Raw genomic sequence first — 54,765 nt, 5'->3', positions numbered from 1 at the left:
CATCGGACCAGTGACTCAGCGTCTGTTTCACCTGGGCCGCGCTGGTGTACTGCCCGAGCCCCGGCAGCACCGCCTGGTAGCCGATGTCCTCGAACCGGTCCCGCATAATGGTGAGGTCCGAGGAGACCCACAGGAGTTGTTCGTCGTCCTCCAGATGGAGATAGCGGCCCGTTCCCAATCCGATGAAGAACCGGCGTCCGAGATCCTGGCCCAAGACGGTCGCCCACCTGTCTGACAGCGTATGAGGACAGTACTCAGACAAAATAATGGCGATCAAACTGGTCTGTAACGTTATGTTGCGGATTGCTACCAGCCGGATGATGCGGGATGGCTCTCATCGCGTCGGCGCGAGAACGTCTGGAGAAATCGACACGGCTCCACCGTGAGGTTGGGTTCCTTCCCCAGCGTCGCCGCCAACTTGTCCAGGCTGGTCTACATAACTGTCGGGGAGGGGCGCCGCGACGAGGCGCCGAAACCTTTTGGGCTGGCTCGATCCCCGAAACTACGCGCGCCTACGGCATGCTGCGCCACGTCCGGGAGGCGCAGGCCACGCTGTAAACGACTGGCTTTCCGCCGTTAGCTAGTGCTGCGACTGGAGGACGGTGCGCTCACCAAGAGTTCTCGAACCTGGGGTACGTCACGGTATGGCTTTAGCCGTTCGAGGACGATAGCCACTCGGCGAGCGGTGCGGTCGCTGGCTACGTCTGCCGACAGGTCGAGCAGGCGGGCGGCCGTGCATGCGGCTTCCTCGGGCTCGTTGGCGTCCGCGAGCGCCACGGCGAGCCAGGACAGGTACAGCGCGACCTCACGGGTGTGGGTGGCGTCGTACCGGCTCAGGACCTCGGTCAGCAGGGGGACGGCGCGGAGTGGACGGCGTAGTTCGGTGTACGCGCGGGCTTCCATGATTTGGAGCTCGTTCGCGTCCACCCAGTAGAGATAGCCCGGCTCGTCCTCTCCGCCATGGTCGGCGAGTGCGGCCTCGGCTGCGCCAAGGGCGTGTATCGCTTCCTGCGCCCGGCCTGCTCTGGTGTGCGCCCAGGCCAGTCGATCCCATGCCAGCGCTCGCGCTCGTGCTGGTGCGGACGGCCCGGCTACCTCGACGGCGGCACGGGCAAGCTCCGTCCCCTCGTGCGGATCACCGACATTGGTGACCTGATAGGCCAGGGATCCGATGAGGTTGGACTCAAGGGTTCGGTCTCCGGCCTCGTGGGCCGCCCTAATACCGAGACGGTACGTGCGAGCTGCCTTGTCATGTTCGCCCGCGTCACTGGCGACCCATCCCGCGATCTGGGCAAACTCACCGATGATCGCCAGAAGGGAACGGCCTACGGCCTCGGTGTAGGTGCTGTGCCGGTAGGTGCGCACGGCCGCGTCCAACTCTCGGAACGCAGGCCGGATCAGGTCCTTCCCGGCGATCACGTCGTCGGCAAGCCGCACACCGTGGACGCGTGCGGCCAGATCCTCGACCGTGCTTTCGCCCAACCGCCGCCCCTTCCGGCCGGCGGACGGGGTGAACGGGTCTGGCTCGCGCAACAGAGCGTGCAGGATCTCAGCCGGTGTGCGCCCCTGAGGCAACCGCGGATTGCCGAACAGCTCGTCCTCGCTGATGTCGAAGGCCCGGCTGTACAGGACGCGGTAGGGATCCTTGGGCTGGTGCCTACCCGCCTCCCAGTCCTTGATCATGCGGACCAAGGATTCCCGTTCCGGGAAGCGGTCGCGGGTGCGGGCGTCGGCGGCCTCGGCAAGGTGCTTGGCCATGTCGCGCTGGGTCCACAGCCGTTCCCGTCGCTCGGCACGCAGCCGTGCGGCCCAGCCGGGTAGATCGCGCATCGCGTACACCTCGGGGGAGACAAGGGGGCCCGCTCGTCTCCCCCAGTCTCCCTTACTCGCACTGTCAGCGGGTGTATCTGCGGCGATGTGATGGACGTGACGCCCAAGAACAGCGGGACCCGCAGGCGATCTCAGCGCCGTACGGGTCCCTGAACCGCACACTGGAGGTGCGATCTGTGGCTCACCTTAAGACCATTGCGCGACAGCCAGAAAAAGAACGGCGAGGGCATGGCGCCGCCCGCCACGCAGCGGGTCGGCCTTGGACGCGCGTCTACCGCCGGTACTGGGATGCCGAGAAACGGATGGCCGCCGCCCGGCTCGATGAGGCCGAACCCGCTTGGGCTGTCTCCTATGGCCTGGGCAGTCGTCGGTTCTACGCCATCGCCGCCTGGCCGGTGCCTGTTCCGCTGGTCCTGGACGCCTTCAGCCTCGACGATCTGCGCGACTTGATGCGCGAGGCCGAGCTGACCGCCGCCACCTCAAGGCGCGTACGCACGTCCGGGGAGGCGCTGGCGTGACGGCGCTCCAGGTCGGCGAACAGCTCGCGGCGGAGCTGGCACGGCACAACGTGCCCAGCTACGTCTACCCGCTGGGGGAGCGCTGGGTGGCCGTGTCGGTCTGGCGTGGCCTGATCGCTCGCACGAACGGCGGAATCATCTGGTGGACGGCTCCGCATCCGAGCCGACGCGGGCATGCCCTGGTGACCTACGGCCTCGCCCCGTCGAGTGCGGCCAAGCGGATCAGTGGTCACTATCTCCTGGTGCGGGCTCGTGATCCTGAGCCGTCCGTGTACCTGGATGACCTTCGCCCGTCCGAGAGTCGCGGCCCTCGGCACGCGCGCATGATCGGCGGGCCTGCCTGAGACCGGGCGCGGCGGCATGATGACCTCTTCTCCGGGTTGAGGAGGTTGCCCCCGTATCGTGCCGCCGCGCCCTTTCCGGGGCTACGGCCCTGGCCCAGTCCTCCCCCTGCCCCGATAGCTGCCGAACCCAGTGGCCCGACCGAGGGGTCAATGCCGTCTTCGCGTGTCCGTCCGCCAGCGTCGTACACCGCAGCCCGCACCCAACGGGAACAGACGGCGTTGACGCCGACCGAGGGCCACGGACAATGAGGCAGCGGGGGCAGGGGGAGATACGGTGCTCAACCCTCCTGCCGCGTGCGGAGTGGAGCGGCCGGCGCAACGCCGTAGGCGCCCGAAGGGCCGCGGAGCGGTTGGGCCGGCGGCGGGGCGGTGGGCGACGGCGCGTGTGTGGTCGACGGGTTCGGTCGGTACGGCGTGGCGCTGGTTGCGGCGGGGCGGCCCGAGCCGCCGACGTCCGGGACCGGCCGGAGAGCCGCACGCCCGGACGGCGGGCGGGCGTGGGGCCGCCAGCGGCGGCGCGGAGCGCCGTCGCCTTGAACCAGTAAAGAAACTCTGAGCCACCTACACCCGCAATGCGGCCAGTCCTCCCGGTTCGGCCGAGTCGTGGTCGCTGACGGACGCGGTCTCGAAGCGGTCGCCGGGGGCTTCGATCTCGGTGAACTCCAGTGGGCGGCCGTGTTGGCTGAGCATGACCCGGCGAACGACCAGCAGGGGCGTTCCGACCGGCTCCATGGCGAGATCTTCGTAGGTCTCGCCGTAGGGCATGCGGGCGTGGACGGAGGTGGTCCAGCGCAGCGGCCCGTGCTCACGCTCCAGGTGGGCGTAGTAGTCCTCGGGCTCGACGTGGGATTCGATCTCTCGGCCTGAGTCTTCGCCTGTGATCGTCGCGACCTGGTCGGCGAGCACGTACGAGGCCAGATGGATTCGGGCGCGGGTCTTGGTGTGCTGCCAATAGGCGTAGCGATAGACGACCATGGTGCCTCGCCGTACGGCCAAGATGTCGGCTCGGCTGCCCTCGGCGGTCATGAACAGCGCCGAGTTCGGCATGACCTTGCTCTGGGCGCGTTCGGCTTCGCTGGGGACGGTGACGTGTTCCCACCATTGCTTCGCGGGGTCATAGGCCGGGCTCAACAGGTCCTCATGGTCGGACCAGCCGGTGAGGATCAGCCGGCGGTCCGGGGTCGGGCGGACGAATGTGCCGCGACCGTGGGCGACGGTCAGCAGTCCTTCTCCGGCGAGTTGGGCGATGGCCTTGCGGATGGTCGGCCGGGAGGTGGCGTACTCGGCGGCGAGGAATGCCTCTCCTGGTAGGGCCTGGCCGGGTTGGTAGTGGTCTTCCAGCACGTCGCTGCGCAGGAGGTCGGCGATGATCCGCCAGCGGGCGGCCTCCTTCTCTTCGGCCATGTGTCGTTGTCCCTTCTTCTCGTCGCTGATGTCTTTACAAGAGGTAGCACGTGTTGGCTAACATGTCTATGTGGATGAAGACGTAGCACGTCTTGGACTACATGTCGGCGACGAGGTAAGGAGGTCAACGATGAACAAGGAGGCAAACCCGGCGTCCACCAACGGACCGGACGCCCACCCCGAATGGCTCACCGACATGGTCCGGGTCCTCAACGACCCCGGCTATGAGCGGTGGCGCTCCATGGTGGCGGCAACCGGCGGTTGCTCCCACCCCGTGCACCTGGCCGGTGAATCGCACGTGATCGACGCGGCGACCGGCGAGGCTCTGCACTCCTACCGCACGGCCAACGAACCGTCCGGGCACCTGCTGATCGCGTGCGGGAACCGCCGCGCGTCGGTCTGCCCCGCATGCTCGGAGGTCTACCGAGCCGACACCTACCAACTCATCCGGGCGGGCCTGTCCGGCGGCAAGGGCGTGCCGGAACAGGTCAGCGAACACCCACGCGTGTTCGCCACCCTCACCGCGCCGTCCTTCGGGCCGGTCCACACAGTGCGCGAACGCAACGGCAAGACGCTGCGCTGCCGCCCCCGCAAGAACGCAGGCACCTGCCCCCACGGGAACCCAATGGGCTGCCCGGAGGTCCACAACACGGGCGACCAGCTACTCGGGCAGCCCATCTGCCCACAGTGCTACGACTACCCGGGCGCGGTGCTCTGGCAGGCGCATGCGGGCCTGCTGTGGCACCGGTTCACCCTCGGCCTGCGCCGGGAGATGGCCAAGCTCGCCGGGATCAGCCGCACCTCCTTTACCCGGCAGGTCCGGCTGTCGTTCGCCAAGGTGGCCGAATATCAACGCCGCGGCCTGGTCCACTTCCACACCGTGATCCGGCTCGACGGCCCGCAGGGCCCAGCCGAGAGGCCGCCCATGTGGGCGACCACCGACCTGCTCAGCGAGGCGATCCCGCTGGCCGTCCGCGCGGTCCAGATCACCACGCCACCCAGCGCGATCGGCACCCGCCTGCTCAGCTGGGGTGACCAGCTCGACATTCGCCCCATCCTCCTGTCCCGAGACCTGGACGGCCTCAGCGAGGAAGCAGTGGCGGGCTACATCGCCAAGTACGCCACCAAGGGCGCGGAAGCCTCCGGAACCGTCGATCACCGCCTGTCCTGCGGCACCTGCGGCGGACGGGGCCGTCCGTCTGGGCGAAGCCTGCTGATCACCTGCGCCCACTGCAAGGGGACCGGCCTCAAGCCGGGGCTCGACCTGGAGGCGCTCCCCGTCACCGACCACGCCCGGTACATGATCCGCACCTGCTGGGACCTCGGCGCGCGCCCGGAGTTCGAGGGTCTCCGGCTCCGGCCGTGGGCGCACATGCTCGGCTTCCGGGGTCACTTCTCCAGCAAGAGCCGCCGCTACTCCACCCGCCTCCTCGACCTCCGACAGGCACGCACCGACCACCGCGCCAAGGAGGCACGCGAACGCCACGGGCTCCCCGACCCCGGCGAGGAGACCACACTCGTCCTCGCGCACTGGCGATTCGCCGGCAGCGGCCACACCCCCGGAGAAGCCGTCCTGGCCGAACAACTCCGCCAGCGCATCGAACTCGCCCGAAAGATCGCCGCCCACCGGACGGCCGAATGACCGAACCCGGGAGCGATGACCGGCGGCTCTACCGCGTCACTGACGCGATGCGCCTGCTCAGCCTGAGCCGCAGCGTGATCTACGAGCAGATCCGGACGGGCCGCCTGCGCACCGTCCGCCAGGGCCGTACCCGGCTCATCCCGGCCTCGGCCATCGACGACTACATCTCCCTACTCGAACAGGAGGCCAAAGCATCATGACCACACGACGCAGCCGGGGAGACGGCGGCCTGCACTGGGACGAACAGCGGCAACGCTGGATCGCCTCCGTAACGGTCGGCTACACCCCCGCCGGAAAACGCATCGTCAGGAAGGCCAGCGGCAAGACCAAGACCGAGGCCAAGGAGAAGCTCAAGGAGATCGTGCGCGACCTCGACGACGGGCTGTCTGTCGGCCCGGCCAACTACACCGTCGCGGACGCCGTACAGGACTGGCTGAGGTACGGCCTGCACGGGCGGGACGAGGCCACGGTACAGACCTGCACGTACCTGGCCGACAAGCATGTGATCCTGGCGCTGGGGGCTCGCAAGCTCCGCGAGCTGTCTGCGGAGGACGTAGACCGATGGCTGGCCGACAAGGCGAAAACGCTCAGCACGCGGACCCTTCGAGACATCCGGTCCGTCCTGAAGCGGGCCGTGGACCGCGCGCAGGCACGGGACAAGGTCAAGCGGAACGTGGTCCTGCTGAGCGAGGTCCCCAAGGGCAAGGATGGTCGTCCGTCAAAGTCGCTCACCTTCGACCAGGCGGCGGCCATCCTCGACGCGGCGGAGGGCACGACCATGCACGCGTACATCGTGCTCTCCCTCCTCCTCGGCGCTCGTACGGAGGAGTTGCGGGCGCTCACCTGGTCCCGTGTGGACCTGGACGGCAAGCCGGACGCCACTCCCCCGGTGCCGCCGTCCATCATGGTCTGGCACTCCGTACGGACCGGAGGGGACACGAAGACCCGCAAGTCGCGGCGAACGCTGGCACTGCCCAAGCGGTGCGTGGAGGCGCTGCGGCTCCACCGGGAGAAGCAGGAGAAAGCACGGGAGAAGGCCGGTGACAATTGGCGGGACCTCGATCTCGTCTTCGCCACCCGCAACGGGACGCCCCTGAATGCGGGCAACGTCCGCCGAGCCTTCCGGACCGTTCTCAAGAAGACCGACGTCAACCCCGACGACTGGACGCCTCGCGAGATGCGGCACAGCTTCGTCTCGCTGCTGTCCGACAGCGGTATGCCTCTGGAGAACATCTCCCGGCTCGTCGGGCACGGGACGACGATCGTGACCGAGACCGTCTACCGCAAGCAGCTCCGCCCGGTCCTGCTGGACGGCGCGCAGGCGATGGACGATCTCTTCCCCGTCCGGGAACCGTAGTCACTCAGTTAGTCACTCAGAAGATCAAAAAAGGCCACCCGCGTGGTAGCGGATGGCCTCTGAGCTGCGTGGGCGATACTGGGATCGAACCAGTGACTTCTTCGGTGTGAACGAAGCGCTCTCCCGCTGAGCTAATCGCCCGGGACGGCCGGTGCCCTCAGGCGCCGACGGAGAAAACCATACCGCACCGGAGGGGGTGCTGGCGAAAGCTCGGGCGGACGGCGTGATCGTCCGGCCTTCGTCAACACCTTCGAAAGGTTCGCCAGACAGGGCACGGCGTGGCGGTGTGGTGTCATAGCATCGTGATGCTCCATGCTCGACCCATACGCACCTCCTAAGATCAAATCACCCGCAATGGCTTCGCCACGACGGCGTCGCCGACACGTAAAGCAGAGGTAAAGCTGTGCCTCTTGGTGATGTTTGAGCAGGTAGATGACTAAATGTCAAGCTGTGATGTGCGTTACAGAAGGGCCTGGAGGCGGAATCTCTCCTACGGGTCTGTTCGTTCGTCTCCTAGCAGGAGGACCGGACAGAGCCCGTCCACGCAGTGAAAGCCCCGCGAGGGGACCCGACGACGAAAAGGTTTGGCTGACGATGAACAGCACCACCGTCTCTGCCGAGCTGGGCCTTCGGCTTGTGGTCCCCGACCGTACAACAGTGCCTCTCCTCGCCGGCCTGAGCTATACGGCCGAGGACCCGTACGCCATCCGCATGGCCTTCCACGTCGGCAACGACGAGCCGGTCGAGTGGATCTTCGCCCGTGAGCTGCTGACGGTCGGCATCGTCCGCCGCGTGGGAGACGGGGACGTGCAGGTGTGGCCGGCCCGCTCGGACGGCGAGCGGACGCTCAACATCAGCCTCACGTCGCCCTTCGGCCAGGCCTTGTTCGAGGTGCCTCTGGCCCCGCTGACCGAGTTCCTGCACCGCACCTACGAGCTCGTCCCGGCCGGTCGCGAAACCGACTTCATGGACCTCGACGAGGAGCTCACCAACATGCTCTGGAGCTCATAGCCCGTCGAGGACGCCCCGCATCCGGGTGATCTCGATCTGCTGACCGGACACCACGTCCTGGGCCATCTTCCGCATGGCCCGGTCCCTCCCCCCGCGCAGCTCCTCGCCCGCCATCCGCACGGCACCCTCGTGATGCCTGATCAGCAGGGTGAGGAACAGCCTGTCGAAGGCGCCTCCACGCGCCTCCCTGAGCCGGTTGAGCTCCTCCAGGGTCGCCATGCCGTACCCGCTCGTCTGCCCGTGAGAGTCCGAAGCGGGCGGCCGGCGGCCCAGCGACTCCAGCCACGACTCCATCACCGCGATCTCCGGCCCCTGTCCCGTCGTGACGCGGTCGGCGACGGCCCCCACGAGCCGGTCGGACGTCCGCGCGTGCACCAGCGCCGCCATCTCCAGCGCCTGCCGGTGGTGCGGGATCATCATCTCCGCGAACCGGACGTCGGCGGCGGCCGGCCTGGCCTCCGAGTCTCCGATCCTCCCGCCGGGCTCCGCCGTACGGCCGGGCTCTCCCGGAGCGCCGGGGAGGACGACGGGGGCCTGGGAGCCGGCCACGAGCGGTGTCCGCGCCTCACTCCGTGAGCATCCGGCCGCCAGGACGACGACCGCCAGCGCCCCCATTGCCCGCCCAACTGTTACGAAAGCCGCCCGCACCGGCCGCCTGCCCGACATAGCTTCCATACTGGGCCACGTACCGGACACCTGGGGGCGCTGTGAAACGACCGATGCTCAAAGCGGCCCTGGCGGCGTGCCTTCTGGTGGTCACGACGGCGGCCTGCACGGTGACGCCCGCGAGCCCGCAGGCGCGGAGCGACGGCGAGGAGACCGCGGCCGCGCTTCCCGGGCAGGACGAGATCAGGCACAGCCCGAACATGAAGGTCGTGGCCAACGTGCCGCTCGACGCCCCGTTCGACGGCCCGCAGGCCTGGGGCACCGACCTCGCCTTCGAGGGGCACTACGCGTTCGTCGGCAACTACGAGGGCTTCACCGTCCACGACATCGGCGACCCGGCGCATCCCAAGGCGGTCGCCCGGGTGTCCTGCCCCGGCGGGCAGAACGACGTCTCGGTCTCGGGCGACCTGCTGTTCCTGTCGGTCGACGAGCCGCGCACGAGCGACACATGTGCGAGCGAGCCCGGCGACAGCACGAGCGACGGCGAGTGGGAGGGCATCCGGATCTTCGACATCTCGGACAAGGCCAACCCCCGCTACCTGAAGAGTGTGAAGACCGAGTGCGGCTCGCACACCAACGCGATCGTGCCGGGTAAGAGCGCGGACACGCTCTACCTGTACGTCTCCTCCGCCGGCCCGGAGCCCGGCTCGAAGAGCTGCCCGGCGCCGCACGACAACATCTCGATCGTCGAGGTGCCGGTGGACCAGCCGGGTGACGCCCGCGTCGTGGCCAAGCCGGCGCTGTTCAAGGGCCAGGACGCCGAGGAGGGCCTCGGCGGGTGCCACGACATCACCGCCTACCCGGAGAAGGGCCTGGCCGCCGGGGCCTGCTACGGCGACGGCGTCCTGATGGACATCTCCGACCCGGTGAACCCGCGGGTCCTCCAGACGGTGACCGACGAGGAGAACTTCTCCATCTGGCACTCCGCGACGTTCAACAACGACGGCACGAAGATCGTCTTCAGCGACGAGCTGGGCGGCGGGATGGCGGCCACCTGCGTCCCGTCCGGCAGCCCCACCAAGGGCGCCGACGCGATCTACGAGCTCACGCCCGACCACCGGTTGACCCGCAAGGGGTACTTCAAGATCCCCCGGATGCAGAGCGCGAAGGAGAACTGCGTCGCCCACAACGGGTCGCTGGTCCCGGTGCCGGGCCGGGACATCATGGTGCAGGCCTGGTACATGGGCGGCGTGTCCGTCTTCGACTTCACCGACCCCGCGAAGCCCGTGGAGATCGCCTACTTCGAGCGCGGCCCGCTGCCGCCCGGCGACCAGCTCGGCGGCTCCTGGTCGGCGTACTACTACAACGGCTACATCTACTCCAGCGACATCACCAAGGGCCTCGACGTCCTGCGCGTCGACGACCCGATCACCGACCCCGCCAAGTCCCTGCGGTTCAAGGAGCTGAACGTGCAGAGCCAGCGGTCGTACGGCCGGGCCTGAGCCTGAGGACCAGGTTCTGACCCGTCAGGGGTCGAGGTCGCCGGCGGACCGCTCGGCGAAGGCCTTCATGGCCGCCAGCGTCACAGGGCCCGGAGCCTGGGGCAGCGCCCTGCCGTCCACCGCGCGGATGGGCTGGATGTCGCGGGTCGTGGAGGTGAGGAACGCCTCCTCCGCCTCGTACAGCGCCGAGATGGGGACGTCGGCCTCCTCCCCGCCGTACCACTCGAGCGCCAGCGCGCGGGTGACGCCGGCGAGGCAGCCGGAGGCGAGCGTCGGGGTGATGAGCCGGCCGCCGGTCACGATGAAGATGTTGCTGCCGGTGCCCTCGCACAGGTTCCCTGCGAGGTTCTCGAAGATCGCCTCGGCGCCGCCGCGCTCCTTGGCGTATGCCAGGGCCTTGGCGTTGTCGCCGTAGGACGTGCTCTTGACGCCGGCCAGCGCGCCGCGCTCGTTGCGGGGCCAGGGGACGACGGTGACGTCCCCGGTCGCGGGGAAGGGCTGCTGCTCGCCGACGATGATGATCATGTTCGACCCGGCGGTGCCGCGGTCGGAGCCGAGGGGTCCCGGGCCGCTGGTGTAGGTGATCCTGATCCTCGCCAGGGGCCACTTGGGCGCGGCGGCCAGGCAGGCGCGGACGCCGCCGGCGATCGACGCCAGGTCGGGCTCGGGCAGGTCCATCCGCTTGGCGGACAGCGCGAGGCGGTCCAGGTGGCGGGTGAGCGCGAAGGACTCGCCGTCCACCGCCTTGATCGTCTCAAACACCCCGTCGCCGACCATGAGCCCGTGGTCGAAGACCGACACCACGGCCTTGTCCGGCTCGTACAGGTCCCCGTTCACCCAGATGGGTACGGCCATCTCCCTCTCCATTCCTATGATCGCTGTCCTCGTGACCCGATAGATCGTCCTATTGATCGCGGCCGTCCCGGGAAGCGAGCCCGATGAGCCGCGCCGCCTTCAGCTCGGTCTCGTCCCACTCCCGGCGAGGTTGCGACCCCCAGGTGATGCCCGCCCCCGTTCCGAACCGGAGCACGTCGTGCTCGATCCAGAACGTCCGGATGCCCACCGCCAGCGCGCCTTCGCGCCGGTCGGCGTCGACCCAGCCCACGGCCCCACAGTACGGCCCCCGCGGCTCCGGCTCGAGCTCGTTGATGATGCGCGTCGCCGTGGACTTCGGCGCCCCGGTCACCGAGCCCGGGGGGAAGGTGGCGGCGAAAAGCTCGGGCCAGCCCGCTCCGGCGGCCAGCCGCGCCCGCACCGCCGACACCAGATGCACCAGCCCGGGGTGCTCCTCGACCGCGAAGAGCGAGGGCACGGACACCGAGCCTACCCTGGCCACGCGGCTGAGGTCGTTGCGGACGAGATCGACGATCATGAGGTTCTCGGCGAAGTCCTTGTCGAGCAGATCGGCCGCCGTCACCCCGGTGCCCTTGATGGGCCTCGACTCGATCACCTCGCCGCTGCGCGACAGGTAGAGCTCCGGCGAGGCCGACACCACCGACAGCCCGGGGACGTCGACGACCGCGGCGTACGGCGCGGGATTGCCCTCGGCGAGCCGGGCGGCCAGCGCGAGCGGGTCCGCGGGGAGCCGGGCGGAGGGCGGGAGCGGCGCGGACAGCACGCGGCACAGGTTGGCCTGGTAGACCTCACCCTGCTCGATGTAGTCCCTGATCGTCCGCACGCCGCTCTCGTAGGCCGCCTGGTCCAGCGAGCTGCGCCAGTCCCCGGCCGCCGGGCCCTGCCAGGGAGCCGCCGGGCGGGGCAGCGGCACCCGCCGGACGTCCGCGAAACGCGCGCAGGTGACCTTGCCCTCGTACGACACGACGACGGCCCACCAGCCGGAGCCGTCCAGGGCGGCGAGGTCGGTGGTCACCTCCCGCAGTCTGGTGGCCAGGTGTCCCCCGACATAGGCGAAGGCCTCGTGCACGGGACCATTCTCCCAGGTCTCCCGGGCCACTCCCATCGGCCCTCACCCCGGCGGCCGCGACAGCAGGCCGAGCAGGAAACGGGCCGCCGCCAGCGGGGCGGTGCGCGGCAGCGCGGCGTAGACGGTGCGGCGTGGCGCGAGGTCGCCGAGCGACCGCAGGGCCACATCGCCCCGTATGGCGGGCGCCGCCATCGCCGGGACCAGCGTCACGCCGAGGCCCGCCGCGACGTATCCCAGCTTGCCGGTCCACTCGGCGATCCTGAAGTCCACGCGCGGGGCGAAGCCGGCCCGGGCGCAGGCGGCCGCCAGCATGGTCGGGCTGCCGGCGGGAGCGCCCTCGATCCAGCTGTCCTCCCGCAGGTCGCGCAGATCGACGACCCCGGAGCCTGCCAGCCGGTGACCGGCGGGCAGGGCGACCAGCAGCTCGTCCTCCATCAGCCGGACCACCTCGGCCTCCTCGCCGGGCCCGCGCCCCGACGGATAGTCGCTGACGACCGCTATGTCGATCTCCGCGCGGCCCAGCGCCTCAAGCAGCGTCACGCTGAGCCCCTCGGCCATGCTCACCGTCACGTCGGGGCGAGCCTGCCTGAAGTCGCGCAACGCGACGGGGACGAGCACGGCGTTGGCGGTGGCGAACGCGCCCACCCGCAGCCGCCCGCCCGTGCCCTCCCGGATCGCGGCGAGCTCCTCCCCCGCCCGGCCGAGCCGCTCCAGCACGTCCCGGGCGTACCGGTGCAGTGCCTGCCCTGCGGCGGTCAGCCGTACGCCGCGGGGAAGCCGGTCGAAGAGCGGGCCGCCCGCCTCGGCCTCGAGCGACGCGATCCGCCGTGACACCGCCGACTGCGTGTAGTTGAGCCGCGCGGCGGCGGCGGTGAAGGAGCCGGTGCGTGCCACGGCGTCGAGCAGCACCAGGGCGTCGGTGTCGAACATGCCTTCCCGATCCATGAGTCCAGCGTATGGCTCATATGAAATCTACTCGCTGGTGGAATGGCACGGCTTCCGGCTAACGTCGTCGGCATGATCACTTTTTGTGGATTGGGACGCATGGGCGTACCCATGGCCGGGCGGCTCGTCGCCGCCGGGCATGAGCTGACCGTGTGGAACAGGACCGCCAAGGAGCTGCCGGGCGCCGTGACGGCGTCCTCCCCCGCCGCCGCGGCGGCGAAGGCCGACCTCGTCGTGACCATGCTGAGCGACCCCGAGGCGGTGGAAGAGGTGATCCGCGCCGCCGCGCCGGGGATGAGACCGGGCACCGTGGTCGTGGAGATGTCCACGATCGGGCCGGAAGCCGTGGAGCGGGTGCGCGCGCTGCTGCCCGAGGGCGTCGGCCTCGTCGACGCGCCCGTCCTCGGCAGTGTCGGCCCGGCGGCCGAGGGCACGCTGATCGTCCTCGCCGGGGGCTCCCCCGAGGACCTGGCCCGCGTCCGTGACGTGCTCGCCGTCTTCGGGACCGTCGTGGAGGCGGGCGGGCCGGGCGCGGGCGCGGCGATGAAGCTGGCCGCGATGAGCGCCTTCGTGCCCGTGCAGGTCGGCCTTGCGGAGAGCCTCGCCTACGCGGGGGCGTTGGGGCTCGACCGCGCGGCCTTCCTGGACGTCCTGTCACGTACTCCGCTCGGGCCGCTGGTGGAGCGGCTGCGGCCGGCGATCGAGTCCGGCCCGTTCGAGACCCGGTACGCGCTGGGCCTGGCGGCCAAGGACCTCCGCCTGGCCACCGAGGGTCCGGGAGCGGCCCAGTCCGTCGCCGCGACGGCCCGGGACCGCCTGACGGAGGCCGCCGGAGCGGGACTGGCGGGTGAGGACCTCACCGCGATCTTCCCGTTCACCGCCGCCCGCTGACCGAGCCGGGGTTGTTCGCCCGGCCGCGCTCACAGCTCGGCCGGCGAACCACGCGTTGACGCCCAGGTTGAACGTCGTCCTCCAGAGTTGTTAGCTTGCGCGCATGTCAGATCTGGGACATGTGACTTGGCCGCCTGAGCTGATCCGGACCGAGCGGCTCGTGCTCCGTGAGCCCGAGGCGCGGGACCGTACGACGTTCATCGAGCTGTTCGCCTCGCCGGAGGTGCACACCTACCTCGGCGGTCCCCGACCGCGTGACGAGCTTGAGCGTGAGATGCCCGAGGTGCCCGAGCGATGGCCCGGGAGTTTCGTCGTCGAGCTCGACGGGGCGATGATCGGCCAGATCCTGATCAGGAGAGCGACAGGGCACCGTCGCCCGGCTGCCGTGGGGAAGGCCGATCTCGGTTACCTGTTCCTGCCGAAGTCCTGGGGGCACGGGTACGCCGCCGAGGCGTGCGCGGCGGCACTCGACTGGTTTGACGGCGCCCTTCCCGGCGAGCCGGTGGTGCTCACCACCCAGAGCGCCAACGTCGGCTCGATGCGCCTCGCGGCGAAACTGGGGTTCACCGAGGTCGAACGGTTCCAGGCCTGGGACGCCGAGCAGTGGCTCGGCCTGCGGCCCCCGGCCACGTGATGGGCTACGCGATTCCGGCTCTGACGCTTTCCCCGGATGCCGGGGAGCTTCTCGGGCCGGAGCTTGTCAGGCCAGGGGGCCCACGGCGGACTCGGCCGCGGTGAGCGCCGCGCCGTCTGCGACGAGCTGGACGGCCGCCTCGATCTCGGGGGCGAGGAACCGGTCAGGCCCCGGCCCTGCGACCGACTCGCGCAGCGCGGCGACGACCGCCCCGGTGCCCGCCGCGGGCTCGTGCGGCCGCCGGAGATCGATCGCGCGTGCGGCGGTCAGCAGCTCGATGGCGAGCACCCGGGTGAGCCCGTCGACCGCCCGGCGCAGTTTCCGCCCGGCCGACCAGCCCATGGAGACGTGGTCCTCCTGCATGGCCGAGCTGGGGATCGAGTCGACGCTCGCGGGGACGGCCAGCCGCTTCAGCTCGGAGACGATCGCGGCCTGGGTGTACTGGGCGATCATGTGCCCGGAGTCGACACCCGGGTCGTCGGCGAGGAAGGCCGGCAGCCCGTGGCTGCGCGCCACGTCGAGCATCCGGTCGGTCCGCCGCTCGGCGATCGAGGCGACGTCCGCGACCGCGATGGCCAGGAAGTCCAGGACGTACGCCACCGGGGCGCCGTGGAAGTTGCCGTTGGACTCGACGCGGCCGTCGGCGAGCACGACCGGGTTGTCGATCGCGCTGGCCAGCTCTCTGCCGGCGACCGCGGCGGCGTGGGCGACGGTGTCGCGCGCGGCGCCGGCCACCTGCGGCGCGCAGCGCAGCGAGTACGCGTCCTGGACGCGGGTGCAGGAGCCGTCCCGGTGGGACGCCATGATGCCGGAGCCGTCGAGCAGCGCCCGCATGTTGGCCGCCGCGGCCGCCTGGCCCGGGTGCGGGCGCAGCGCCTGCAGCTCGGGGGCGAACACCTGGTCGGTGCCGAGCAGGGCCTCCACGCTCATCGCCGCGGTGATGTCCGCGGTCTTCAGCAGCCGGGTGAGGTCGTGCAGGGCGAGGACGAGCATGCCGAGCATGCCGTCCGTGCCGTTGATGAGCGCCAGGCCCTCCTTGGCGGCCAGCTCGACGGGCTCGATCCCGGCCTCCTTAAGCGCCTCCCCCGCGGGCGCCGTACGGCCGGCCGCGTCGCGGACGACCCCCTCCCCCATGATCGTCAGGGCGACGTGGGACAGCGGGGCGAGGTCGCCGGAGCAGCCGAGGCTGCCGTACTCGTGGACGACCGGGGTGATCCCGGCGTTGAGCAGCGCCTCGAGGACCCGGGCCGTCTTCGGGCGGACACCGGTGTGGCCGGTGGCGAGCGTGTGCAGCCGCAGCAGCATCATCGCCCGGGTGACCTCGGTTTCGGCCTCGGGGCCGGAGCCCGCCGCGTGGGAGCGGATGAGGCCGCGCTGCAGCCGGGCGCGCAGCGAGGGGTCGATGTGGCGGGTGGCCAGCGCTCCGAACCCGGTGGAGACGCCGTAGGCCGGGGTGGCGCCCTCCGCCAGCTCCTCGATCCTGCCGCGCGAGGCGGCCATCTCGGCGATCGCGTCGTCCGTCAGCCTGACCGCGGCGCCGTGCCGGGCGACCCGGACGACCTCGTCGAAGGCGAGCGGCTCCGGCCCGACGGCCACGACCTCGTTGTCGCGCATCGTCCTACTCTTTCCCGTCGTCCCCACCTGTGCGAGTAACCAGCGTATCTGAGGATAGGTCCTTACATCCGAAGGTGGCGACCAGCCCTTCCCGCCCGGGGCCGGTGAGCCGCAGCGCCCGGCGCGTGGCCCCCCGGATCAGCCACTCCCGTGCGAGAAGCCGCTCCAGAACGGCGGCGCCGAGCGCCCCGCCGAGATGCGGCCGGCGCTCCAGCCAGTCGAGGCAGTCGGGCGCGAACCTGCGGCGGCTCCGCCGTACGGCGTCGAGGTCCACACCGAGGCCGTCGAGCACGGCCGCGCCGCGCGGGGTCAGCGCGCAGCCGCCGTCCGACTCCGCCAGGTGGCCCTCGCGCAGCATCGCGTCGTAGAGCTCGACACCGACCCTGCCCGCCAGGTGGTCGTAGCAGGTGCGGGCCTCCTGCAGCATCCGGGCCTGCCGCGACTGCCGCAGGGACCGTACGGCGGGCCGCCCGCTGATCCGGGCGAGCACCTCGATCACCTGGGCCACCTCGGGTCCGGCCAGGCGGTAGTACCGGTGCCTGCCCTGGCTGACCACCGTCACCAGGCCCCCGTCGAGCAGCTTGGCGAGGTGGGAGCTGGCGGTCGGGGCGCCGACCCCGGCGAGGCGCGCCAGCTCCCCGGCCGCCAGCGCCCGGCCGTCCAGCAGTGCGGTGAGCATGGCGGCGCGAGCGCTGTCCGCGATCAGGGCGGCGACCGGGGCGACGTCGGCGTCTGCTGCGATGTACTCAGCGGTCATGTCTCGACCGTAACGCGGTGACGTTTCGACGCCCACCGAAGCCCCGTTGCGCCGGCGTCAGCCCTCCGACCAGCGATGACGGCTCTGATTTGGGGAGTCGGCGCGGATTGGATAAAGTGCTCTGCGTGAGTCCGGCACCGCCCGGGCCGCACGCGGAAGTGGCTCAGTGGTAGAGCATCACCTTGCCAAGGTGAGGGTCGCGGGTTCGAATCCCGTCTTCCGCTCGGATCTAGACCCGGTGGAGTGGCCGAGAGGCGAGGCAGCGGCCTGCAAAGCCGCGTACACGGGTTCAAATCCCGTCTCCACCTCTGGTTCGTCCAGGGCGATTAGCTCAGCGGGAGAGCGCTTCCCTGACACGGAAGAGGTCACTGGTTCAATCCCAGTATCGCCCACCATGACGGCCTCGCTCGAGCTCACCATGTGAGCTCGAGGACGATGGCCCGCAGTACCGGTCCCGACGGTCCCGGGGCGCCGTTGTCTCCGGCCGTGCCGGGCGGCAGGCTCGAACGCCACCACGATCACGTTCCATCCACTGTGGACCGGGGCGGTCCGAAGGCCCGTGCGGCCCGGTCAATCCACCTCTGTCTCCGAGCTCCCCACGGCGGCGGCGACACCGGCCAGAGCGATCTGCTGCTCCGCCGACGTCGGGGCACCGGCCACCCCGATCGCACCGGCGACTGCACCGGCGATTCGGATCGGGGCGCCACCGGGCAGGATGCAGATGCCGGGCTGGGCCGCCATGGCCGTGAGCATGACCGGGTCGGCGGCCAGGAACCCGGCCATCTCGTGGGTGGACATGCCCGAGCCGGCAGAGGTGATCGCCTTGTTGGCCGCCATGGTCGTGGCCATGAACGTGGAACCGTCCATCCGGGCCACAGAGGTCAGGTGTCCCGCGTGGTCGACGACAGCGATGGCGACCGTGAAACCCAGCTCCTCGGCCTTGGCCAGGGCCGCGTCGAGGGCCCGGCGGGACTCCGCCGCGGAGAGCGTGATGACCTTGCTCAATGTGGCGACTCCTTGGGTGCTGGGACATGCTCCGGAGCATACGAGGCAATGATAGGGAACCCTACCTTGCGTCAATCCGGTGCGGCGAGCGGGGCCCGCGACCGAGCGGCCGCGGGCACGCCGCTGTCACCGGGCGTCGGAGGGGCCGCTTCGACTGGGCGCGCCGCTGTCACCGGGCGTCGGAGGGGGCCGCTTGGACCGGCCGGCGCGCGGGCCCTCCCGCCGTCGCCGCGTCGAGCAGCACCTCCGCCATCGCCCGGGCCCGCCTGGCCGGCCCGTCGACACCCAGCGCCTGCGCCGAGGCGTTCATTCCCTCGATGATGAGCGTCAACTGGTCGGCGAGAGCGTCGGGGTCCTCGACCGTCTCGACCTCGGCCAGATGGCGCACCAGCCCGCGTAGCCGCTCACGGCTCCAGGCTTTCGCGGCCACCGCCCGGCGGTGCGCCGGCAGCTCCTTGTCCGGGAACTCGCCGAGCGTCATCAGGAACGCGCACCCACGGCAGGTTTCGGGCTGCAGGGAGGCGAGGATCCGGTCGAACAGGTCGAGGATCTGCTGCCGCGGTGGCAGCGCACCGGGCTCGGTGGCGCCGGTGAACCACTTGCGGTAGCCCTGCTCGACGTGGTCGACATAGGCGTCCACCAGGCCGTCCTTGGAACCGAACAGCCGATACAGCGTGGTGGGCGCCACCCCCGCCTCGGCGGCCACGGAGTCCACCCCGGTGGCCCGGATGCCGCGCCAGTAGAACAGGTCGTGCGCCACCTGGAGCACGTGTTCCCGGGTAGCGGAGCCTGGCCGCCGCGTCACGTGTTCCCCCTTGCCTTCGCCCGACGAACTTGAGGCGAGATCGCCTCCAACTATAGTGAGCGCGAATGTTAGGGATCGTTCCCTAACTACGGTACAGTGATCTTCGATGATGTGTCGGACGGTGGCCGGGCATCCGGGCGAACACATCCCGGGGTCGCGCCGGGCGCTCGCCGCCCGGGGCGGCCGACCACCCGGGCGAGATCAGGAAGGAAGTCATGAGTACACAAACCGCGCCGGGGAGCCGGACCCGCACCAACCTGGCACTGCTTGTGCTGTTCCTGGGCACGTTCACGATGGGCAGCGCCGAGCTGGTCGTCGTCGGCGTGCTCCAGCCGGTCGCCACGGACCTCGGCGTGTCGGTGAGTGTCGCCGGATTCCTGGTCACCGCGTATGCGCTGGGCCTGTCCATCGGCGGGCCGATCCTGACCGCGCTCACCATCAGGCTCGGCCGCCGGGCGCTGCTCTGGTCGACGATGGCCGTGTGGCTGGTGCTCAACCTGGTCGCGGTGCTCACGGCGGACTTCGCCGTCTTCGTCGTCGTACGGGCGCTGACCGGCTCGCTGCAGGGTCTCTTCGTCGGTCTCGCCTTCACCGCCGGCATCAGCCTCGTGCCGCCGGAGCGGATCGGCCGGGCGTTCTCCGCCGTCATCGGCGGGTTCGCGGTCTCCACCGCGCTCGGTGTGCCGATCGGCACGCTGATCGGTGAGGCCAGCGGCTGGGAGGGTGCGTACCTGGCGATCATCGGCCTCGGCGCGCCGGTCCTGGTCGCCCTGGTGCTGGTCATCCCGCCGGTTCCCAACGGCGGAGCGGGCAATGCCTGGACCCAGGCCCGGCACGCGTTCGCACCGCGGGTGCTCGCCGTGCTCGGCCTGTGCGTCCTGCTGTTCGCCGGGCCCTATGCGACCCTGACCTACATCACGCCGTTCCTCGACCAGGTCACCGGCATCTCCGGCGCCCTCATCAGCGCCTTCCTGCTGGCGTACGGCGCGGCCACCGCGGTCGGCGCCTTCGGCGGCGGCCGGTTCGCCGACCGCAACGCGGCACGGGCGATCCTGGTGGCCAACGTGGTGCTCGTCGCGGCCCTGGTGTTCCTCTACTTCGCGGGCGAGGTGCCACCGCTCGTCGCCCTGGCGCTGATCACATGGGGCATCGTCGGCTTCGGCATGGTGCCGTCGCTGCAGTACCGCATCGTGTCGCTGTCCGGCCCGGGCGCCGACCTGGCGGCCACGCTCCCCGCCTCGGCCATCAACGCCGGCATCGCCATCGGTTCCCTCGCGGGTGGCTGGGCCCTGGCCACCCACGGAGCCTCCGGCCCGGTGATCACCGGCATGGTGATCTCAGTGATCGCGATCCCGGCATCCTGGGTGACCGGCTTCCTCAAGCCGCCGGTCACCGGCGAGGTGCCCGCGTCCGCCGCCGGCGAGTCATTGGCTCCCCCGCCCGCGGCGGCCTGATCAAACGGGAGCGACGCACCGGCCACCCCGGCGGCCGGTCCGTCGTTCCCGTCTCGTTCCGCACGACATGCGGATCGAGCGCGCGGCCGTCCCTGAGGCCGGTTCAGCTACCTGTCCTGGGGCACGCTCGACCCGGCCGGCGGCCTCATGACGTTCCGCCGGGCCGAGATCATGCCGGACGCGGCCGGATGGCCGGCCGCGCCGTAGGCCCGCGCCGTCAGCGCGGCCGGGCGGAGAGCTGGTCGAACAGCTCCAGCGCGGCCTGCCGTACGTCGTCGGGGGCGAGCCCGTGGAGGGCGGTCCTGGCCTGGGCGACGTCGCGTGTGGTGGCGAAGGTGATCGCCACGGACTTCGCGGCGGCATGGCTCAGCGACCCCGTGGGGGCGCGGTCGGCCAGCTCCTGGGCGGTCGCCGCCAGGTCGAGATTGTCTCTGCCGAGTGGAGTGGTCAAAGCGTTCTCCTGAGTTGTGGCGCTTGGGCCATTATCCGCACGCGGGGCCGGCGACGCGCCGCCACCCCCGGAGATTCGCATGTCGTGCCCGTTCGGTCCCGCTTCATCCGAGGGTACGCGGATCAGAGCGCGGCGCGTACGGCCTCGGCGAGAGCGAGGAGGTGATGAGCGTCGCGGGCCGTGAGCTGGAGGTCGACGAGCGCCTCGTGAACCCCGGCGTCGGCCGCCGCGGCCAGATAGCCGGCGATCTGGGCCACGGTGCCGGCCCTCGGCACCCGCGACCCGTCCACCGGTTCGCCGGTGATGACCGGGTTGCAGCGCAGCACCACGCGCAGGGCGTCCGGATCGCGGCCCGCCTCCCCGGCGGCCCTCCGCACGGCCGCCCACATCGAGGTCAGGGCGGGGATCGGAAGCGACGCTGGCAGCCATCCGTCGGCCCGGCGGCCGGTGCGGCGCAGGGCGGCCGGGGTGAACCCGGCCAGGTAGACCGGCGGCCTGCGGACGGGCTTGGGGAAGATGTGGCTGGGGACGATCGACCATCGCTCGTCCCGGTAGGACACCGGATCGGTGGTCCACACGGCCTCCAGGACGTCGAGGACCGCGTCCAGCCGGGCCCCGCGGCCCGTCCAAGGGACGCCGGCCGCGGCGTACTCGTCGGAGGACCAGCCCAGACCCAGCCCCACGCACAGCCGGCCACCGCTGAGCACGTCGACCGTCGTGAGCGAGCGGGCCAGCAGGGCGGGCGGGTACCAGGGGCCGTTCAGCACGCTCGTGCCGAGCCGTACGCGGGTGGTGCAGGCCGCCGCGACGGACAGCACGGCGACGGGGTCGAGGAACTCCCGGTGGGCCGGCGGGATGCCGTCGCCGCCCGGGTAGCGGTCCTTCGGCTCCAGCGGGGTCATCAGGCGGTCGCCCGTCCAGAGGCTGGAGAAGCCGAGCGACTCGGCCTCGCGGGCGACGAGCAGCACGCAGTCGAGCGAAGCGAACCGCCCGTACTGCGCCAGCCCCAGGCCGATCTCCACCGCGCGCCCCGCCCGTCAGATCTTGCGTCCCACGCCGCAGAGGATCAGGGACGACTCGGGACGGAGCAACGACGCGTCGGAGCGGTAGGGCCGCCACTGGGGCAGCCAGACCACCCCCGGATCCACCAGCTCGAACCCCTCGAACATGGCCTCGATCTCCGGCCGGGACCGCAGCACGAGCGGTGACGTCGCCTGGCGGTAGACCCGCGTCCCGGTGTCGACGGCGGCGGGACGGGCGTCCCGGGTGCCGTGGGACAGCACGAGGTGGCTGCCGGGCGGCAGCGCCTCCCGGAGGGTGGCGAGAATCCGCGCGGGCTTGTCCTCCTCGGTGACGAAGTGCATGATCGCGGCGAGGAGGAGCCCGACGGGGCGGTTGAAGTCGATCGCCTCCACCACGGCGGGATGCCGCAGGATGTCCTCCGGCCGCCGCAGGTCTCCTTCGACCACGGTGGTGAGGCCGTCGTCCTCCAGCAGCGCCCTGGCGTGGATCAGCACCACGGGGTCGTTGTCGACGTAGACGACCCGTGGGCGGTCGACGACCGTGCTCGCCACCTCGTGCACGCTGCCCTGGGTGGGCAGGCCGGTGCCGATGTCCAGGAACTGCGTGATCCCGGTCTCCGCCAGGAACCGGACGGCCCGGCCGAGGAAGGCCCGGTTCTCCCGGGCGGCCAGGCGGACCTCGGGTGCGATCGCGAGGATGCGCTCGGCGGCCTCACGGTCGGCGGAGAAGTTGTCCTTGCCACCGAGGTAGTAGTCGTAGAGCCGGGCCACGTTCGGCGTGGTGGCGTCGACGCCCCGGGAATCGCGGTCTCGTTCCAACAGGCACTCCCCCGTGCGTGCGGTCTGACATCCCGACAAAGATCAGCATATCTATCTTTCTCAGATTGTCAGCGACTTGTCACGCATCGCCGAGGCGTGCCCGTACGACGAGATCGTGCAGGGCCGTGTGCGCGGACGGCGCGTCCGGGAGGTGCGAGGCGTCCCGTGCGCGCTCCAGGTCCGCCGTGAGCCGGTCGAGGTCGCCGGCGAGCTCCTCCTTGCGAGGGGCGCCGTCCGGCAGGCCGCCGTGCTCGGCGTCGCGCTTGGCCGCGACCAGGTCCGGCAGGTACGGCGGGCCCTCGTCGTACATCAGGGTCAGGTCGGCGGCGAGCACGCCCGTCCGCATCAGGCGGGCCCCGGTCAGCAGCACCCGGAAGGCGTACAGCAGCGGCTTCAGCTCCGCCGTGCGGTCGAACAGCCGCCGCTGGGTCCGGGCGAAGCCGAGATAGTGATGCGCGTGGTGCCTGGTCAGGCAGCCGGGGGCGAGCGCGCGCAACTCCTCGTGCAGCGGGGAGGACAGCACGACCAGCGGCGACAGGAGCTGTTCCAGGACGTACCCGTTCCGGTTGAGCAGCATCCGGCAGAACTTGGCGAGGTCGTGGGTGACGAGGTCGATCTCGACGCCGTCCCGTGTCCAGGACCGGACGACGGTCTCTTCTCCGGTCCGCAGGCCGACGACCTCCCGAGCCGGGAGGACGTGGACACCGCGCAGGTCGACGTCGGAGTCGCGGGAGGGGAAACCGTAGAGGTGGGCGCCGCTGACGGACGCGAACGCGAGCGGGTGCGGCTGCTCGCCGGGGACCTCGGCGAGCCAGGGGGGCAGGACGGCGGTCACAGCGCCGACCTCCGGACGGAGACCAGGAGCTCTTCGACGGCCGCGCGGTCGGGCTCGTCGGGCAGCGCACCGCCCCCGGCACGCCGTTCGGCGAGCTCGGCGGCCAGCTCCTCTCGCCATCGCCGCACGCGCGGCCAGGGCATCTCGCCCCGCCGTACGGCGAGAAGGCTGTCGCGGTGGGCCCCGACGGGGACCATCGGCTCGCCGTGGCGGGCCAGGTGCAGGGCGCTGAGCAGCAGCCGGATGACGTGCATCGCCATCTTGCGCGGCCGGGTCGGGCCCGCCGCGGCCGTGGACCATCGGGGGTCGTCCGGGTCGAGGCGGCGGAACTGCCTGTCGCTGTAGCCGCCGAACGTCTCCACCGCCCGGCGGGAAAGGAACGCCCGGCGCATCGCGAGCAGCTCCTCCCCCACCGGGCCGGAGTGCTCGACGATCGGGGACCACAGGCATTCGAGGACGGTCGGGTTCGCGGCGAGCGCGAGGAGGCAGAAGCGCTCCACCTCCCAGGAGAGCTGCTCGGGCAGCGGACCCTCGACATGGGTGGGCGGCTTGTCCAGGCGCCAGAACATCGGGGTGGGCACGACGAACACGCCGCGCCGGTCGACGTCCGACCCGTCCGTGTCCAGCCCGTACGCGCGTGAGCCGGACACGACCGACAGCACCGTCCCGGGCGGCAGCTGGAGCTCCATGCCGACGGATCCTGCCACAGACCCGGTCGGTAGGCTCCACCCCTGGTGAACGGGCAAGCGTGTAAGGCGCGGCGAGCGGTTCGCAGGCTTTCTCACTCTGAGGCGGGCGGGCGTCCCCGGCTCGTGCGGCGGGCCGCGCAAATGGACGCGCGAATGGACGGGCGAATGAACGGGCAGGTGGCCGCGTAGATGGACGGGCAGGCGGATGGGCGCACGGACCTGGGCACAGGCGTCGACGGGGGTGTGGACGGCGGGCGGCGGTCGCGCGGCGGCGTGCTCGACGAGGCCACGCGGCCCCGGCTGCCGAAGCGGGATCTCGGGGCCCTGCCCCCCGCCCGGCAGGAGCACGGCCGGCGGCTGGTGCTCATCCACGACCATCTGCGGCAGGAGCTGGCCCAGATCCGGGACGCCCTGGACCAGGTCGCCGCGGGACGCGCCGACGCCGCCGCCCTCCGCACGATGATCAACCGGCTCACCATGCGGCAGAACTACTGGACGCTCGGCACGTTCTGCGCGTCCTACTGCCGCCTCGTCACCACGCACCACACGATCGAGGACGAGCACATGTTCCCGATGCTCGCCAAGGCGGACGAGACGCTGGCGCCGGTGGTCGAGAGGCTGGAGCAGGAGCACGAGGTCATCGCCGACGTGCTGACCGGCCTGGACGCCGCCCTCGTCGCGATGATCGCGGACCCTGAGCGGCTCGGCCTGGTGCGCGAACAGGTCGAGCTCCTCGCGGACGTGCTGCTCTCCCACCTCGGGTACGAGGAGGAGGAGCTGGTGGAGCCGCTCGCCCGCCTGGGCCTCGACTTCTGAGGCTCCGCCGTCAGTCCTTCCACTCGAACAGGTCGTCGAGGCCGAACAGCACGACCTCGTCGGAACGATCCGCCGCCTCCTCCAGCAGGGCGTCCGAGAAGCCGTACAACGAGAACAGGACCAGCTTCGCGTCGTCGGCCGGGCGCTCCTTGGCGAGCAGCTCGCGGATCCTCCGGAGGCGCTGCAGGTCCTTGAGCTCTCGTGGCCGCCGGGTCGCCTTGGCCTCGCCGATGACCACGACGGGGGACTTCTTGTTGAGCGCCGACGCGAACGGCTCCAGCCCCACGAGGTCGACCTCGTGGTTCTTGGCGGTCTGCGGGTCGTGCACGACGGTCCAGCCATTGTTGCCGATCTTGATGTCCCGGTTGTAGAGCATCCGCATGGCGCTGTGCGCGACGACATCCTCGAAGGCCGGGCCGACCACCTGCGAGCGGAACTGGGCGGCCATGCCCCGCCACGCCTCCAGCGGTCCGCCCGAGTTCCCCCGCAGCAATTGCAACGCCGGCTCGACCACGGCGTAGTGGAAGCGGATCACCGGGTCGCGCAGCCGCAGGACGTACGTGAAGGGCGGGAAGAGGTTGACGCGCTCGTCGACGTAGCCCATGGCGACCAGCCGGTCCACGATCGGCTCCAGCTCCTCCTTCGTCTTTCCCAGCAGCCCGCCGACCTGCGCCGCGGTGGTGGCGCCCCCCGCGATCGCCTTCATGGCCTGCTGGTAGATCGCCTTATCACCCGCCCGGGGATCCTCCCGCAGCAGATGCCAGATCTCGGTCTCTGTGAAGAGGTCCGGATCCGGGGTGAGCGTCAGCCGGGCGACCCACGCGTCGAACTCCTCCAGCGTCTGCGGCGGCTCCAGCGCCAGGTCCCCTCGGCCGCGGGACGGGACTGAGCATGTGGCTGTCGTAAAGCTGGTGCAGGATCGACGGGAAGACCGGGGTGTCCCTCAGCAGGTAGGGGAACTCGTCGATGATCACGGGAGGCACCGTGCCGCCTGTGCGGCGGGCGGAGGTGAGGTTCATCGCCAGTTCCAGCAGGCGGTCCCAGGTGTCCGGCTCTCCGATGGGCATCGCCTCGATCTCCGCGGCGCGTGCGGGCTCGTATTGGGCGATGGCCTCGCGCAGCCGCCGCTGCGCCTGGAGAAGATCGTCTTCCTGGCGGGCCTCGTAGTACAGCCCTCCGCTCTGGCCGCTGAACTGCTCCAGCAGGTACGTCTTGCCGGCCCGGCGGCGTCCGGTGACCGCCGCGATCGACGCCCCGGGGCCCATGTCGGCGGGGCGGGGGGTGAGGAACCTCGACAGGATCTCCCAATCCTTGTCGCGGTTCACGATCTCCAGGGGTTTGTCGAGCACGGGTCGAGGGTGGAAGGGCGGCCGGGCCGCCGCAGGATGTTTCCGCTGATCAGCAGCGGTGCCAACGCATTTGATACCGATATTTCCGGACATCTCCTGGCGACCAGAACGGGGAAATCCGGTCGCGACGCCGGAGCCCGCCTCTCTAGGCTCGGGAGCCATGCGGGAAATCACGCGCCTTCCGAAGGCCCATCTGCACGTCCACCTGGAGAGCACCGTCCGGTGGGACACACTGCGGGAGATCGGGGCCGCCAACGGCGTGACGGTCCCGGACGGCCCCGGCGAGGGCCCCGGTGACGGCCCGCGCGCCTTCGGCGGCTTCCGGGAGTTCGCCGACCACAACGCCCTCGTGCGGGAGGCCCTGCGCCGGCCTGAGGACTTCCACCGGATCGCGCTGGAGTTCTGCGCCGACGAGGCGGCGCAGGGCACCGGCTACGCCGAGGTGACGTTCACCGCCGCGTCCCACGGGGAGCGGCTGGGCGACCTGGACATGCCGCTCCAGGCGGTGCTCGCCGGGCTCGCCGAGGGCCGGGAGGCGTACGGCGTCGAGTGCCGGGTGCTGCTCGACCACTCACGCAGGCGCTCCGTCGAGCGCGCCTGGCGGACTCTCGACCTGGCGAGCCGGTACGCGGCCGAGGGGGTGGCCGGCATCGGCCTGGCCGGGGAGGAGTCCTACCCCCTGACGCCGTTCGCCGAGGTCTTCCAGGCCGCGGCGGACGCCGGAGTGCACGTCGTGCACCACGCCGGCGAATCCGAGGGCCCGGCGAGCATCCGGGAGGCGATCACCACAGGGCGGACCGAGCGGCTGGGCCACGGGGTCCGCGTGCTGGAGGACGGCGACCTGGTCGCCGAGGTGCGGGAGCGGCGGATGCCCCTGGAGGTCTGCCCCTCCTCGAACGTCGCCCTGGGCGTCGCGTCCTCGCTGCCTGCCCATCCGCTGCCCCTGCTGCGCGACGCGGGGCTGATCGTCACGCTCAACACCGACATCCCGTCGATCGTCGGCACCACCCTTGCGCGGGAGTACGCCGTGGCCAGAGACGTCTTCGGCTACGACGACCACGTGCTCGCCGAGCTGGCCCTGGCCTCCGTCGACGCGTCGTTCGCCCCTGAGGGCACCAAGGAGAGGCTGCGCCGCGGCGTGGGGGCATGGCTGGCCGGCGACGCCGAGACCACCGGTGTCACATCCGTCACCTGAGTGAGCCTTGTTTTGCGTACGGTGATGCCGCCATTCTGGAATGATCTCGATGAAAACCGTCGGACATCGAGAGACCGTGACTGATGCCCCCCATTGACCAAATAACCGCCTTCGCGTCGGACCATCCGGTCGGAACAGTCATCATCTGCGTGTTCGCCCTGGTCCTTCTGGTCCTGGCCTTCTTCACCATCCGCGTGGTCTGCCGCGGGCTGTCCCGGCTCTACCGCCGCTGGGCCGCCGGCCGGCCCACTGAGGACATCCTCACCATCGTCGCCGCCAGCATCGCCACGGGCGTCTCGGCCCAGGGCATGTGGCGCTTCTCGGGTGACGTCCTCGGCTTCGACGGGCCGCTGCGGTTCCTGCTGTTCGCCTTCATCGAAGTCGCCGTGATCACCAGCGCCGTACGGGCGCGCCGCAACATGCGGGAGAACTACTCCGCCGGCATCGACGGCATCGCCGTGTGGGCCCTCACCTGCCTGTCGGCGGTGCTGTCCAGCATGGACGCCCGCAGCGTCGCCGAAGCGATCTTCCGGCTCGCCGCCCCGCTCGTCGCGGCGTGGCTGTGGGAGCGCGGAATGGCGATCGAACGGCACCGCATCACCGGCCGGTCCCGGATCAACTGGCGGCTGACCCCGGAGCGGATGCTCGTTCGGGTCGGCCTGGCCGAGGCGAGCGACAGGACCGCCAGTGAGGTGGACGCGCACCGCAGGCTGACCCGCGTGGCGCTGGCGGCCAAGCGCGCCCGTGCGCTGCGGGAGTCGGGCGCGTCCGACCGCAAGATGCGCGTCGCGCTCGCCCAGCTCGACAGGGCGATGGACCGCGCCGTCGAGTACACCGGCCTCGCGGTGGACGAGAAACGGCAGGAGGCGCTGCTGTCCCAGATTGGAGCGCTCTACAACACGGCCGCTCTCATCGACCTCAGCCCGCCCGTCCCGTGGGCGCCGGAGCCCGAGGAGCCCCCCGCTCCCCCGGCGCTGCCCCCCGGGACCCGGAGCTGGCCGCCGCTCGACGAGGACGACGAGGAGTACGCGCCCACGGACGCCCCGCCGGTCGTCGACACCGCGCAGCGGGCGGCCCAGCTCCGCGCGGCCCGCCAGTACTGGGACGCCCAGATCGACCGCAGGTACGTGCCCCGGGCGGCGGACATCGCCCAGGAAACCGGAGTCCCGATCGCCGCGGCGCGGGAGTACCGCGCGCTCTGGAAGCTGGAGCCCCGGGCCCACGCCCTGCTGGAGACCGCCTTCAAGGAGCACGGCATCATCGACACCGGCACGTTCCCGGCGATCGAGGTCGAGCGCGTGCTCACCGTGAACGGCTCGGTCTCCGCGGAGTCGTGAGCAGGCCGGCCCCGGCCCGCACCGGGCCATCGGACACATCCGGTGGCCCGGAATGCCCCCTTCGAGGCAAGCACACTCCTACTTTCCCGTGACATCTACGGACGTGGGGCGCGCGTCCTCTCTGCGCGGCCACCATGGGAGGGTGCTATGGAGATCTCGGGGGACGGGGCGGGAAACCGTGTGACGCGGCTCGCCGGAGGACGGGACCAGGTCGGGCGGGCACGCCGGCTGGTGTCGGCGACACTGGGCCGCGATCATCCGCGACACGACGACTGCGTGCTGCTGACCAGCGAGATCGCCACCAACGCCGTCGTGCACTCCCGGTCCGGCGACGGCGGGACGTTCACCGTCACCGTGGCCTGCCTGCCGGACCGGGTCCGGATCTGCGTCGAGGACGACGGCTCCGCCGGGCCGCCCTGCGCCGGGCACGCCGTGCCGGGCGGCTCCAGCGGGCGGGGCCTGCCGCTGCTGGACGCCCTGTCCGACCGGTGGGGCCTGGTCCGCGAGGCCGGCCGCAACGAGGTGTGGTTCGAGATCTGGTTCGACGCCGAGCCGGACGTGTGCCCGGCCTCGGCGCACGGCCGGTGGGCCGCTACGCGTGTTCGGTCAGCGGTCGCAGCATGCGATGGGGGCGGGTCAGCGCGCGGCTGACCGGATCGGCGCGGGTGCCGGCCCGGCCCTCCCGGACGGGCCGCACCTCGACGTCCTCAGGCGGGACCGGCCCGCCGTCACATTCGGGGCACAGCCCGGCGGCGTTCAGGCGCGTCCCGCACCCCGCGTGGACGTAGAACTTGCTCGGGCCATCCGGGGACATGTGCCGGCTGCCCCAGTGGCCCAGCGCGTGCAGAGCGGGCCACAGCTCCTTGCCCATCTGCGTCAGCACGTACTCGTCGCGCGGGGGCGACTCACTGTAGCGACGCCGTTCCAGCACGCCGGCCGACGTGAGCGCCTGCAGGCGGTCGGACAGGACCGCTCGCGGGATGCCGAGGTGGGCGACGAAGTCGCTGTAGCGGCACACACCGTAGAACGCGTCCCGGATCACCAGCAGGGTCCACCGCTCGCCCACCAGTTCAAGCGCGCGGGCCAGCGCGCAGTCCTGACCCTCGTAGTCCTTCCCCAGCGCCATGCCCCCACCCTACCCCCCGAGTTCAGTCACCGAACCAGCACTGCTAGGGTCTGTCCCCGTGAGTTCAGTGATCGAACCAAGCGCAGTAGTAGAGCCGACGAGTCCTCCCCTGACGAGCCGGCCTCAGAGGGCCGTCGCCGGTCCTGCGGAACGGCGGGCCGCCCTCCTGGTGGCGTGCGCCGCGACCCTTCTCGTCCTGATGGTCTACAGCGCTCCGGTGACCACGCTGCCGCAGACGGCGGCGGGGCTCGGAGCCGGGCCCTCCGGGCAGATCTGGATCCTCAACGGGATCGCCCTCGGCCTGGCCGCCCTGCTGCTCACCGCCGGCACGCTCGCCGACGATCTCGGGCGCAAGCGGGTGTTCGTCATCGGGGCGGCGCTGCTCGCGGCGGCCCTGGTCGTGTCGGCCACGGCCACGGGGACGCTCGTCTTCGTCCTCGCGCGGGTCGTGCAGGGAGGCGCCGGCGCGGCCCTCCTGACGGCCGGTCTCGGCATGATCGGCCACACCCACCCGGCCGGGCACGAGCGGGTGCGCGCGACCGCCGCGTGGGGCGCGATGATCGGGGCCGGGCTGACCCTGGGCCCGCCGCTGTCGGCGATCCTGACCGACCGGGCGGGCTGGCGAGTCGTCTACTGGGTCCTGGCCGCTGCGGCCGTCGCCGCCGGCATCGCCGCCGTGGCGTTCCTCAGCGAGTCGCGGGCCGAGACGTCCCGGCGGATCGACCTGCCCGGCGTCGCCACGCTCGGGCTGGGCCTGGCCGCGCTGCTCGCCGCGGTCACGCAGGGCCGCACGGGATGGAGCGACCCCCGGGTGCTGTCCCTGTTCGCCGCCACGGCCGTCCTGCTCGGCCTGTTCGTGGCGGTGGAGGCCACCCGCCGGGCCCCCATGCTGGATCTCACGCTCTTCCGCAGGCCGCTGTTCCTCACCTCGATCATCGGCGCCCTCGTCACCGGCCTGAGTCTCATCGGCCCCATGACGTACCTCGTGACGATCATGCAGCTGGTGGACGGGTTCACGCCGCTGGAGGCGGCGGGGGTCACGGCGATCTGGACCGGCGTGTCCGTCGTGGCGGCGATCGCCGGAGGGCGGCTGCGGCTGCGCGGGCGGCTCCAGCTCGCGCTCGCCCTCGGGCTCGGCGCGGCGGGCGACCTGGTGCTCCTCGGGTCGGTCGGCCACTGGTCCTGGCCCCGGGCGGTGGCGGCCATGGTGGTCGTCGGGACGGGCAGCGGCCTGGGTAACGCCGCCCTGGCACGGCTGTCCGTCGACAGCGTCCCGGCGGGCCGGGCGGGAATGGGCTCCGGTGCGAACAACACCGCCCGGTACATCGGCGGGTCCCTCGGGGTGGCGTTCGCGGTGGCGATCGTGGGCGCCGCCGACACCGCGGCGGCGGGCGCCGACGCCATGCTGTGCGTCGCCGCCGCGATCGCCGTGCTCGGCGGGCTGTTCGCGCTCCTCATGCGCGGCGGGACGCCGCCCGGCTGAGCCGTACCCGGATCACCAGGCGCGGCCGCGCCGCCGTGAGCCGGCCCCGCCGGACGCCGTCAGGACTTGAGGATCAGGGAGACCCGGCTCGGGCAGACCTCGACGACCTGGAAGCCGCGATCAGCCGCGATGAACAGGTCGCCCACCTTGACCTTCACCGTGTGGGAGCCGCCTGGCCCGCCGTCCATGAGGGTCAGCGTCGCCACGTGGTCGTCGCCGACCGTGTTGATCCCGGCGCGGACGTCTCCCACGATCGGATACGTGCCGCCCTGGAGCACATGGACGGCCCCCTCCTGGTCGGACCCGGCGCACCCCTCGTCCGCCCCGCCCAGGGGCAAGCCGGCCGCCTGGCAGCCCGAGACGGCGATGACGGCGGCGGCGACCACGACCATCCGGCTCACGACCGTCCGGCTCATGCTCGTCCGCATCACGACTGTGCCTCCAGGTCCGCGTATCCCCGTCCGGCCGCCTCGATCGCGGCCACCGTGTAGAGCCTGCCGGCGATCTCGGCGGTGTCCCCCACCGCCAGCTCGAACGTGTCACGCGGCACGCCGTCGGCGTTCACCGTGACGGTCACCTTCCCCGGCACCAGGTCGTTGACGCCGACCAGCAGCGACGCGCCCTCGTGCTCGAACCGGTACGGAATGCCGCGTCGCAGCCGCCACCTGTGGACGTCCATCGCCGTCACTTCCCCACGCTCAGTTTCTGCGGGTCCTCGAACAGCTTCTTGAACTCGTCCGGAGTGACCACGACGTCGGGCGAGCCGGGGCCCCACGGGTTCCCGAGGATCATCTTCCCGTCCTTGAAGCCCTTCACGTAGAACACGTGCCGCGTCACGTACGCGGCCTTGAGATGGGCCGGCACGCCGTCGGCGTTCGAGTGGCTGGAGACGATCACCGGGTGCCCGGACTCGAACGCCGTCTTGACGTCGGTGTAGTCGAGGTCGATGTCGTCGGTGTCGTGGCCCGTGACGTACGGCGGGGCCTTGTCGGTGTAGTCCCACTCGATCGCGCCGTAGTCGCCCTGCTCCTCGCGGTCGTAGCGGTCGTCGTCCCCCTTGCCGTCCGGGGCGCCGCCCGAGTCGTCCGCGTAGAGCAGCGCGAAGGCCTTCTCGTAGTACGCGGGCCAGCTCTCTGTGGTCTTCCCCCCGTTGACGGAGCGCGCGAAGGCGATCTCGCCGTTGGCGTCCAGGGGCAGGTCGGGCGTCATCGTGACCCAGTGGAGCTTGCCGTCCTTGTCCCAGACCCGGACGGAGATCGTGCCGTTGGCGTTCTGCCGGATGCCGTCCTGGATGAACTTCGGGTCGGCGGCGGCGGTCGCCTTGAGCGACGCGATGTACCAGCAGTCGCCGAGCGTGCCCTGCGCCACCTCGTCCGCCTGCACGCCGTCGGTGAACAGCGGCACGTTCGGCACGCCGTTCCGCAGGCCGGTGGTGGACACGCCGCTCTGGCTGTTGACGCCGTCGAGGAAGACGTCGGTCGTGTCGAAACCCGGCTGCACACCGGGCAGGTCGGCGGCGAGCTTGGGCCACAGGCCGGGCCCCGCCCGCTCCAGCAGGTGGCTGAGCAGCTCCCGGCGCTCGCCCTCCGGCAGGCCGTTCTCGTCGAAGAGGTTGTACCAGTGGCCGCCGGTGTCGCCGATCAGCTCGCCGAACCGTTTCAGGTCGCCGTCGGCGACCTTGGACAGCAGCAGGTCGAGCTCGGCGGGGGTGAGCTCCTCCAGCAGCTTGGCCACCGCGCGCACGTCGTCGCGGTTGCCGTTGACGCCGAAGTCCTTGCCGTTCAGCCCCTTGAGGGCGTCGAGCGCCCGGTTGACCTTCGCCTCGTCGGGCTCGTCGCGGCTGAACACCACCATCGGGTCGACGACCGTCCCCGGCAGGAAGGCCCCGTTCTGCGGGGAGATGCGGTCACATCGGCGGTCGATCTCCCCGGCCGTGCTGGGGAGCGAGGCGGCGAGGTCGCCCGGCAGACCTTTGGGCGGCCCCCCGCGCATCGCGTCGAGGAGCGGCTGCGATGTGGTCGGCTGCGCGCCGCCCAGCGCGGCCTCGGCGTCCGTGAGCACCTTGGCGAGGTCGCGGTGGAGCGGGCCGGCCGCCGCTCCCACCTTGCGCAGCTCCCGGGCCAGGCTCCGGATCTTGCCGACGTCGAAGCCCGTGTAACTCACTTGCCCGCCTTCGCCGTCTTCGCGACCTGGTCGGCCTGGCGCTCCAGCTTGTCCGCCTCGGTCAGCCAGGCGCCGGCGTCGCTCATGAGCGCGCTGGCCATGCCGCGCAGGCCCCGCTGCCGCTCGGACAGGCGGCCGGTGGTCTCCTGGGCGTACCAGCCCTGCCAGGCGTCCTTGGCGGTCGCGATCGAGACCGCCTGGTCGAGGCAGGGGCCGAGGCTCTCGGCGACGGCCCGCGCGCGGCGCGCGCACTCCCTGAGCTCGTGGGCCCGCCTCCGCAGCGATTCGGGGCTTTCCACCGGATCGTCGGGGATCATGGAGGCAATGCTACTGATGATTCTTTTTGACGGAGGGTGGTAGGAAAAGCCCGCGCGGATAGGGCTCATCACCTTGGTGGTACACCCACTCTGATGAGACCCTCGCGGGAGGTGTATAACCAACAAAATTAGTCGGGATAGTGGGAGGATGACATGGCCCTGCCGGACTTTCTGGTGATGGGGGTGCCGAAAGCCGGCACCACCGCCCTGCACGCCGCCCTGGCCCGCCATCCGGGGCTGTTCATGTCGCCCGTCAAAGAGCCCAAGTTCTTCCTCACCGACGGCCCTCCACCGGCGAAGGGCGGGCCCGGGGACGCCGAGACCTACCGCGAGCACGTCTGGCGCCGGCCGGACTACGAGGCGCTGTTCGACGGCGCTCCGCCCGGCACGCTCAGCGGCGAGTCGACGCCGTTCTACCTGTACGACCTGGACGCCCAGCGGCGGATCCGGGAGACCGTCCCCGGCGCCAAGTTGATCATCTCGCTGCGCGACCCCGTGGAGCGGGCCCACTCGAACTGGACCCATCTGTGGTCCGCCGGCCTGGAGCCGATCGGCGACGTCATCGAGGCGTGCGCGGCCGAGAAGGTCCGGGCCGAGGCCGGCTGGTCACCGTTCTGGCACTACGTGGGCCTCGGCCGGTACGGCCGGCAGCTGGAGCACCTGTTCACCCTGTTCCCCCGCGAGCAGGTGCTGCTGCTGCGGTACCGGGACCTGGTCGACCGGCCCACCGAGACGCTCGACCGCATCTGCGGCTTCCTCGGCGTGGAGCAGGGGCTGCTCAGCGAGGTGCCGCGCGAGAACGTGACCGCCCATCCGCCGGAGAGCCGCCTTCACCGGATCCTGGCGGCGATGGTCCGCCTGGGCGATCCCCTGCTGGGGCAGCGGTTCACCGCTCCCCTGGAGCGGCTCCTGCAGAGCAGGGGCCGCCCCCGGCAGCCGCTGACGTGGGCCCAGCGGCAGGAGCTGCTGGCCCACTTCGCGGCCGACATCGCACTGCTGCAGGAGGTCACCGAGGAGGACTTCAGCGACTGGCTTCGCCCACGCGAAAGGTCCGGCGGCCTGGTGGGCGCCCGGCCCTCCGGCCAGCGCCAGGCCCGCAACGGCCGGCCCAGGGGCCGGTCGGCGTAGCCCGGCGGCCTCCACGCCGCCTGCCCTCCACGCGACCGGCCCTCTATGCGACCGGCCCTCTATGCGACCGGCCCTCCACGCGGCCGGTCAGCGTGGCCCGGTGCGCAGCTCCGTCCGCAGCTCGTGCGCGCCGTCGGCCCGGGTCAGCTCGTAGTACAGCCGGTGGCCGTCAAGCACGGGCACGATCGACAGATAACGCAGCCCGCGCCCGCCGTGGGACGACTCCGCGGCGGGCCTGGTCCCGGTGGCCGTCAGCGTGGACGGGTCGGGTCCGATGGCGACGCCCGTCCGCTCCTCGTAGTTCTCGGCCGCCGAGGCCCTGCCGTCGTAGTAGGCGATGACGGTCTGGCCGGTGAAGGTGACCGCGCTGACCCGCACGCCGCGGGAGTCCCACCGGTCCGGCCGGCGGTCGAGGGCCGTCCCCTGCCAGGACCACTCGAGCCCGTCGGGGCTGGTGGCGTAGTCGGTCACCATCTGGTCGGTCTCGTCGTCGTCCTCCAGCGGGTGGCAGGACGCCCACAGGTGCCACACGCCGTCGTGGTGGACGATCACTGGGTCCTTGACCCCGGTCTTGAGGTCGCCCGGCAGCACGACCTTCGACTCGGAGGGGTCGAAGCCGGCGGGGTCGTCGGCCTCGAGGACCTCGACCCGCCAGTGCTTGGTGCCGTACGTCGCGCAGCTGAGGTAGAGCCGCCACCGGCCCTCCGGGGTGACCACCAGCGTCGGCCGCTCCAGCGACTCGGTCTTCATCGACTCCTTGGTGATCGTCAGGATGGTCTCGAACCGTTCGCCGTCAGCCGACCGGGCGATCTCCACCGCGTAGCCGCGCCCGGCCCCGATCGGCCGCCGCAACCGGTACGCCAGGTAGATCCATCCGTCTCTGCACACGGCGCTGGGCGCTCCGGCCCAGAACCCGGGGCCGTCCCCGGGCGGCGGGATCGCGACGACTGACCGTTCCGGCTGCGGTATGAACACGTGAGTCTCCGTTGGCTGACGACGGGGCGGGACTGTATGGCGGGACTGTATGGCAGGACCGGGAGGCTTGGCGGGGGGCTGGTGTCACCGACTGGGTCGACGACGGCGGCACCGCCCGAGCAGGGCGCTTCCCCCCACCGCTCGGGCGCTTTCCCTCTGATAACAGAGGAAGCTCTGGGACACCAAGCACCCACGCCACCAGGCTGCCATCTCTCTATAAAACCTGCTTGGTTTACGGGTTTTTGTCATGATAGGTCAGGCCGGACACTGGGAACGTCTCCGCCTCCACGCTGAACCCCGCGGGCCGGAGCGGCGTATCTCGGGCTGTAAGGGCATGCCGACACAGCTGCGACCATCTCCCAGGAGGCCCCATGCGGGCACGTATCATCACGCTCTGCGCCGCGCCGCTCACGCTGGCGCTCGCCGCCGCGGCTCCCGCCCATCCCCAGTCCGCGTCCACGTCCGCGTCGTCTTTGTCCGCGTCGTCTTTGTCCGCGTCGTCGTCCCCCTCGTGGGGCCGCGCCGCCACGCGCTTCGCCCAGGTCGACCTGGTGTCGGACGTCAAGGGCAGGGCGGCGCTCACCGACCCCAAGCTGGTCAACCCCTGGGGGCTCGCCATGGGCGCGACCCTGTGGGTGTCCGACGCCGGCACGGGGTCCGCGACCGTCTACACCGGCGGAGTGGGCACGGTGAGGAAGGCCCCCGCGCAGGTGTCGATCCCCGGCGGCACGCCGACCGGGCAGGTGGCCTACGGCGGCGACGCCTTCACGATCAAGGGCAGGCTCGGGACGGCCCCCGCCTCGTTCATCTTCTCCAGCCCCAGCGGAGCCATCACCGCGTGGAGCGCCAAGGCCGACCCGGCCCACGCCGTCATCGCCGCGTTCACCCGGGGCGCCGACTACAAGGGCCTGGCCCTGATGAACACCAACCGGGGCACGTTCCTGCTGGCCCCCTCCTTCTCGCACGGGCGCGTCCACGTCTTCGACGACGACTTCACGCGGGTACGGCTGTCGCGACGGCAGTTCCGCGACCCCTCACTCCCCCGGGACTACTCCCCCTTCAACGTGGAGGTCGTCGGCGGCTCGGTCCTGGTCGCGTACGCCAAGCGGGACCCGGCCACCGGCAAGGCGGTGGCCGGCCGGGGCGCGGGGTTCGTCAGCCAGTTCACCCCCGCGGGCCGCTACGTGCGGCACCTCGCCGCCCGGGGCCCGCTCAACGCGCCGTGGGGGATGACGCTCGCCCCGGCCGGCTTCGGCGCGTACGGCGGAGCGCTGCTTGTGGGCAACTTCGGCGACGGATGGGTCAACGCCTACAACGCCCGGACGGGCCGCTACCTCGGGCCGCTGCGCCGGCCGGACGGGAAGGCCGTCGCGATCGAGGGCCTGTGGGACCTGGAGCCCGGCACCGCCCAGAACGGCGGGACCGACGCCGTCTGGTTCTCCGCCGGCGTCTCCAAGGCTCAGCACGGCCTGCTCGGCCTGCTCCGGCCCTCGTCGTCGTCCGCCTCGCCCACGGCCACGCCCTCCGCCGGCGCCACGCCGAAACCCTCCGCGTCGCACTCGCACCAGGCGCCGTCCGGCGGCTACGGCTACTGACCGGGCCACCGGATCCGTGAACGACACCACGACCGGCCGCGGCCTCGGGCGCGGCCGATCTCTCCTCCGGAGAGCGGGCGGTATATGACTGTAGTCATGGACAAGGCAGATATCGGAGTGACCGGGCTCGCGACCATGGGACGCAACCTGGCAAGGAATTTCGCCCACCACGGCCACGTCGTCGCGGTGCACAACCGGACGGAGAGCCGGACCACCCGTCTCATCGAGGAGCACGGCGACGAGGGGGCGTTCATCCCCGCGTCGTCCGTCGAGGAGTTCGTCGCCTCGCTGCGCCGGCCGCGCAAGGCGATCATCATGGTCAAAGCGGGCGCGGGCACCGACGCGGTGATCGAGGAGCTGGCCGCCGTCATGGAGCCCGGCGACATGATCATCGACGGGGGCAACGCCCACTTCGCCGACACCCGCCGCCGGGAGGCCGCGCTGCGGGAGCGGGGCATCCACTTCGTCGGCACCGGCATCTCCGGCGGCGAGGAGGGGGCGCTCAACGGCCCGAGCATCATGCCCGGCGGCGCCGCCGAGGCGTACGAGACGCTCGGCCCGCTGCTTGAGGACATCGCCGCGAAGGTCGACGGGACGCCGTGCTGCGTGCACGTGGGCCCCGACGGCGCCGGCCATTTCGTGAAGATGGTGCACAACGGCATCGAGTACGCCGACATGCAGCTGATCGCCGAGTCCTACGACCTGCTCAGGCAGGCGCTCGGCCTGAACCCGAAGGACCTGGCGGACGTCTTCCGCGAATGGAACCAGGGCGATCTGGAGTCGTACCTGATCGAGATCACGGCCGAGGTGCTCGGCCACGTCGACGCGGCCACCGGACGGCCGTTCGTGGACGTCGTGGTGGACCAAGCCGAGCAGAAGGGCACCGGCCGCTGGACCGTCCAGGGCGCGCTCGACCTCGGCGTCCCGGTGACCGGCATCGCCGAGGCGGTCTTCGCCCGCGCCCTGTCGGGCCATCCCGAGCAGCGGGAGGCCGCTCGCTCGCTCGCCGGTCCCGATGACGCGTACGCCGACGGCGACTTCGTGGAGGACGTGCGGCGGGCGCTGTACGCCTCCAAGATCGTCGCGTACGCCCAGGGGTTCGACCAGATGGCCGCCGCGAGCAAGGAGTACGGCTGGGACGTCGACCTGGGCGCCATGGCCACCATCTGGCGCGGCGGCTGCATCATCAGGGCGCGCTTCCTCGACCGGATCCGGGAGGCGTACGACGCCGACCGGGAGCTTCCCACCCTGCTCGTCGACCCGACGTTCGCCGCGGCGCTGGAGGCGGCGCAGCAGTCCTGGCGCCGTGTGGTCGCGACGGCCGCCACGATCGGCGTCCCCACGCCGGGCTTCTCCTCCGCGCTGGCGTACTACGACGCCCTGCGCCGGGAGCGGCTGCCCGCCGCGCTCGTGCAGGGCCTGCGCGACTTCTTCGGCGCGCACACCTACCGGCGGGTGGACCAGGAGGGCGACTTCCACACCGACTGGTCCGGCGACCGGGCCGAGCGCCCCGCCTGACCCCGTCCGCACAGCGCCTGTACGGCTCGCGCCCGCGCGGGGGCGGGAGCCGTACAGGCCCGGCGGTGGCCCGGCGGCGGCCCGTCACTCGAAGGCGGCGACGGACTCCGCGGGGGCCTGCGCCGGCGCGTCGGCGCCGCTGCGCAGCGGGACGTGCTTGATGAACGCGGCGAGCACGGGCACCAGCACGGAGAACGCGATCGCCGCCATGAAGACGCCGCCGATGGCGATGGCGAGCGACGTCAGGATGTCCCCCCTGGTCGACGGGTCGAGCTGGCCCAGCATGGCCGGATCCATCCGGCCCGAGGAGAACTTCGCGGCCGCCTCCGCGCCCACCCGCTCCGTGAGGCTGTCCGCGAGCCGGCTGTTGAAGATCGCCCCGAACAGCGAGACGCCGAACGAGCCTCCGATGGAGCGGAAGAACGTCGAGGCGCTGCTGGCCACGCCGAGGTCGCGCTGCTCGACGCTGTTCTGCGCGATCAGCATCGTGGTCTGCATCAGGAAGCCCATGCCGAGTCCCAGGACGGCGATGAAGACGCCGGTCTGCCAGGCCGGGGTGTTCACGTCCTGCAGGCCCAGCAGCCACATGCCGACGGCCATGATGACGCCGCCGATCACGGGGAACGCCTTGTACCTGCCGGTCTTCGTGATCGACTTGCCGACGAACAGCGACACGACCATCGCCGAGCCCATCATCGGCAGCAGGAGCAGGCCGGAGTTGGTGGCCGTCGAGCCCTGGACCGTCTGCTGGAACAGCGGGATGAAGCTCAGCGCGCCGAACATCGCGAAGCCCAGCAGGAGGCTGATGAGCGAGATCAGCGAGAAGTTCCGGTTGCCGAACACGTGGAGAGGCATGATCGGCTCAGGCGCGCGCCGCTCGATCGGGATGAACAACCCCAGCGCGACGACGGCCAGAACCGCCAGCGACAGGATCTGCCACGAGCCCCACGGGTAGCCGTGCGCCTGGCCGCCCCAGGAGGTGATCAGGACGAGCGCGGTGATGCCGACGGTGAGGACGGCGGCGCCGAGCCAGTCGATGCGGTGCTCGGTGCGGTACTTCGGCAGGTGGAGCTTGAGGATGAGCCAGATGAGCGCCACGCCGCCGAGGGGCAGGTTGACGTAGAAGGCCCAGCGCCAGTTCAGGTTGTCGGTGATGAAGCCGCCGACGAGCGGGCCGGCGATCATCGCCAGCGACATGATCGCCGCCATGATGCCCTGGTACTGGCCGCGCTCGCGCGGGGGCACGAGGTCACCGATGATCGCCATCACGTTGACGATGAGACCGCCCGCTCCCAGGCCCTGCAGGGCGCGGAACGCGATGAGCTCGGTCATGCCGCTGTCGGTTCCCCCGAGCAGCGACGAGCCGGCCATGCCGCACAGAGCCGAGCCGACCAGGAACAGCACGATCGACCCGATGAAGATGTTCTTGCGTCCGTAGAGGTCGCCCAGCTTGCCCCAGATCGGCGTCGAGACCGTCGTCCCGAGGACGTACGCCGTGGTCACCCACGTGAAGTACTCCAGGCCGTTGAGTTCGCCCACGATCCTCGGCATCGCCGTGCCGACGATCATGTTGTCGAGCATGGCCAGCATCATCGCCAGCAGCAGGCCCGGCAGGATGACCATCACTTCTCTCGAGCGCCCGGGCGCGGGCGCGGTCTCCGTCATTGAGCCCCCTTGTAGAAAATTGGCTTACTTGCCGCCCGGCTAGCAGCCGAGAGTACGGTATTGTCCTTACTTGCCGGCCGTCAAGTTAATAAGGAACGAACCAGGCATGGGTACACAGACCGACACGAGGAGCCGGATTCAGGAGGTCGCACTCCGGCTCTTCACCGAGCAGGGGTACGAGGCGACATCCTTGCGGGAGATCGCCGAGGCACTGGGCGTCACCAAGGCCGCGCTTTACTACCATTTCCGGACCAAAGAGGACATCATCGCCAGCCTGACCGAGGACCGGGTCAAGGCGCTGGACGAGCTCATCGCCTGGGCGGGCAGGCAGCCCCGCACCCTCGAGGCGCGCCGTGAGATCATCCGGCGTTACGCGGCGGACATGGCGGCCGGCCGGCATCACGAGGTCATGCGGTTCATGGAGCGCAACCAGACCGCCCTTCGCGGCCACAGCAAGATGGAGATGGTGCGCGACCGGGTGTCCACGCTGATCGAGATCCTCTCCGATCCGGAAGACCCCCTCACGGCCCGGCTCAAGCGGGCCATGGCGCTGTTCACGCTGCACGCCGTCTGGTTCGTCCTGCCGGACGACGCCATGACGCCGCGGCAGCGCACCGACGCGGCCCTTGAGGTGGCGCTGGAATTGATCGACGACTCGTCCCGTTGAACTGGGCGAAGGAGAGGGGGCCGAAATGCTTTACGGACAGGAACACGTCAAGCGCTACGTCGAGACGGACGGCGAGGAGGGCCATGACTGGCAGGGCACGACGGTCGGGATCCTCACCACGACCGGGCGCAAGTCGGGACAGCGCCGCAGCACCCCGCTGATCTACCAGCCGTACGGCGACGCCTACCTGATCGTCGCCTCCAAGGGCGGGGACGACAAGGCGCCGGAGTGGTACCTCAACCTGCAGGCCGACCCGGAGGTCGAGTTCCAGGTGAAGGGCGACAGGTTCCGCGCGCGGGCGCGGACGGCGACCCCGGAGGAGAAGCCCGGCATGTGGCGGACGATGACGGCCACGTGGCCGGCCTACGACGACTACGCGAAGAAGACCGACCGCGAGATCCCGGTCGTCGTGATCGAGCGCGCCTAGCGATCGGTTCCCGGCCCTCCCGCCGGGGAGGGCCGGGGAACGCGGTTCCCGTCTCCCGGCTTCTGGCCCGCCGCGCCCGGCAGCGGTATCTTTCCCGCGTCATCCTCAGGACGGGGAGGTGCCGTGAGCGACGGCCGCACCGCGGAAATCATGATCGCCGAGGCCCGGAAGGCCTTCTGGGTCATGGTCGGGTTCCTGGCGCTGCTCTGGGCGGTTCAGGTGGTCAACTGGGCCGGCGGTTACGGTCTCAGCTACAGCTACGGGATCAGGCCGTGGGACGTCGGCCGGCTCCCCGGCATCGTCTCGGCGCCGCTTCTGCACTGGAGCTGGGCGCACATCGAGGGCAACTCCGGCCCGCTGTTCATCTTCGGGTTCCTCGCGGCCTACCGCGGGGTCCGCAGGTTCCTCGGCGTGACCGGGCTCATCGCCGTGGCCAGCGGGCTCGGGTCGTGGTTCACCGCCGACTCCTCCTCCGTGGGCGCCGGGGCCAGCGGGCTGGTCTTCGGCTACTTCGGATACGTGCTGGTCCGCGGCGCCTTCGACCGGCATCTGATCGACATCGTGCTCGGCCTGGTGATGGGCCTGTGCTTCGCCTACCAGTTCGCCGGGCTGCTGCCCGCGGAGGGCATCGGCTGGCAGGCCCACGTGTTCGGCTTCGCCGGCGGCATCCTCGGCGGCTACCTGTTCCGCGACCGGCGCCCCGGGGCCGTGGCTCCCGGAGACCCGGCGGCGCCTGGCGGCTCCCGGGCGGCCCTGCTCAAGGAGATCGACGACCTGGGCCTGTGACGCTCACCAGGGCAGGGCTCCCTCGTCCTGCAGGAACGCGCCGGTCGGCCCGGTGTCGTCCAGCAGGGCCAGCCGTACGGCGATGGCCGCCCCCTGCTCGGCCGTGCGGTGCCCGGTGTGGCCGTTCAGGTCGGTGGCGCAGTAGCCGGGGTTGGCGGCGTTGACCTTGATGGGCGTCTCCGCCAGCTCCTTGGCGTAGCAGACGGTGACCATGTTCAGAGCGGTCTTGGAGGACTGGTAGCTCAGGCCGTTGAGGAAGTAGAACGGGCTGTCCGGGTCGGCCGCCATCTCCAGCGAGCCCACCTCGCTGGACATGTTGACGATCCGCCCCGCCGCCGACCTGCGCAGCAGCGGGAGCATGGCGTTGGTCACGGCGATGACGCCGAAGACGTTGGTCTCGTAGACGGCCCTGGTCGTCTCCAGGGGCGTCCGGCTGGGCGTGGGGCCGCCCTGCGCGATGCCGGCGTTGTTGACGAGGATGTCGAGCGCGCCGAACTCCTCGTCGATCCACTTCGCCGCCGAGGCGACGGACTCGGCCGAGGTGACGTCGAGCTGGACGGACCGGGCGCCGAGCGCCTCGGCGGCCCGCCGCCCCCTCTCCGCGTCCCTGGCTCCGACGATGACCGAGGCCCCACGCGAGGCCAGCTGCCGTGCGATCTCGTAGCCGATGCCCTTGTTGGCACCGGTGATCAGTGCTGTCGTCATGCGCCCAGCCTGGGCCCGCCGGGATCGCGCCGGGAGAGACCTCGTCACCCTGGGATCGGCCGTCCTCCCCACGCACCGGCCGGCCCGGGCAGGATGGACGCCATGGACAGGAACCAGCTCGCCGACTTCCTGCGTACCCGCCGGGCCCGGCTCCAGCCGCGCGACGCCGGCCTGCCGGAGGGCCTGCGCCGCCGCACTCCGGGGCTGCGCCGGGAGGAGGTCGCCCAGCTCGCGGGCATGTCCACGGACTACCTCATCCGCCTGGAGCAGGCCCGCGGGCCGCAGCCGTCGCGCCAGATCCTGAACGCGCTGGCCCGGGCGCTGTTGCTGAGCACCGACGAGCGCAACCACCTGTTCCACCTCGCCGGGGAGACGCCGGCGCCCTCGTCAGGCCCCAGGAGGGACGTGCCCACGGGCATCGTCAACATGCTGGCCGGGCTGGAGGACGTCCCGGCGTACGTGCTCGACGCGAAGTACGACATCCTCGCGTGGAACCGGCTGGCCGGAGTGCTCATGGGCAACCTCGACACGCAGCCGCCGGAGGACCTCAACGTGATCCGGTGGATCTTCCGCTCTCCCGATGTGGAGGAGCACCTCTGCGACGACGAGCGGGGCACCTTCGCCCGTGCCTCGGTCATGGACCTGCGGGCCGCCGCCGGGCGCTATCCGGACGACCGGGGCATCCAGCGCCTCGTGGCGGAGATGCTGGCGTGCAGCCCGCCGTTCGCCGAGCTGTGGGCCGCCCACGACGTGGCGGTCCGCCGCGACCAGCGCAAGCGGGTCGACCACCCCGTGGTCGGGGTCATCGAGGTGGACTGCCAGGTGCTCCGCGTACCCGACCGGGACCAGCGGGTCGTGATCTACGCGCCCGTGCCCGGCTCGCGGTCCCATGAGGCCCTCCGCGAGCTACGGGCGCTCACCGGCGGCTGACCGGCCGCGCTCATCGGCCCTCAGTGGCCGGAGCCCGGCGGATGGCAGGGGATCCTGGCGTTCAGCGAGAAGCCGCCCTCGGCGGTGGGCCCGCTGGTCATGCAGCCTCCGGCGAGCATCACCCGCTCCCTGAGCCCCGCGAGCCCGTAGCCCGCCCCCGCCGCCCTGGGCACCCGGGTCCGCACCGCCCGGCCGTCTCTGCCGTTGACCACCGACACGTTCACCATCTCGCCGCGCGCCTCGCAGACCACCTGGACGGCCGCGCCCGGCGCGTGCTTGCGCACGTTGTTGAGCCCCTCCTGAACCACGCGGAAGCACGCGTGCCCGGCCTGCCTCGTCAGCACCCCCTTGGGGACGTCAAGGTGGAGGCTGACGCTCAGGCCGGTGGCCCTGCCCTCCTCCACGAGCCGGGGGATGCCGTCCACCCCCTCGGCGGAGGGCGGGACGTCACTGCGCCGGAGCACCGAGAGCAGCTCACGCAGCTCGGTCAGCGCCCGGACGCCCTTGTCCTCGATGTCCCTGGCCAGTTTGCGTATCTCCCCCAGATCCCCGCTGTCCTGGATCAGGCCCGCGTTGAGGACCATGACGGTGACCGCGTGTGTCACGGTGTCGTGCAGCTCCGCGGCGATGCGCCTGCGCTCCTGAGAGGCGGCGCGCTCCTCACGCACCCGCAGTCCGGCCCTCAGCTCACCGACCATCCGCCGGTACTCGCCCACCCACGTGCCGACGAGGGCGGGCAGGTAGACCATGGTCAGGGCGTGAACGACCGCCAGGTAGAGCAGGCGGTCGACGCGCGGGTAGGAGTAGTCGGCGACCACGTAGACCGCCGCCATGGCCCCGGCGATCCACCGCCACCGGGGCACCTCGCTGAGCGCCGTCATGGCGAAGGCCGCCAGCGTCAACGGCACGAGATGCCCGGAGAACAGGGAGCAGGTGGCCGCGGTGACGACCATCGGCCAAATGGTGCGCCGCCGTACCAGCATCGCCGCCGCCGCGGCCACGCCCGACAGCGTCTGCACCCAGACGGGTGCCGGCAGCGGCGGGAAGGGGTGGCCGGTGAGCGTCGCCGGGACCGTGAGGGCGAGCACGACCACGGCCAGCATGACATCCGTCAGCCGGTCACGGCTGGTCCTTTCCGGCGGAGCCGACCTGCCCCCCATGTCCCCCATATGGCTAGTCTCCGCGCCTGACCTGCGACTTCATGCATCGCCACGCCCATTTGGCACACCCCTTCCCCGGCGCGCCGCGCCGGGCGTCCGCCGCGACGGTCGAAACAGTCGGGCGGCGCGGGCAGGATAAGAGCGTGAGCGAAAGCATGAGCCTCATCCACCGCCTTCCCCCTGACTCCGAACCGGACTCGCTGTTCGAGGCGTTCGTGTCCTGGAACGCCGACCGGGGGCTCACGCTCTACCCCGCCCAGGAGGAGGCCCTGATCGAGGTCGTCTCCGGCAACAACGTGATCGTGTCGACCCCCACCGGGTCGGGCAAGAGCCTGGTCGCCGCCGGCGCCCACTTCGCCGCGCTGGCCAGGGACGAGGTGAGCTTCTACACCGCGCCGATCAAGGCGCTGGTGTCGGAGAAGTTCTTCGACCTGTGCGCGCTGTTCGGCACCGAGAACGTCGGCATGATGACCGGCGACGCCTCGGTGAACTCCGACGCGCCGATCATCTGCTGCACCGCCGAGATCCTCGCGCAGATCGCCCTGCGGGACGGCGCCGACGCCGACGTGGGCACCGTCATCATGGACGAGTTCCACTTCTACGCCGAGCCCGACCGGGGCTGGGCGTGGCAGGTGCCGCTGCTGGAACTGCCGCAGGCGCAGTTCGTGCTGATGTCGGCCACGCTGGGGGACGTCGAGCGGTTCGAGAAGGACCTCACCCGCCGCACCGGCCGCCCCACCAGCGTGGTCAAGAACGCCGAGCGCCCGGTGCCGCTGCTGTACTCCTATCGGCTGACGCCGCTGCACGAGACGCTGGAGGAGATGCTGTCCACGCACCAGTCGCCGGTGTACGTGGTCCACTTCACGCAGGCGGCGGCGATGGAGCGCGCCCAGTCGCTCATGAGCATCAACATGTGCACCAAGGCCGAGAAGGAGGCGATCGCCGCCCTGATCGGCAGGTTCCGCTTCACGACCCGGTTCGGCCAGGCGCTTTCCCGGCTCGTACGGCACGGCATCGGCGTGCACCACGCGGGGATGCTGCCGAAGTACCGCCGCCTGGTGGAGCGGCTGGCCCAGGCGGGCCTGCTGAAGGTGATCTGCGGGACCGACACCCTCGGTGTCGGCGTCAACGTCCCGATCAGGACCGTGCTGTTCACGGCCCTGTCGAAGTACGACGGCAACAGGGTGCGGCGGCTGCGCGCCCGGGAGTTCCACCAGATCGCCGGGCGGGCCGGACGCGCCGGGTTCGACACCGTGGGATACGTGGTCTGCCAGGCCCCCGACCACGTCATCGAGAACGAGCGAGCCCTCGCCAAGATCGGCGACGACCCGAAGCGGCGGCGCGGGTACGCGCGCAAGAAGCCGCCGGAGGGCTTCGTCACGTGGAGCGAGGAGACGTTCGAGAAGCTCCAGACGGCCGAGCCCGAGCCGCTGAACTCCCGGTTCAAGGTCAGCAACGCCATGCTGCTGTCGGTGATCAACCGGCCGGGCGACTGCTTCCAGGCCATGAAGCGGCTGCTCACCGACAACCACGAGGACCGCAAGGCCCAGCGGCGGCACATCAGCCACGCGATCGCGATCTACCGGTCGCTGCTCGCGGGCGGCATCGTCGAGACGCTGAAGGAGCCCGACGAGCAGGGCCGCCGGGCCCGGCTGACCGTCGACCTCCAGGAGGACTTCGCGCTCAACCAGGCGCTGTCCACGTTCGCGCTCGCCGCGTTCGAGCTGCTCGACAAGGCGTCGCCGACGTACGCGCTGGACCTGGTGTCGATCATCGAGTCGACGCTGGACGACCCGCGCCAGATCCTCCACGCCCAGCTCAACAAGGCGCGCGGCGAGGCCGTCGCGGAGATGAAGGCCGACGGGATCGAGTACGAGGAGCGGATGGAGCGCCTCGCCGAGATCACCCACCCCATGCCGCTGGCGGACCTGCTCTTCGGGGCGTACGAGACCTACCGGCGCGGCCACCCGTGGGTGGGCGACCACGTCGTCAGCCCGAAGACCATCGTGCGGGACATGTACGAGCGGGCCATGACCTTCACCGAGTACATCCAGTTCTACGAGCTGGCCCGCTCGGAGGGCACCGTGCTGCGCTACCTCGCCGACGCGTACCGGACGCTGTCGAAGACCGTGCCCGAGCACCTCAAGACCGAGGAGCTCATCGATCTCATCGAGTGGCTCGGCGAGCTCGTGCGGCAGGTGGACTCCAGCCTCATCGACGAGTGGGAGAAGCTGGCCAACCCGTCGGAGGCCCTGGAGTCGCGGGACGAGCTGGAGACCCGCATCCGGCCGGTCACCGGGAACGCCCGCGCCTTCCGCGTGCTGGTGCGCAACGCGATGTTCCGCATGGTGGAGCTGGCGGCCCTGGACCGCGAGGAGGAGCTGGTCGAGCTCTATCCCGACGTGGAGTGGGCGGCCGGCCTGGACGCCTACTACGACGAGCACGACGAGATCGGCACCGGCCCGGCGGCCCGCGGCCCGGCGCTGCTGCAGATCGAGGAGGAGAAGGAGCTCTGGCGGGTCCGCCAGGTCATCGACGACCCGGCGGGGCACCACGACTGGGGCATCGGCGCCGAGGTCGACCTGGCCGCCTCCGACGAGGCGGGCCACGCCGTGCTCCACGTCACGGGACTGGCCCGCATGTAGCCGCCGGTGCAGCCCCGCGCCGGTTCGGCCCCAGCCGGTTCAGCCGCCCGACGTGGCGTCCTCGGCGCCGGCCCCTGGAACGGTGGCGTCGTCGGGATCGTCGAGCCAGCCGTGCGGGAGCGCCACCTTCGACCTCTCCCCGCTCTTGCCGCGCGGGCCGTCGGCCTCGTCGGGCCAGGGCAGGTCGCCGTCCAGCTCGCCGATCCGCCCGGCCAGCTCCGTCAGCGTGCTCACCGAGGTGAGGGCCCGCCGGGTGTCGGCGCCGACGACGAAGCCCTTGAGGTACCACCCCACGTGCTTGCGGAAGTCGGCCAGGCCGTGCCGCTCGCTGCCGACGACCTCGCAGAGCAGGCCGGCGTGGCGCAGCATCATCGCGCCGACCTCGCCCAGGGTGGGGCGCGTCCGCTCCGCCGAGCCCTCGAACGCCCGGTCGAGGTCGCGGAAAAGCCATGGCCGCCCGAGGCAGCCCCGGCCGATCACCACCCCGTCGCAGCCGGTCTCCGCGACCATGCGCAGCGCGTCGTCGGCGCTCCAGATGTCGCCGTTGCCCAGCACGGGGATCTCCGGCACGGCGTCCTTGAGCCGCCGGATCGCGTCCCAGTCGGCGGTGCCGCCGTAGTGCTGCCTGGCCGTGCGGGCATGGAGGGCGACGGCGGCCAGGCCCTCCTCGACGGCCGTCCGGCCGGCCTGGACATAGGTCAGGTGGTCGTCGTCGATGCCCTTGCGCATCTTCATCGTCACCGGCAGCGACCCGGCGCCGGCGACCGCCTCCTTGAGGATCGCGCGCAGCAGGTTCCGCTTGTACGGCAGGGCCGACCCGCCGCCCCTCCTGGTGACCTTGGGCACCGGGCAGCCGAAGTTGAGGTCGATGTGGTCGGCCAGGCCCTCCTCGGAGATCATCCTGGCCGCCCTTCCGATGATCTTCGGGTCGACGCCGTAGAGCTGGATGCTCCTGGGGGTCTCCGCCTCCCCGAACCGGATCATCTGGAACGTCAGCGGCACCCGTTCCACCAGCGCCCGCGAGGTGATCATCTCGGACACGAACAGGCCGCCGCCCTGCTCCCGGCACAGCGTGCGGAAGCCGATGTTGGTGATGCCCGCCATGGGAGCCAGCACCACGGGGGGCCAGACGTCGAACGTGCCGATTTTCACCTCTTCATTTTCCCCGGTCCCGGCGGTGAACCGTACAAGATCATGGATGTGGGGGTTTTGTCCGGTAATCTGGCCTGGACCGAGGGTGAGGAGGTCATCGTGCTGCTACGGCTCAGAATCGCCCTGCCGGACCGTCCCGGCTCGCTCGGCCAGGTGACCCGGGCGCTCGGATCGGCAGGCGCCGACATCACCCAGGTCACCGTCCTCGACCGGGGCGACGGCCGCGCGCTCGACGACTTCACGGTCTACTGGCCGGACGCGGCTCCCCGGGACGAGCTGCTGCGCTCCCTGGAGACGATGGACGGAGTCGCGGTCGAGGGCGTCTGGACCACCAGGGAGGCGCCCGGGACCTATCCGGAGCTGGAGATCCTGAAATTCCTCACCACGGCGGGCGACCGGGCGCTGGCCACGCTGATCGACTCCATGCCGGTGCTGTTCAGCGCCGACTGGGCGGCGGCGGCGACCGAGAAGAGCCCCCGTTCGATCGTCTACTCAAGCTGGCGGGCGCCCGCCGAGGTGCCCTTCCCCGACGAGACGCCCGGCCGTCCGGCCGCCGTGACGCTGCCGTCCGGAGTGCACATGATCGTCGCCCCGCTCCCCCCGCTGGCGCTCGGGCTGACGCTGGCCCGGGCCGAGGGGCCCGCGTTCCACCGCAGCGAGGTGCACCGGCTCACCCGCATCCTGGAGATCTTCCTGATGCTGCCCGCCGTCGAGCGGGGAGCCGGGCGGGTGTTCCGCAAGGCCACCGCCAAGCCGCTCTGAGTACACACACGCGCCGAAAACCCGATACAGTGGCCTCGTCGCCATGAGGCGCACGCGGAAGTGGCTCAGTGGTAGAGCATCACCTTGCCAAGGTGAGGGTCGCGGGTTCGAATCCCGTCTTCCGCTCTCCAAGAGGTCTTGATCACGAGGGCCTCGCTCGGTGGAGTGGCCGAGAGGCGAGGCAGCGGCCTGCAAAGCCGCGTACACGGGTTCAAATCCCGTCTCCACCTCTGTTCGAATCCCAGTGCGGGACGCTTTTCGGCTGGGCTCCCGTTTCAGCGGGTCCGCTGACTTTTCGCCGGCTGAGCCGGCCTCTCACCGACCGCCATGGCCGTCGCAGGACGCCGCCCTCTCGCCGTGACGACTGCGGCCCCAGCCCGAAACTGTCGGCCCCGTATGTCATGATCGGCGATCACACATACCTGTGTCTCCCCGAGGAGTGCCGTGGTCGTCGACGAGGGAACCGGATGGTCCGGAATCGGCTGGGACGGCTGGACGAAACTCAGCCTGGTCCGCGCCCGGCTCGACGCGGGCGCCGACCCGAATTCAGGGGTCTCCTTCCACGGACGGCCGCTGCACGCCGCGGCCGAGTGCGGCTCACCCGAGGTGGTCACGGAGCTGGCCCGGCGCGTTGACGACGTCGACGCGGAGTACGAAGGTCGCACCGCGCTCTGGGCGGCGGTCTTCGCCAACCGCCCCGGCAACGCCCGCGCGCTGGTCGCCGCCGGAGCCGACCCGTGGCGGCCGATGATGAACGGCTGGTCCCCCGGACGGCTCAGCCTCGCCACTCCCGCCCCTGACCTGTTCGGTCTTCCCGATGGCGAGCCGGGCCTGTCCGCCGCCGAGTCCGCCGCCGTGGCCGAAGCCGGGCATCTGATCGCCGCGTTGGGGCGGTTGGACCACGACGGCTACAGCCTCGCCTGTGTGGCCGGCATCACCGCGGCCGAAGCGGCACGGCGGCTGGAGGCGGCACCGATCGACGACGCCGATGTCGAAGAGCTCATGGAGGACCCCTGGGCGGACGAGGACGGCAGCCTGGCCGTCGTCGGCGTCACGGACGTGCCCGGCGGATGCGTCGTCTTCCAGTCGTCGGCATACGTCGCCTCCACCCCCGGCGTCATGAAGTGCCTGTCGGTGGGCACTGTCTGTTACGGATTGTTCGCCAATCCCAAGAGCGGCAACCAGGGAGCCGTCGCCCGCGACGGCATCATCGAGGAGTGGGACACCCACCCCGGCGGGGGTGACGTATCCGCCGACGAGCCCGCCGAGGAGATCCTCGCCGCCTACCTCTACCACCACCAAGCCGTGGCCTACTGCTTCGCCGGTGCGGGCGTGCGGCCGACCGACAACCGATCGATCATCGACCAACCCGACATGTGGCTCAGGCTGCCCGAGCGGGACTGGTGGAACTGACCGGCGGCATAGCGGGTGCGAAGTCACCGTGGATCACACCGCGGGAAGCATCCTCGAGCGGATCGCCGGCGCACCCGGCCCTCACCCTGGGGCCCGCCGTTCAGCCGTTTCCCGGCCCGGGCCTGCCGTAGTCGAGCGGAAGCGCCTGCAGCCGCTCCACCGGGATCTCCGACAGCACCAGGTACTTCTCCGAACCGTCGGGCACCAGGTGATCGGGGTCGAACAGCTCGATGTAGGGGTCCGGCCCGCCGTGCCGCGCCATGTACGGCCGGGGATCCTCCGCCTGCGTGACCAGCGCCCCGCTCTTGTCGGTCATGATCAGCCCGTACTCCTGCATCGCCCGCGCGATCGTCCGCGCGGCCGGGCTGGTGAGCGTGTTCACATCGAACGCCGGGTCGAGCCGGAACCGCTGGCCCTCGCAGGGGATGTCCTCGTCCTCCACGTAGCCGTCGGTGCGGGTGGCCGGCCAGGAGACGCAACCGGCTCTCGTGCGGACGGTGAGGATGTTGATCGCGTGGTCGATCCGCCCCCGGCGCAGTTCCTCGATGCGAATCGCGAACGCCCCCAGCGGCAGCCCCGTCGCCGTCGCGCCCAGCGGGTTGGTGAAGATGCCCGGGTTCCGCGAGTAGTGCTCGATCTTGCCGCCCCAGCAGGCCGACCACTCCCCCGCCGCGTTCTTCTCAGCGCGCCAGAAGTCCCAGTACGTGTCGGTGGACGGCTGGTAGATCGCCACCTCCCCGTCGCTTCCCTGGGAGACCAGCATGTCGGGCGGCGTGGGCACCGCCGCCAGGCTGCCGGCGATCACGGGGGCGAGATGCGGCAGGTTGAGGCAGTCGGAGAAGGTCCACCGCTTGCGGGGGGTGTGGGGGCCGACGGTGTAGATCGGCGCCGAGTACGTGTCCGTGTTGATCGCCCAGGAGCCGTAGTAGTTCTGCTTGTCCAGCTTGATGTTGTTCACGATGGCCTGTGAGTTGGAGGCGAGCGGCACGTTCCTCGGCAGCTTCGTGTTCCACGGGCCCCTCGGGGAGAAGCCGTTGGTCGGACCGCCGTTCCGGTGGGCCTCCCCTGATCCGGCGTGACCGGTCGAGGCGACGGCCTGCCGGGTCTCGCCCGCCGCGGACCGCGGAGCGGCGGCCCATGAAGGGCCGGGGGCGGCCAGGCCGGACGCCGCCGCCACCGATGCGACAGCCATCGCGGACATCGCGTTGCGCGCGTGTTTGCGCATGGTCGATCGAGCCTTCCTGCGGGTCGAGCGGCGAGGTCAGGGCGCCGCTCGGTGGACGATCAGCGTAGGGCGGGGCCGCGCTCCCCGGCTTCCGGGTGGGCCCCCAGTCATTTGCCCCCGCCACCCTGGCCCGGCCTCTCCGGCCGCCATGAGGCGAGGGTCACGGCGTGCCGAGCACCTCGCGCAGCTCCGTGCGGGTGGTGACGTCGAGCCGCCGGAAGACGTTGGTCAGGTGGAACTCGACCGTCTTCCTGCTGACCACCAGCGCATCGGCGATCTCGCGGTTGGTGAGCCCCCGGCACACCAGCGTCACCACGGCCCGCTCCGCCGGGGTCAGAACGCCGAGCGCCGCCGGCGGGGCGTCCAGCGACAGCCCGGCCGCGCCGGCGACTTCGAGAGTCTGCGCCACATAGGCGGTGGCGCCCATCCTGGCGAACTCCCCCAGCGCCGCCCGCAGCGCGCGCTCCGCCGCCGCACGCCGCCCCGCGGCGGCCTGGCAGGCGCCGGCCAGCAGGTCCACGCGGGCGGCCTCCAGGCGGAGGCCCGCCTCGCGGGCGAGCGAGGCGGCCTGCCGGCAGTGCCCGAGCGCCTCACGGTGGTCACCCCGGGCCAGGGCGATCTGGGCGCGGACGCGGGCGACGCCCAGCCACGCCGACCGCCTGCCCGTCTTCCCGAGCGCGGCGACGAACGCGTCCAGCGCCTCACCTGCCTCGTCGGGACGGCCGAGGCGGGAAAGGGCGTCGGCCCGCAGCGGGCCGAGCAGGTGCGTGCCCGGCTCCGGCGACGGATAGAAGCCGTCGACCTCGCCCGCCGCGTCGAGCAGCCAGGCGGCCTGCCCGCGTGCCTGCGCCAGCGCCACCCGGCACGCCGCGGCGTACGACAGCGCCGCGGGGGTGCCGACCAGGCGAGCGTTCGCCGTGGCACGCTCGGCGTGCCACAGCGCGCGTTCCCACTCCCCACGCGCCGCCAGTGGGTAGCCGGCGAGAGCGTGCAGCATGGGGTAGTCCCACACCCTGTCGTTCTCCTCCGCGTCGCCGACGGCCAGCTCGGTGTGGAGGACGGCCTCGCCGAGCGCCCCCCTGCGATACTCGACCTCGCCCAGGAAGCCGAGCGCCTGCCCGATGCGCAGGGCCTCCCCTCTGGTCGCCCGCTCGACCGCCAGGGCCAGATCGCGGCCGGCGCCGTCGAGGTCGTCGGCCCACAACCGGATCATGCCGCGGGCGACCAGCCCGTCCAGTCCTCCGGGCGCCCCCGGCGCGTCCGCCCCGGCGAGGGACTCCAGTGCCTCGCCGCTCCGCCCGGCCACCGCCAGGCCGAGCGACCGGGCGAAGCAGCCGAACGCCGCCACCCAGGGCTCGCCGGCCGCGGCCACCGCCATCCGGCCGTACTCGATCATCTCCGGGCACGACACCGTCAGCACGCTGATGATCGCGAGCTGGGCGGCGATCCGCGCCCGCAGATCGGGCGGCCCGGCGTCCGTCCTCCCGGCACCGGACGTCCCGAGGGTGTCGAGCGCGCGCAGCAGCGTGCTCCGGGCCTCGGGGACGCGACCGGCCAGCAGGAGCTGGTAGCCGGCGACGTAGTCACGCCACGCGCCGGGCGGCGCGGCGGCCAGCTCGCCCTGGTAGTCGAGGCTGGTGGCGAGGTCTCCCGCGACGAGCAGCGCCTCCATGGCCGCGATCAGCCGTGGCGTACGGCCCGGGCCATGGGGGGTCAGGTCCAGGGCCTGGCGCAGGCGGGCGGCGGCGAGGGTGATCTCGCCTCTGGTGAGATGGCCGCTCGCCTCCCGCTCGACGTCGGCGGCGAGCCGCTCGTCGGGGCCGTCGGCGGCGGCGATCCGGTGCCACAGCGCCGCGGAGCCGCCCCTGGCCGCCGCCCGGCGGTGCAGCTCCCGGCGGTGCCGGCACTCCAGGCCGTGGTACACGACACCCCTGCTCAGCGCCCCGGTGAAGGCGAGCTCCTGCCCGCCGGAGCCGGGCACCTCCTCCAGCAGCCCGGCGGAGATCGCCTCGGCGACGGCGTCGGCGACGCGAGCGGCCGGGGCGGCGGCGGTCGCGGTGGCTGCGGTGGCTGGGGTGGCGGGGGTGGCGGGGGTGGCGGGGGTGGCGGGGGTGGCGGGGGTGGCGGGGGTGGCGGGGGTGGCGGGGGTGGCGGGGGTGGCGGGGGT

Annotated in this window: 55 protein-coding genes and 6 tRNA genes (1 of these 61 only partly in view); 30 read left to right on the top strand and 31 right to left on the bottom strand. The window is 71.4% G+C overall.

Annotated features, from left to right (window positions below):
• Together AB0B72_RS32205 and AB0B72_RS32200 are read right to left on the bottom strand one after the other, a co-directional pair.
• A protein-coding gene (locus AB0B72_RS32205) for an AAA family ATPase (protein WP_367743055.1) crosses the window boundary here: on the bottom strand, positions 1–214 show its start. It extends 4,991 nt beyond the left edge of the window; the window shows 214 of its 5,205 coding nt (coding positions 1–214); it begins with the start codon at positions 212–214; its stop codon lies beyond the left edge, outside the window.
• A gap of 362 nt (positions 215–576) precedes the next feature.
• Positions 577–1,830, bottom strand: coding sequence for a transcriptional regulator (locus AB0B72_RS32200; protein ID WP_367743054.1), 1,254 nt, complete (start codon positions 1,828–1,830; stop codon positions 577–579).
• Between the two features lie 176 nt (positions 1,831–2,006).
• Here AB0B72_RS32200 and AB0B72_RS32195 point away from each other — a divergent pair, with 176 nt between their 5' ends.
• On the top strand, positions 2,007–2,348 hold the full coding sequence (locus tag AB0B72_RS32195) for a hypothetical protein (RefSeq protein ID WP_367743053.1): 342 nt from the start codon (positions 2,007–2,009) through the stop codon (positions 2,346–2,348).
• Positions 2,345–2,692, top strand: a complete 348-nt coding sequence (locus AB0B72_RS32190) for a hypothetical protein (protein ID WP_367743051.1) — start codon at positions 2,345–2,347, stop codon at positions 2,690–2,692. Before AB0B72_RS32195 ends, AB0B72_RS32190 begins: the two co-directional genes overlap by 4 nt.
• A 561-nt stretch (positions 2,693–3,253) precedes the next feature.
• Here the strand turns inward: AB0B72_RS32190 and AB0B72_RS32185 are convergent.
• Positions 3,254–4,096, bottom strand: coding sequence for a GntR family transcriptional regulator (locus AB0B72_RS32185; protein WP_367743050.1), 843 nt, complete (start codon positions 4,094–4,096; stop codon positions 3,254–3,256).
• Positions 4,097–4,226: 130 nt separating this feature from the next.
• Between AB0B72_RS32185 and AB0B72_RS32180 the strand changes: the two genes are divergently transcribed.
• Genes AB0B72_RS32180 through xerC form a run of 3 tightly spaced genes read left to right on the top strand, consistent with a single transcriptional unit; the run spans position 4,227 to position 7,095 of the window.
• On the top strand, positions 4,227–5,738 hold the full coding sequence (locus AB0B72_RS32180; protein WP_367743049.1) for a replication initiator: 1,512 nt from the start codon (positions 4,227–4,229) through the stop codon (positions 5,736–5,738).
• Positions 5,735–5,938 carry a helix-turn-helix domain-containing protein gene (locus AB0B72_RS32175; RefSeq protein ID WP_367743048.1) on the top strand — a complete coding sequence of 68 codons (204 nt, stop codon included), beginning with the start codon at positions 5,735–5,737 and terminating at the stop codon, positions 5,936–5,938. Before AB0B72_RS32180 ends, AB0B72_RS32175 begins: the two co-directional genes overlap by 4 nt.
• On the top strand, positions 5,935–7,095 hold the full coding sequence (gene xerC, locus AB0B72_RS32170) for a tyrosine recombinase XerC (RefSeq protein WP_367743047.1): 1,161 nt from the start codon (positions 5,935–5,937) through the stop codon (positions 7,093–7,095). Before AB0B72_RS32175 ends, xerC begins: the two co-directional genes overlap by 4 nt.
• 69 nt (positions 7,096–7,164) lie before the next feature.
• Here the strand turns inward: xerC and AB0B72_RS32165 are convergent.
• Positions 7,165–7,236: transfer RNA gene (locus tag AB0B72_RS32165), tRNA-Val, on the bottom strand.
• A 453-nt stretch (positions 7,237–7,689) separates the two neighbouring features.
• On the opposite strand from AB0B72_RS32165, the gene AB0B72_RS32160 reads away from it, so the two are divergent.
• A complete protein-coding gene (locus AB0B72_RS32160) occupies positions 7,690–8,106 on the top strand; it encodes an SsgA family sporulation/cell division regulator (RefSeq protein WP_036329836.1) in 417 nt (138 codons plus the stop codon).
• Here the strand turns inward: AB0B72_RS32160 and AB0B72_RS32155 are convergent.
• Positions 8,101–8,721: a DUF305 domain-containing protein gene (locus AB0B72_RS32155; RefSeq protein ID WP_367743046.1), complete on the bottom strand. Its 621-nt coding sequence runs from the start codon at positions 8,719–8,721 to the stop codon at positions 8,101–8,103. The genes AB0B72_RS32160 and AB0B72_RS32155 overlap by 6 nt on opposite strands.
• A 104-nt stretch (positions 8,722–8,825) precedes the next feature.
• On the opposite strand from AB0B72_RS32155, the gene AB0B72_RS32150 reads away from it, so the two are divergent.
• Positions 8,826–10,214, top strand: coding sequence for an LVIVD repeat-containing protein (locus AB0B72_RS32150; protein ID WP_367743045.1), 1,389 nt, complete (start codon positions 8,826–8,828; stop codon positions 10,212–10,214).
• Positions 10,215–10,238: 24 nt separating this feature from the next.
• On the opposite strand, the gene AB0B72_RS32145 is transcribed toward AB0B72_RS32150, so the two are convergent.
• From AB0B72_RS32145 to AB0B72_RS32135, 3 genes are read right to left on the bottom strand one after another with little or no spacing between them, the layout of a single operon-like run.
• The gene (locus tag AB0B72_RS32145) at positions 10,239–11,069 is read right to left on the bottom strand and encodes an aminotransferase class IV (RefSeq protein ID WP_367743044.1); all 831 of its coding nucleotides are present in this window, start codon (positions 11,067–11,069) and stop codon (positions 10,239–10,241) included.
• Between the two features lie 49 nt (positions 11,070–11,118).
• The gene (locus AB0B72_RS32140) at positions 11,119–12,174 is read right to left on the bottom strand and encodes a chorismate-binding protein (protein WP_367743043.1); all 1,056 of its coding nucleotides are present in this window, start codon (positions 12,172–12,174) and stop codon (positions 11,119–11,121) included.
• 6 nt (positions 12,175–12,180) lie between these two features.
• Positions 12,181–13,083: a LysR family transcriptional regulator gene (locus AB0B72_RS32135; RefSeq protein ID WP_367743042.1), complete on the bottom strand. Its 903-nt coding sequence runs from the start codon at positions 13,081–13,083 to the stop codon at positions 12,181–12,183.
• A 42-nt stretch (positions 13,084–13,125) separates the two neighbouring features.
• Between AB0B72_RS32135 and AB0B72_RS32130 the strand changes: the two genes are divergently transcribed.
• A complete protein-coding gene (locus tag AB0B72_RS32130; protein ID WP_367743040.1) occupies positions 13,126–13,974 on the top strand; it encodes an NAD(P)-dependent oxidoreductase in 849 nt (282 codons plus the stop codon).
• A gap of 103 nt (positions 13,975–14,077) precedes the next feature.
• On the top strand, positions 14,078–14,608 hold the full coding sequence (locus AB0B72_RS32125) for a GNAT family N-acetyltransferase (RefSeq protein ID WP_367743039.1): 531 nt from the start codon (positions 14,078–14,080) through the stop codon (positions 14,606–14,608).
• Positions 14,609–14,674: 66 nt separating this feature from the next.
• Here AB0B72_RS32125 and hutH read toward each other — a convergent pair whose 3' ends face one another.
• Together hutH and AB0B72_RS32115 are read right to left on the bottom strand one after the other, a co-directional pair.
• Positions 14,675–16,222 carry a histidine ammonia-lyase gene (gene hutH / locus AB0B72_RS32120; RefSeq protein ID WP_367743038.1) on the bottom strand — a complete coding sequence of 516 codons (1,548 nt, stop codon included), beginning with the start codon at positions 16,220–16,222 and terminating at the stop codon, positions 14,675–14,677.
• Between the two features lie 4 nt (positions 16,223–16,226).
• Positions 16,227–16,979, bottom strand: coding sequence for an ArsR/SmtB family transcription factor (locus AB0B72_RS32115; RefSeq protein WP_367743037.1), 753 nt, complete (start codon positions 16,977–16,979; stop codon positions 16,227–16,229).
• A 152-nt stretch (positions 16,980–17,131) separates the two neighbouring features.
• On the opposite strand from AB0B72_RS32115, the gene AB0B72_RS32110 reads away from it, so the two are divergent.
• The 3 genes from AB0B72_RS32110 (at position 17,132) to AB0B72_RS32100 (ending at position 17,374) form a co-directional block, all read left to right on the top strand.
• A tRNA-Gly gene (locus AB0B72_RS32110) sits at positions 17,132–17,203 on the top strand.
• Between the two features lie 13 nt (positions 17,204–17,216).
• Positions 17,217–17,287: transfer RNA gene (locus tag AB0B72_RS32105), tRNA-Cys, on the top strand.
• A 12-nt stretch (positions 17,288–17,299) separates the two neighbouring features.
• Positions 17,300–17,374 (top strand) — tRNA-Val (locus tag AB0B72_RS32100).
• A 175-nt stretch (positions 17,375–17,549) separates the two neighbouring features.
• Here AB0B72_RS32100 and AB0B72_RS32095 read toward each other — a convergent pair.
• Together AB0B72_RS32095 and AB0B72_RS32090 are read right to left on the bottom strand one after the other, a co-directional pair.
• Positions 17,550–17,984 (bottom strand): heme-binding protein, encoded by a 435-nt coding sequence (locus tag AB0B72_RS32095; RefSeq protein WP_367743036.1) that lies wholly within the window; start codon positions 17,982–17,984, stop codon positions 17,550–17,552.
• Positions 17,985–18,153: 169 nt separating this feature from the next.
• Positions 18,154–18,789, bottom strand: coding sequence for a TetR/AcrR family transcriptional regulator (locus tag AB0B72_RS32090; RefSeq protein ID WP_367743035.1), 636 nt, complete (start codon positions 18,787–18,789; stop codon positions 18,154–18,156).
• 215 nt (positions 18,790–19,004) lie between these two features.
• On the opposite strand from AB0B72_RS32090, the gene AB0B72_RS32085 reads away from it, so the two are divergent.
• Positions 19,005–20,243 carry an MFS transporter gene (locus AB0B72_RS32085; RefSeq protein ID WP_367743034.1) on the top strand — a complete coding sequence of 413 codons (1,239 nt, stop codon included), beginning with the start codon at positions 19,005–19,007 and terminating at the stop codon, positions 20,241–20,243.
• Between the two features lie 217 nt (positions 20,244–20,460).
• Here AB0B72_RS32085 and AB0B72_RS32080 read toward each other — a convergent pair whose 3' ends face one another.
• The 5 genes from AB0B72_RS32080 to AB0B72_RS32060 form a co-directional block, all read right to left on the bottom strand.
• On the bottom strand, positions 20,461–20,694 hold the full coding sequence (locus AB0B72_RS32080; RefSeq protein WP_367743033.1) for a hypothetical protein: 234 nt from the start codon (positions 20,692–20,694) through the stop codon (positions 20,461–20,463).
• Positions 20,695–20,816: 122 nt separating this feature from the next.
• Positions 20,817–21,716: a TIGR03619 family F420-dependent LLM class oxidoreductase gene (locus AB0B72_RS32075; RefSeq protein WP_367743032.1), complete on the bottom strand. Its 900-nt coding sequence runs from the start codon at positions 21,714–21,716 to the stop codon at positions 20,817–20,819.
• Positions 21,717–21,731: 15 nt separating this feature from the next.
• Positions 21,732–22,535, bottom strand: a complete 804-nt coding sequence (locus AB0B72_RS32070; protein ID WP_367743031.1) for an SAM-dependent methyltransferase — start codon at positions 22,533–22,535, stop codon at positions 21,732–21,734.
• A gap of 79 nt (positions 22,536–22,614) precedes the next feature.
• Positions 22,615–23,370: a nucleotidyltransferase domain-containing protein gene (locus AB0B72_RS32065; protein ID WP_367743030.1), complete on the bottom strand. Its 756-nt coding sequence runs from the start codon at positions 23,368–23,370 to the stop codon at positions 22,615–22,617.
• Positions 23,367–24,059, bottom strand: coding sequence for a nucleotidyltransferase domain-containing protein (locus AB0B72_RS32060; RefSeq protein ID WP_367743029.1), 693 nt, complete (start codon positions 24,057–24,059; stop codon positions 23,367–23,369). Before AB0B72_RS32060 ends, AB0B72_RS32065 begins: the two co-directional genes overlap by 4 nt.
• Positions 24,060–24,248: 189 nt before the next feature.
• Here AB0B72_RS32060 and AB0B72_RS32055 point away from each other — a divergent pair, with 189 nt between their 5' ends.
• A complete protein-coding gene (locus tag AB0B72_RS32055) occupies positions 24,249–24,875 on the top strand; it encodes a hemerythrin domain-containing protein (protein ID WP_367743028.1) in 627 nt (208 codons plus the stop codon).
• 10 nt (positions 24,876–24,885) lie between these two features.
• Here AB0B72_RS32055 and AB0B72_RS32050 read toward each other — a convergent pair whose 3' ends face one another.
• On the bottom strand, positions 24,886–25,581 hold the full coding sequence (locus AB0B72_RS32050) for a hypothetical protein (protein WP_367743027.1): 696 nt from the start codon (positions 25,579–25,581) through the stop codon (positions 24,886–24,888).
• A 22-nt stretch (positions 25,582–25,603) separates the two neighbouring features.
• Positions 25,604–26,224 (bottom strand): hypothetical protein, encoded by a 621-nt coding sequence (locus AB0B72_RS32045; RefSeq protein ID WP_367743026.1) that lies wholly within the window; start codon positions 26,222–26,224, stop codon positions 25,604–25,606.
• A 160-nt stretch (positions 26,225–26,384) separates the two neighbouring features.
• Here AB0B72_RS32045 and add point away from each other — a divergent pair, with 160 nt between their 5' ends.
• The 3 genes from add to AB0B72_RS32030 all read left to right on the top strand — a co-directional run bounded on the left by add (position 26,385) and on the right by AB0B72_RS32030 (position 29,407).
• Positions 26,385–27,419: an adenosine deaminase gene (gene add, locus AB0B72_RS32040; RefSeq protein WP_367743025.1), complete on the top strand. Its 1,035-nt coding sequence runs from the start codon at positions 26,385–26,387 to the stop codon at positions 27,417–27,419.
• A gap of 149 nt (positions 27,420–27,568) precedes the next feature.
• Positions 27,569–28,756 (top strand): hypothetical protein, encoded by a 1,188-nt coding sequence (locus AB0B72_RS32035; RefSeq protein ID WP_367743024.1) that lies wholly within the window; start codon positions 27,569–27,571, stop codon positions 28,754–28,756.
• A 147-nt stretch (positions 28,757–28,903) separates the two neighbouring features.
• Positions 28,904–29,407, top strand: coding sequence for an ATP-binding protein (locus AB0B72_RS32030; protein WP_367743023.1), 504 nt, complete (start codon positions 28,904–28,906; stop codon positions 29,405–29,407).
• On the opposite strand, the gene AB0B72_RS32025 is transcribed toward AB0B72_RS32030, so the two are convergent.
• Entirely contained in the window at positions 29,349–29,882 is a 534-nt protein-coding gene (locus AB0B72_RS32025; RefSeq protein ID WP_367743022.1) for a winged helix-turn-helix transcriptional regulator, read from the bottom strand. The two genes, AB0B72_RS32030 and AB0B72_RS32025, sit on opposite strands and share 59 nt — an antisense overlap.
• Before the next feature lie 58 nt (positions 29,883–29,940).
• On the opposite strand from AB0B72_RS32025, the gene AB0B72_RS32020 reads away from it, so the two are divergent.
• Positions 29,941–31,365, top strand: coding sequence for an MFS transporter (locus tag AB0B72_RS32020; RefSeq protein ID WP_367743020.1), 1,425 nt, complete (start codon positions 29,941–29,943; stop codon positions 31,363–31,365).
• Between the two features lie 59 nt (positions 31,366–31,424).
• Here the strand turns inward: AB0B72_RS32020 and AB0B72_RS32015 are convergent, their stop codons facing one another.
• From AB0B72_RS32015 to AB0B72_RS32000, 4 genes are read right to left on the bottom strand one after another with little or no spacing between them, the layout of a single operon-like run.
• Positions 31,425–31,781: a hypothetical protein gene (locus tag AB0B72_RS32015; RefSeq protein WP_367743019.1), complete on the bottom strand. Its 357-nt coding sequence runs from the start codon at positions 31,779–31,781 to the stop codon at positions 31,425–31,427.
• Between the two features lie 11 nt (positions 31,782–31,792).
• Positions 31,793–32,053, bottom strand: a complete 261-nt coding sequence (locus AB0B72_RS32010; protein ID WP_367743018.1) for a hypothetical protein — start codon at positions 32,051–32,053, stop codon at positions 31,793–31,795.
• Positions 32,050–33,528 (bottom strand): C2 family cysteine protease, encoded by a 1,479-nt coding sequence (locus AB0B72_RS32005; RefSeq protein WP_367743016.1) that lies wholly within the window; start codon positions 33,526–33,528, stop codon positions 32,050–32,052. Before AB0B72_RS32005 ends, AB0B72_RS32010 begins: the two co-directional genes overlap by 4 nt.
• Positions 33,525–33,845 carry a hypothetical protein gene (locus AB0B72_RS32000; protein WP_367743015.1) on the bottom strand — a complete coding sequence of 107 codons (321 nt, stop codon included), beginning with the start codon at positions 33,843–33,845 and terminating at the stop codon, positions 33,525–33,527. The genes AB0B72_RS32005 and AB0B72_RS32000 overlap by 4 nt, the downstream gene beginning before the upstream one ends.
• Before the next feature lie 153 nt (positions 33,846–33,998).
• Between AB0B72_RS32000 and AB0B72_RS31995 the strand changes: the two genes are divergently transcribed.
• Positions 33,999–34,973 carry a sulfotransferase gene (locus tag AB0B72_RS31995; RefSeq protein WP_367743014.1) on the top strand — a complete coding sequence of 325 codons (975 nt, stop codon included), beginning with the start codon at positions 33,999–34,001 and terminating at the stop codon, positions 34,971–34,973.
• 87 nt (positions 34,974–35,060) lie between these two features.
• Here AB0B72_RS31995 and AB0B72_RS31990 read toward each other — a convergent pair whose 3' ends face one another.
• Complete coding sequence (locus AB0B72_RS31990; RefSeq protein WP_367743013.1) at positions 35,061–35,948, bottom strand: hypothetical protein; 888 nt, start codon at positions 35,946–35,948, stop codon at positions 35,061–35,063.
• A 371-nt stretch (positions 35,949–36,319) separates the two neighbouring features.
• Here AB0B72_RS31990 and AB0B72_RS31985 point away from each other — a divergent pair, with 371 nt between their 5' ends.
• A complete protein-coding gene (locus tag AB0B72_RS31985) occupies positions 36,320–37,543 on the top strand; it encodes a TIGR03118 family protein (protein WP_367743012.1) in 1,224 nt (407 codons plus the stop codon).
• Positions 37,544–37,639: 96 nt separating this feature from the next.
• The gene (gene gndA, locus AB0B72_RS31980; protein ID WP_367743009.1) at positions 37,640–39,061 is read left to right on the top strand and encodes an NADP-dependent phosphogluconate dehydrogenase; all 1,422 of its coding nucleotides are present in this window, start codon (positions 37,640–37,642) and stop codon (positions 39,059–39,061) included.
• Positions 39,062–39,145: 84 nt separating this feature from the next.
• Here the strand turns inward: gndA and AB0B72_RS31975 are convergent, their stop codons facing one another.
• Positions 39,146–40,726 (bottom strand): MDR family MFS transporter, encoded by a 1,581-nt coding sequence (locus tag AB0B72_RS31975; RefSeq protein WP_367743008.1) that lies wholly within the window; start codon positions 40,724–40,726, stop codon positions 39,146–39,148.
• Positions 40,727–40,832: 106 nt separating this feature from the next.
• Between AB0B72_RS31975 and AB0B72_RS31970 the strand changes: the two genes are divergently transcribed.
• From AB0B72_RS31970 to AB0B72_RS31960, 3 genes are all read left to right on the top strand, one after another.
• On the top strand, positions 40,833–41,393 hold the full coding sequence (locus AB0B72_RS31970; RefSeq protein ID WP_367743007.1) for a TetR/AcrR family transcriptional regulator: 561 nt from the start codon (positions 40,833–40,835) through the stop codon (positions 41,391–41,393).
• Between the two features lie 25 nt (positions 41,394–41,418).
• Positions 41,419–41,820, top strand: a complete 402-nt coding sequence (locus AB0B72_RS31965; protein ID WP_367743005.1) for a nitroreductase family deazaflavin-dependent oxidoreductase — start codon at positions 41,419–41,421, stop codon at positions 41,818–41,820.
• A 123-nt stretch (positions 41,821–41,943) separates the two neighbouring features.
• Positions 41,944–42,606 (top strand): rhomboid family intramembrane serine protease, encoded by a 663-nt coding sequence (locus AB0B72_RS31960; RefSeq protein WP_367743004.1) that lies wholly within the window; start codon positions 41,944–41,946, stop codon positions 42,604–42,606.
• A gap of 3 nt (positions 42,607–42,609) precedes the next feature.
• Here AB0B72_RS31960 and AB0B72_RS31955 read toward each other — a convergent pair whose 3' ends face one another.
• Positions 42,610–43,311: an SDR family oxidoreductase gene (locus tag AB0B72_RS31955; protein WP_367743002.1), complete on the bottom strand. Its 702-nt coding sequence runs from the start codon at positions 43,309–43,311 to the stop codon at positions 42,610–42,612.
• A 102-nt stretch (positions 43,312–43,413) separates the two neighbouring features.
• Here AB0B72_RS31955 and AB0B72_RS31950 point away from each other — a divergent pair, with 102 nt between their 5' ends.
• Entirely contained in the window at positions 43,414–44,241 is an 828-nt protein-coding gene (locus AB0B72_RS31950) for a helix-turn-helix transcriptional regulator (RefSeq protein ID WP_367743000.1), read from the top strand.
• A 20-nt stretch (positions 44,242–44,261) separates the two neighbouring features.
• Here AB0B72_RS31950 and AB0B72_RS31945 read toward each other — a convergent pair whose 3' ends face one another.
• Positions 44,262–45,410: a sensor histidine kinase gene (locus tag AB0B72_RS31945; protein ID WP_367742998.1), complete on the bottom strand. Its 1,149-nt coding sequence runs from the start codon at positions 45,408–45,410 to the stop codon at positions 44,262–44,264.
• 146 nt (positions 45,411–45,556) lie between these two features.
• On the opposite strand from AB0B72_RS31945, the gene AB0B72_RS31940 reads away from it, so the two are divergent.
• Positions 45,557–48,046: a DEAD/DEAH box helicase gene (locus AB0B72_RS31940; protein WP_367743084.1), complete on the top strand. Its 2,490-nt coding sequence runs from the start codon at positions 45,557–45,559 to the stop codon at positions 48,044–48,046.
• Positions 48,047–48,085: 39 nt separating this feature from the next.
• Here the strand turns inward: AB0B72_RS31940 and dusB are convergent, their stop codons facing one another.
• On the bottom strand, positions 48,086–49,198 hold the full coding sequence (gene dusB / locus AB0B72_RS31935; RefSeq protein ID WP_367742996.1) for a tRNA dihydrouridine synthase DusB: 1,113 nt from the start codon (positions 49,196–49,198) through the stop codon (positions 48,086–48,088).
• Between the two features lie 42 nt (positions 49,199–49,240).
• Here dusB and AB0B72_RS31930 point away from each other — a divergent pair, with 42 nt between their 5' ends.
• From AB0B72_RS31930 to AB0B72_RS31915, 4 genes are all read left to right on the top strand, one after another.
• Positions 49,241–49,960 carry an ACT domain-containing protein gene (locus tag AB0B72_RS31930; protein WP_367742994.1) on the top strand — a complete coding sequence of 240 codons (720 nt, stop codon included), beginning with the start codon at positions 49,241–49,243 and terminating at the stop codon, positions 49,958–49,960.
• A 54-nt stretch (positions 49,961–50,014) separates the two neighbouring features.
• A tRNA-Gly gene (locus AB0B72_RS31925) sits at positions 50,015–50,086 on the top strand.
• A 33-nt stretch (positions 50,087–50,119) separates the two neighbouring features.
• Positions 50,120–50,190, top strand: a tRNA-Cys gene (locus AB0B72_RS31920).
• 214 nt (positions 50,191–50,404) lie between these two features.
• Positions 50,405–51,373 carry an ankyrin repeat domain-containing protein gene (locus AB0B72_RS31915; protein WP_367742992.1) on the top strand — a complete coding sequence of 323 codons (969 nt, stop codon included), beginning with the start codon at positions 50,405–50,407 and terminating at the stop codon, positions 51,371–51,373.
• Between the two features lie 100 nt (positions 51,374–51,473).
• Here AB0B72_RS31915 and AB0B72_RS31910 read toward each other — a convergent pair whose 3' ends face one another.
• Entirely contained in the window at positions 51,474–52,565 is a 1,092-nt protein-coding gene (locus AB0B72_RS31910; RefSeq protein WP_367742990.1) for a hypothetical protein, read from the bottom strand.
• A gap of 193 nt (positions 52,566–52,758) precedes the next feature.
• Positions 52,759–54,765: LuxR C-terminal-related transcriptional regulator (locus tag AB0B72_RS31905; RefSeq protein WP_367742988.1), on the bottom strand; the 2,007-nt coding region annotated here is incomplete at its 5' end.

The organism is Microbispora sp. NPDC049125 (genome assembly GCF_040802045.1).
Taxonomy (GTDB): Bacteria; Actinomycetota; Actinomycetes; order Streptosporangiales; family Streptosporangiaceae; genus Microbispora.
This window is presented reverse-complemented; position numbering and strand designations above follow the sequence as displayed.

What these genes read in the sequence shown, in the direction of transcription:
- AB0B72_RS32200 (WP_367743054.1), bottom strand. Translation starts at nt 1,830, where the DNA reads ATGCGCGATCTACCCGGCTGGGCCGCACGGCTGCGTGCCGAGCGACGG.
- AB0B72_RS32185 (WP_367743050.1), bottom strand. Translation starts at nt 4,096, where the DNA reads ATGGCCGAAGAGAAGGAGGCCGCCCGCTGGCGGATCATCGCCGACCTC.
- AB0B72_RS32180 (WP_367743049.1), top strand. Translation starts at nt 4,227, where the DNA reads ATGAACAAGGAGGCAAACCCGGCGTCCACCAACGGACCGGACGCCCAC.
- AB0B72_RS32175 (WP_367743048.1), top strand. Translation starts at nt 5,735, where the DNA reads ATGACCGAACCCGGGAGCGATGACCGGCGGCTCTACCGCGTCACTGAC.
- xerC (WP_367743047.1), top strand. Translation starts at nt 5,935, where the DNA reads ATGACCACACGACGCAGCCGGGGAGACGGCGGCCTGCACTGGGACGAA.
- AB0B72_RS32160 (WP_036329836.1), top strand. Translation starts at nt 7,690, where the DNA reads ATGAACAGCACCACCGTCTCTGCCGAGCTGGGCCTTCGGCTTGTGGTC.
- AB0B72_RS32155 (WP_367743046.1), bottom strand. Translation starts at nt 8,721, where the DNA reads ATGGGGGCGCTGGCGGTCGTCGTCCTGGCGGCCGGATGCTCACGGAGT.
- AB0B72_RS32150 (WP_367743045.1), top strand. Translation starts at nt 8,826, where the DNA reads ATGCTCAAAGCGGCCCTGGCGGCGTGCCTTCTGGTGGTCACGACGGCG.
- AB0B72_RS32145 (WP_367743044.1), bottom strand. Translation starts at nt 11,069, where the DNA reads ATGGCCGTACCCATCTGGGTGAACGGGGACCTGTACGAGCCGGACAAG.
- AB0B72_RS32140 (WP_367743043.1), bottom strand. Translation starts at nt 12,174, where the DNA reads ATGGGAGTGGCCCGGGAGACCTGGGAGAATGGTCCCGTGCACGAGGCC.
- AB0B72_RS32135 (WP_367743042.1), bottom strand. Translation starts at nt 13,083, where the DNA reads ATGGATCGGGAAGGCATGTTCGACACCGACGCCCTGGTGCTGCTCGAC.
- AB0B72_RS32130 (WP_367743040.1), top strand. Translation starts at nt 13,126, where the DNA reads ATGGCACGGCTTCCGGCTAACGTCGTCGGCATGATCACTTTTTGTGGA.
- AB0B72_RS32125 (WP_367743039.1), top strand. Translation starts at nt 14,078, where the DNA reads ATGTCAGATCTGGGACATGTGACTTGGCCGCCTGAGCTGATCCGGACC.
- hutH (WP_367743038.1), bottom strand. Translation starts at nt 16,222, where the DNA reads ATGCGCGACAACGAGGTCGTGGCCGTCGGGCCGGAGCCGCTCGCCTTC.
- AB0B72_RS32115 (WP_367743037.1), bottom strand. Translation starts at nt 16,979, where the DNA reads ATGACCGCTGAGTACATCGCAGCAGACGCCGACGTCGCCCCGGTCGCC.
- AB0B72_RS32085 (WP_367743034.1), top strand. Translation starts at nt 19,005, where the DNA reads ATGAGTACACAAACCGCGCCGGGGAGCCGGACCCGCACCAACCTGGCA.
- AB0B72_RS32060 (WP_367743029.1), bottom strand. Translation starts at nt 24,059, where the DNA reads ATGGAGCTCCAGCTGCCGCCCGGGACGGTGCTGTCGGTCGTGTCCGGC.
- AB0B72_RS32055 (WP_367743028.1), top strand. Translation starts at nt 24,249, where the DNA reads ATGGACGGGCAGGCGGATGGGCGCACGGACCTGGGCACAGGCGTCGAC.
- AB0B72_RS32050 (WP_367743027.1), bottom strand. Translation starts at nt 25,581, where the DNA reads ATGAAGGCGATCGCGGGGGGCGCCACCACCGCGGCGCAGGTCGGCGGG.
- add (WP_367743025.1), top strand. Translation starts at nt 26,385, where the DNA reads ATGCGGGAAATCACGCGCCTTCCGAAGGCCCATCTGCACGTCCACCTG.
- AB0B72_RS32030 (WP_367743023.1), top strand. Translation starts at nt 28,904, where the DNA reads ATGGAGATCTCGGGGGACGGGGCGGGAAACCGTGTGACGCGGCTCGCC.
- AB0B72_RS32025 (WP_367743022.1), bottom strand. Translation starts at nt 29,882, where the DNA reads ATGGCGCTGGGGAAGGACTACGAGGGTCAGGACTGCGCGCTGGCCCGC.
- AB0B72_RS32015 (WP_367743019.1), bottom strand. Translation starts at nt 31,781, where the DNA reads ATGAGCCGGACGGTCGTGAGCCGGATGGTCGTGGTCGCCGCCGCCGTC.
- AB0B72_RS32000 (WP_367743015.1), bottom strand. Translation starts at nt 33,845, where the DNA reads ATGATCCCCGACGATCCGGTGGAAAGCCCCGAATCGCTGCGGAGGCGG.
- AB0B72_RS31995 (WP_367743014.1), top strand. Translation starts at nt 33,999, where the DNA reads ATGGCCCTGCCGGACTTTCTGGTGATGGGGGTGCCGAAAGCCGGCACC.
- AB0B72_RS31985 (WP_367743012.1), top strand. Translation starts at nt 36,320, where the DNA reads ATGCGGGCACGTATCATCACGCTCTGCGCCGCGCCGCTCACGCTGGCG.
- gndA (WP_367743009.1), top strand. Translation starts at nt 37,640, where the DNA reads ATGGACAAGGCAGATATCGGAGTGACCGGGCTCGCGACCATGGGACGC.
- AB0B72_RS31975 (WP_367743008.1), bottom strand. Translation starts at nt 40,726, where the DNA reads ATGACGGAGACCGCGCCCGCGCCCGGGCGCTCGAGAGAAGTGATGGTC.
- AB0B72_RS31970 (WP_367743007.1), top strand. Translation starts at nt 40,833, where the DNA reads ATGGGTACACAGACCGACACGAGGAGCCGGATTCAGGAGGTCGCACTC.
- AB0B72_RS31965 (WP_367743005.1), top strand. Translation starts at nt 41,419, where the DNA reads ATGCTTTACGGACAGGAACACGTCAAGCGCTACGTCGAGACGGACGGC.
- AB0B72_RS31955 (WP_367743002.1), bottom strand. Translation starts at nt 43,311, where the DNA reads ATGACGACAGCACTGATCACCGGTGCCAACAAGGGCATCGGCTACGAG.
- AB0B72_RS31950 (WP_367743000.1), top strand. Translation starts at nt 43,414, where the DNA reads ATGGACAGGAACCAGCTCGCCGACTTCCTGCGTACCCGCCGGGCCCGG.
- AB0B72_RS31945 (WP_367742998.1), bottom strand. Translation starts at nt 45,410, where the DNA reads ATGGGGGACATGGGGGGCAGGTCGGCTCCGCCGGAAAGGACCAGCCGT.
- AB0B72_RS31940 (WP_367743084.1), top strand. Translation starts at nt 45,557, where the DNA reads ATGAGCCTCATCCACCGCCTTCCCCCTGACTCCGAACCGGACTCGCTG.
- AB0B72_RS31930 (WP_367742994.1), top strand. Translation starts at nt 49,241, where the DNA reads ATGGATGTGGGGGTTTTGTCCGGTAATCTGGCCTGGACCGAGGGTGAG.
- AB0B72_RS31910 (WP_367742990.1), bottom strand. Translation starts at nt 52,565, where the DNA reads ATGGCTGTCGCATCGGTGGCGGCGGCGTCCGGCCTGGCCGCCCCCGGC.